This is a genomic window from Geodermatophilus sp. SYSU D00758, from assembly GCF_054049955.1.
The window spans coordinates 56,251-113,921 of sequence record NZ_JBJGYK010000008.1 but is presented as its reverse complement, the minus strand read 5'-3'; the positions used below and the strand labels follow the sequence as shown (position 1 = coordinate 113,921).

At 76.9% G+C, this 57,671-nt stretch carries 46 protein-coding genes and 4 tRNA genes (2 of these 50 only partly in view); 32 read left to right on the top strand and 18 right to left on the bottom strand.

Features of this window, described 5'->3' with window-relative positions; all coding sequences use genetic code 11:
- The 3 genes from ACI8AC_RS08130 to ACI8AC_RS08120 form a co-directional block, all read right to left on the bottom strand.
- Positions 1-106, bottom strand: partial view of a DoxX family protein gene (locus ACI8AC_RS08130; RefSeq protein ID WP_456896954.1) — the start only. The gene continues 500 nt to the left of window position 1, outside the view; the window shows 106 of its 606 coding nt (coding positions 1-106); its start codon is at positions 104-106; its stop codon lies beyond the left edge, outside the window.
- 297 nt (positions 107-403) lie between these two features.
- Positions 404-919 (bottom strand): phosphatase PAP2 family protein, encoded by a 516-nt coding sequence (locus ACI8AC_RS08125; protein WP_456896952.1) that lies wholly within the window; start codon positions 917-919, stop codon positions 404-406.
- Positions 920-966: 47 nt separating this feature from the next.
- Positions 967-1,497: a CGNR zinc finger domain-containing protein gene (locus ACI8AC_RS08120; RefSeq protein ID WP_456896950.1), complete on the bottom strand. Its 531-nt coding sequence runs from the start codon at positions 1,495-1,497 to the stop codon at positions 967-969.
- A 137-nt stretch (positions 1,498-1,634) separates the two neighbouring features.
- On the opposite strand from ACI8AC_RS08120, the gene ACI8AC_RS08115 reads away from it, so the two are divergent.
- The 15 genes from ACI8AC_RS08115 (at position 1,635) to ACI8AC_RS08045 (ending at position 26,440) form a co-directional block, all read left to right on the top strand.
- On the top strand, positions 1,635-2,849 hold the full coding sequence (locus tag ACI8AC_RS08115; protein ID WP_456896948.1) for an MFS transporter: 1,215 nt from the start codon (positions 1,635-1,637) through the stop codon (positions 2,847-2,849).
- A gap of 156 nt (positions 2,850-3,005) precedes the next feature.
- A tRNA-Ser gene (locus ACI8AC_RS08110) sits at positions 3,006-3,094 on the top strand.
- 21 nt (positions 3,095-3,115) lie between these two features.
- A tRNA-Arg gene (locus ACI8AC_RS08105) sits at positions 3,116-3,188 on the top strand.
- A 202-nt stretch (positions 3,189-3,390) separates the two neighbouring features.
- On the top strand, positions 3,391-4,647 hold the full coding sequence (locus tag ACI8AC_RS08100; RefSeq protein WP_456896947.1) for a DUF4032 domain-containing protein: 1,257 nt from the start codon (positions 3,391-3,393) through the stop codon (positions 4,645-4,647).
- A 125-nt stretch (positions 4,648-4,772) separates the two neighbouring features.
- Positions 4,773-7,340: an alpha/beta fold hydrolase gene (locus ACI8AC_RS08095; protein ID WP_456896945.1), complete on the top strand. Its 2,568-nt coding sequence runs from the start codon at positions 4,773-4,775 to the stop codon at positions 7,338-7,340.
- A 250-nt stretch (positions 7,341-7,590) separates the two neighbouring features.
- Positions 7,591-10,194 (top strand): alpha/beta fold hydrolase, encoded by a 2,604-nt coding sequence (locus tag ACI8AC_RS08090; protein ID WP_456896943.1) that lies wholly within the window; start codon positions 7,591-7,593, stop codon positions 10,192-10,194.
- Positions 10,195-10,298: 104 nt separating this feature from the next.
- Positions 10,299-12,050, top strand: coding sequence for a sensor histidine kinase (locus ACI8AC_RS08085; RefSeq protein WP_456896941.1), 1,752 nt, complete (start codon positions 10,299-10,301; stop codon positions 12,048-12,050).
- Positions 12,047-12,751: a response regulator gene (locus ACI8AC_RS08080; RefSeq protein ID WP_456896939.1), complete on the top strand. Its 705-nt coding sequence runs from the start codon at positions 12,047-12,049 to the stop codon at positions 12,749-12,751. Before ACI8AC_RS08085 ends, ACI8AC_RS08080 begins: the two co-directional genes overlap by 4 nt.
- 194 nt (positions 12,752-12,945) lie before the next feature.
- Entirely contained in the window at positions 12,946-13,356 is a 411-nt protein-coding gene (locus tag ACI8AC_RS08075) for a response regulator (RefSeq protein WP_456896936.1), read from the top strand.
- A gap of 173 nt (positions 13,357-13,529) precedes the next feature.
- Positions 13,530-15,764 carry an MMPL family transporter gene (locus tag ACI8AC_RS08070; RefSeq protein ID WP_456896934.1) on the top strand — a complete coding sequence of 745 codons (2,235 nt, stop codon included), beginning with the start codon at positions 13,530-13,532 and terminating at the stop codon, positions 15,762-15,764.
- Between the two features lie 264 nt (positions 15,765-16,028).
- The gene (locus ACI8AC_RS08065) at positions 16,029-16,799 is read left to right on the top strand and encodes an ABC transporter ATP-binding protein (protein ID WP_456896932.1); all 771 of its coding nucleotides are present in this window, start codon (positions 16,029-16,031) and stop codon (positions 16,797-16,799) included.
- A gap of 2 nt (positions 16,800-16,801) precedes the next feature.
- Positions 16,802-19,354: an ABC transporter permease gene (locus tag ACI8AC_RS08060; protein WP_456896931.1), complete on the top strand. Its 2,553-nt coding sequence runs from the start codon at positions 16,802-16,804 to the stop codon at positions 19,352-19,354.
- Positions 19,355-19,494: 140 nt separating this feature from the next.
- Positions 19,495-21,324 (top strand): glycoside hydrolase family 15 protein, encoded by a 1,830-nt coding sequence (locus tag ACI8AC_RS08055; RefSeq protein WP_456896929.1) that lies wholly within the window; start codon positions 19,495-19,497, stop codon positions 21,322-21,324.
- Between the two features lie 100 nt (positions 21,325-21,424).
- Positions 21,425-23,215, top strand: coding sequence for a thiamine pyrophosphate-requiring protein (locus tag ACI8AC_RS08050; protein ID WP_456896927.1), 1,791 nt, complete (start codon positions 21,425-21,427; stop codon positions 23,213-23,215).
- A 6-nt stretch (positions 23,216-23,221) separates the two neighbouring features.
- On the top strand, positions 23,222-26,440 hold the full coding sequence (locus ACI8AC_RS08045) for an FAD-binding and (Fe-S)-binding domain-containing protein (RefSeq protein WP_456896925.1): 3,219 nt from the start codon (positions 23,222-23,224) through the stop codon (positions 26,438-26,440).
- Here the strand turns inward: ACI8AC_RS08045 and ACI8AC_RS08040 are convergent.
- On the bottom strand, positions 26,409-26,831 hold the full coding sequence (locus tag ACI8AC_RS08040; RefSeq protein WP_456896923.1) for a PaaI family thioesterase: 423 nt from the start codon (positions 26,829-26,831) through the stop codon (positions 26,409-26,411). The genes ACI8AC_RS08045 and ACI8AC_RS08040 overlap by 32 nt on opposite strands.
- 150 nt (positions 26,832-26,981) lie before the next feature.
- Between ACI8AC_RS08040 and ACI8AC_RS08035 the strand changes: the two genes are divergently transcribed.
- Complete coding sequence (locus ACI8AC_RS08035) at positions 26,982-29,711, top strand: penicillin-binding protein (protein ID WP_456896921.1); 2,730 nt, start codon at positions 26,982-26,984, stop codon at positions 29,709-29,711.
- Positions 29,712-30,015: 304 nt separating this feature from the next.
- Here the strand turns inward: ACI8AC_RS08035 and ACI8AC_RS08030 are convergent, their stop codons facing one another.
- The gene (locus ACI8AC_RS08030) at positions 30,016-31,341 is read right to left on the bottom strand and encodes an alpha-hydroxy-acid oxidizing protein (protein ID WP_456896919.1); all 1,326 of its coding nucleotides are present in this window, start codon (positions 31,339-31,341) and stop codon (positions 30,016-30,018) included.
- 191 nt (positions 31,342-31,532) lie between these two features.
- Here ACI8AC_RS08030 and ACI8AC_RS08025 point away from each other — a divergent pair, with 191 nt between their 5' ends.
- The 9 genes from ACI8AC_RS08025 (at position 31,533) to ACI8AC_RS07985 (ending at position 40,993) form a co-directional block, all read left to right on the top strand.
- A complete protein-coding gene (locus tag ACI8AC_RS08025; protein ID WP_456896917.1) occupies positions 31,533-32,504 on the top strand; it encodes a hypothetical protein in 972 nt (323 codons plus the stop codon).
- A 70-nt stretch (positions 32,505-32,574) separates the two neighbouring features.
- Entirely contained in the window at positions 32,575-33,123 is a 549-nt protein-coding gene (locus ACI8AC_RS08020; RefSeq protein WP_456896916.1) for a MarR family winged helix-turn-helix transcriptional regulator, read from the top strand.
- Between the two features lie 181 nt (positions 33,124-33,304).
- On the top strand, positions 33,305-34,777 hold the full coding sequence (locus ACI8AC_RS08015; RefSeq protein ID WP_456896914.1) for an HAD-IIIA family hydrolase: 1,473 nt from the start codon (positions 33,305-33,307) through the stop codon (positions 34,775-34,777).
- Positions 34,774-35,775, top strand: a complete 1,002-nt coding sequence (locus tag ACI8AC_RS08010) for a glycosyltransferase family 9 protein (protein WP_456896912.1) — start codon at positions 34,774-34,776, stop codon at positions 35,773-35,775. The genes ACI8AC_RS08015 and ACI8AC_RS08010 overlap by 4 nt, the downstream gene beginning before the upstream one ends.
- Positions 35,772-36,764, top strand: a complete 993-nt coding sequence (locus ACI8AC_RS08005; protein WP_456896910.1) for a glycosyltransferase — start codon at positions 35,772-35,774, stop codon at positions 36,762-36,764. Before ACI8AC_RS08010 ends, ACI8AC_RS08005 begins: the two co-directional genes overlap by 4 nt.
- Positions 36,761-37,978, top strand: a complete 1,218-nt coding sequence (locus tag ACI8AC_RS08000; protein ID WP_456896908.1) for a glycosyltransferase — start codon at positions 36,761-36,763, stop codon at positions 37,976-37,978. Before ACI8AC_RS08005 ends, ACI8AC_RS08000 begins: the two co-directional genes overlap by 4 nt.
- Positions 37,975-38,655: a D-sedoheptulose-7-phosphate isomerase gene (locus tag ACI8AC_RS07995; protein ID WP_456896906.1), complete on the top strand. Its 681-nt coding sequence runs from the start codon at positions 37,975-37,977 to the stop codon at positions 38,653-38,655. Before ACI8AC_RS08000 ends, ACI8AC_RS07995 begins: the two co-directional genes overlap by 4 nt.
- Positions 38,652-40,052: a D-glycero-beta-D-manno-heptose 1-phosphate adenylyltransferase gene (gene rfaE2, locus ACI8AC_RS07990; RefSeq protein WP_456896904.1), complete on the top strand. Its 1,401-nt coding sequence runs from the start codon at positions 38,652-38,654 to the stop codon at positions 40,050-40,052. The genes ACI8AC_RS07995 and rfaE2 overlap by 4 nt, the downstream gene beginning before the upstream one ends.
- Positions 40,049-40,993 (top strand): glycosyltransferase family 9 protein, encoded by a 945-nt coding sequence (locus tag ACI8AC_RS07985; RefSeq protein ID WP_456896902.1) that lies wholly within the window; start codon positions 40,049-40,051, stop codon positions 40,991-40,993. The genes rfaE2 and ACI8AC_RS07985 overlap by 4 nt, the downstream gene beginning before the upstream one ends.
- Before the next feature lie 227 nt (positions 40,994-41,220).
- Here ACI8AC_RS07985 and ACI8AC_RS07980 read toward each other — a convergent pair whose 3' ends face one another.
- From ACI8AC_RS07980 to ACI8AC_RS07950, 7 genes are all read right to left on the bottom strand, one after another.
- Positions 41,221-42,858 carry a VWA domain-containing protein gene (locus ACI8AC_RS07980; protein ID WP_456896900.1) on the bottom strand — a complete coding sequence of 546 codons (1,638 nt, stop codon included), beginning with the start codon at positions 42,856-42,858 and terminating at the stop codon, positions 41,221-41,223.
- Between the two features lie 95 nt (positions 42,859-42,953).
- Positions 42,954-43,931 carry a UDP-glucuronic acid decarboxylase family protein gene (locus ACI8AC_RS07975; RefSeq protein WP_456896899.1) on the bottom strand — a complete coding sequence of 326 codons (978 nt, stop codon included), beginning with the start codon at positions 43,929-43,931 and terminating at the stop codon, positions 42,954-42,956.
- Between the two features lie 192 nt (positions 43,932-44,123).
- Positions 44,124-45,467 carry an ABC transporter substrate-binding protein gene (locus ACI8AC_RS07970; protein ID WP_456896897.1) on the bottom strand — a complete coding sequence of 448 codons (1,344 nt, stop codon included), beginning with the start codon at positions 45,465-45,467 and terminating at the stop codon, positions 44,124-44,126.
- A 60-nt stretch (positions 45,468-45,527) separates the two neighbouring features.
- On the bottom strand, positions 45,528-46,691 hold the full coding sequence (locus ACI8AC_RS07965) for a branched-chain amino acid ABC transporter permease (RefSeq protein ID WP_456896895.1): 1,164 nt from the start codon (positions 46,689-46,691) through the stop codon (positions 45,528-45,530).
- A 6-nt stretch (positions 46,692-46,697) separates the two neighbouring features.
- Complete coding sequence (locus tag ACI8AC_RS07960; RefSeq protein WP_456896893.1) at positions 46,698-47,576, bottom strand: branched-chain amino acid ABC transporter permease; 879 nt, start codon at positions 47,574-47,576, stop codon at positions 46,698-46,700.
- A gap of 54 nt (positions 47,577-47,630) precedes the next feature.
- Positions 47,631-48,425 carry an ABC transporter ATP-binding protein gene (locus tag ACI8AC_RS07955; protein ID WP_456896892.1) on the bottom strand — a complete coding sequence of 265 codons (795 nt, stop codon included), beginning with the start codon at positions 48,423-48,425 and terminating at the stop codon, positions 47,631-47,633.
- A 1-nt stretch (position 48,426) separates the two neighbouring features.
- Complete coding sequence (locus ACI8AC_RS07950; RefSeq protein WP_456896890.1) at positions 48,427-49,275, bottom strand: ABC transporter ATP-binding protein; 849 nt, start codon at positions 49,273-49,275, stop codon at positions 48,427-48,429.
- A gap of 189 nt (positions 49,276-49,464) precedes the next feature.
- Here ACI8AC_RS07950 and ACI8AC_RS07945 point away from each other — a divergent pair, with 189 nt between their 5' ends.
- Positions 49,465-50,670, top strand: a complete 1,206-nt coding sequence (locus ACI8AC_RS07945; protein ID WP_456896888.1) for a PucR family transcriptional regulator — start codon at positions 49,465-49,467, stop codon at positions 50,668-50,670.
- Positions 50,671-50,683: 13 nt separating this feature from the next.
- Here ACI8AC_RS07945 and ACI8AC_RS07940 read toward each other — a convergent pair whose 3' ends face one another.
- From ACI8AC_RS07940 to ACI8AC_RS07930, 3 genes are all read right to left on the bottom strand, one after another.
- Positions 50,684-50,917, bottom strand: a complete 234-nt coding sequence (locus ACI8AC_RS07940) for a DUF2630 family protein (RefSeq protein ID WP_456896886.1) — start codon at positions 50,915-50,917, stop codon at positions 50,684-50,686.
- Positions 50,918-50,981: 64 nt separating this feature from the next.
- Positions 50,982-51,899 carry a prephenate dehydrogenase/arogenate dehydrogenase family protein gene (locus tag ACI8AC_RS07935; protein ID WP_456896884.1) on the bottom strand — a complete coding sequence of 306 codons (918 nt, stop codon included), beginning with the start codon at positions 51,897-51,899 and terminating at the stop codon, positions 50,982-50,984.
- Positions 51,896-52,339 carry a PaaI family thioesterase gene (locus ACI8AC_RS07930; RefSeq protein WP_456896882.1) on the bottom strand — a complete coding sequence of 148 codons (444 nt, stop codon included), beginning with the start codon at positions 52,337-52,339 and terminating at the stop codon, positions 51,896-51,898. Before ACI8AC_RS07930 ends, ACI8AC_RS07935 begins: the two co-directional genes overlap by 4 nt.
- A 58-nt stretch (positions 52,340-52,397) precedes the next feature.
- On the opposite strand from ACI8AC_RS07930, the gene ACI8AC_RS07925 reads away from it, so the two are divergent.
- The 5 genes from ACI8AC_RS07925 to ACI8AC_RS07905 all read left to right on the top strand — a co-directional run bounded on the left by ACI8AC_RS07925 (position 52,398) and on the right by ACI8AC_RS07905 (position 54,843).
- Positions 52,398-53,060 carry an O-methyltransferase gene (locus tag ACI8AC_RS07925; protein WP_456896880.1) on the top strand — a complete coding sequence of 221 codons (663 nt, stop codon included), beginning with the start codon at positions 52,398-52,400 and terminating at the stop codon, positions 53,058-53,060.
- The gene (locus ACI8AC_RS07920) at positions 53,057-53,554 is read left to right on the top strand and encodes a tRNA adenosine deaminase-associated protein (protein ID WP_456896878.1); all 498 of its coding nucleotides are present in this window, start codon (positions 53,057-53,059) and stop codon (positions 53,552-53,554) included. Before ACI8AC_RS07925 ends, ACI8AC_RS07920 begins: the two co-directional genes overlap by 4 nt.
- Entirely contained in the window at positions 53,551-54,195 is a 645-nt protein-coding gene (locus ACI8AC_RS07915) for an HAD-IA family hydrolase (protein WP_456896876.1), read from the top strand. Before ACI8AC_RS07920 ends, ACI8AC_RS07915 begins: the two co-directional genes overlap by 4 nt.
- Before the next feature lie 79 nt (positions 54,196-54,274).
- Entirely contained in the window at positions 54,275-54,748 is a 474-nt protein-coding gene (locus tag ACI8AC_RS07910; RefSeq protein ID WP_456896874.1) for a nucleoside deaminase, read from the top strand.
- 10 nt (positions 54,749-54,758) lie between these two features.
- Positions 54,759-54,843, top strand: a tRNA-Ser gene (locus ACI8AC_RS07905).
- A gap of 59 nt (positions 54,844-54,902) precedes the next feature.
- On the opposite strand, the gene ACI8AC_RS07900 is transcribed toward ACI8AC_RS07905, so the two are convergent.
- Positions 54,903-56,561 carry a serine/threonine-protein kinase gene (locus ACI8AC_RS07900; protein ID WP_456896872.1) on the bottom strand — a complete coding sequence of 553 codons (1,659 nt, stop codon included), beginning with the start codon at positions 56,559-56,561 and terminating at the stop codon, positions 54,903-54,905.
- Between the two features lie 36 nt (positions 56,562-56,597).
- The gene (locus ACI8AC_RS07895; RefSeq protein WP_456896871.1) at positions 56,598-56,945 is read right to left on the bottom strand and encodes a hypothetical protein; all 348 of its coding nucleotides are present in this window, start codon (positions 56,943-56,945) and stop codon (positions 56,598-56,600) included.
- Positions 56,946-57,055: 110 nt separating this feature from the next.
- On the opposite strand from ACI8AC_RS07895, the gene ACI8AC_RS07890 reads away from it, so the two are divergent.
- Positions 57,056-57,140 (top strand) — tRNA-Ser (locus ACI8AC_RS07890).
- Between the two features lie 71 nt (positions 57,141-57,211).
- Here the strand turns inward: ACI8AC_RS07890 and ACI8AC_RS07885 are convergent.
- Positions 57,212-57,671 carry the end of a DMT family transporter gene (locus tag ACI8AC_RS07885; RefSeq protein ID WP_456896869.1) on the bottom strand. It continues 488 nt past the right edge of the window, so only the last 460 of its 948 coding nucleotides appear in the window; its start codon lies beyond the right edge, outside the window — the gene reads right to left on this strand; the stop codon is at positions 57,212-57,214.

Below are 57,671 nucleotides of genomic sequence, written 5' to 3'. Positions count from 1 at the left end.
TGGGGCGCGCGCCCGGCACCCGGTCCTGCGGCTTGCGCAGCGTCTGGATGCCGCCGTAGACGAACGACGAGGCGAGCAACGGCCGGGCGATCCGGCGGAGCAACATGGTGGACCTCTTTCCGTCGGGTGTGCGTGCGGGCCACGGGTGCCCCGGATCGGCCCGGGTCACCCCTGATCAGGACCGTAGTGACGCGCACGCCACTCCGCTGGGTCAATGACGGCGCCGGTACGGGCCGGGAGGATCGCCCGGTGCCCTCCTCCCGGCCGCCGCGTGGTGGGTGGCGGGGCCGGCCCTGCTCGCCGTCGCGCTGCCCGGCACGGCCCGCGCCGTCCGGCTGCACTCCGGCGCCCCGGGCCGCGTCCCGCTGCTGCTCGCCGTCGTCCGCCGCCGGGCGGGGCGGGGTCAGCGGGTTCGGCGGGGGCACAGCTGCCGGCCGCCGGCCGCCACGGCCGAGCCGACGGCGAGCCCCGCGACGACGTCCCCGGGGTAGTGCACGCCGACGTGCACCCGGGAGTAGCCGACCGCGAGGGCGAGGGGGACCAGCAGCGCACCGGCCGGCGGGCACTCCAGCGCGACGCCGGTGACGAACGCGCCGGCCGAGGCCGAGTGCCCGCTGGGGAACGAGTGGGTGGTCAGGGGGTGGCGCAGCAGGCGCTCCACGGGGTGGCCGGAGAGGTCGGGACGGCGGCGTCCGAAGACCCGCTTGAGGACGGCGTTGACCAGCGCGCTGGTGACCGCCATCGAGCCGAGCCCGCGCACCGCCGCGCGGCGGGCCGGCCCGCTGCGCGCGGAGAGCAGCAGCCCGACGGCCATCCACAGCCGGCCGTGGTCGGCGGCGGTGGTCAGCCGGCGCAGCCACCGGTCGGCCGGCGAGCGGGGGAGGGCGCCGATCCGGGCGTGCAGCCGGGTGTCGAGCACGCGCAGCGGAGTGCGCCGGCGCGGGGGACGCGTCCCTCCCACCCCGCTCAGGCCTTCCGGCGGGCGCGGTAGGCGGCGACGGTGGAGCGGCTGGCGCAGGTGTTGGAGCAGTAGCGGCGGCTGGCGTTGCGCGAGGTGTCGACGTAGACGTCCTCGCACCCCTCGGCCGAGCAGACGCCCAGCCGCTGCCAGCCGTGCTGAACCACGACCTGCGACAGGCCCATGGCGACGGTCGTGGTCAGCTGCTCGAGCAGCGGGGCGTCCGGGCGGGCGTAGTGCAGGTGCAGCTCGCCGTCGTGGTCGGTGGCGTAGGGCCGCGGGCGGGCCCGCGCCAGGAGGGCGTTGAGCCGGTCCATGACCTCCTGCCGCGAACCGGCGAGGGCCACCGCCCGGACCAGGTCGGCGGTCTCCCCGGCGCGGGCGGTCTCGCCCGGCGACAGGGTGAAGTCCGTCGTCCCCTCGAACCACTCGTCGTGGCCCCGCAGGAACCCCGCGGCCCAGTCCGGGTCGTCCCGGCCGGCGTTGGCGAGGTCGATCGCGAGCTCGACCGCGTTGGAGCCGAAGGTGTCGTAGTCCACGCCGGACCCCTACCGGGGCACGACGGGGCTGTAGGTGGCGTCACACATTTGACTCCCTACCTTCCCGTCCCTAGCCTGTAGGTGGTCAACGCAGTTTGACCCCCTACTCTTCCGCCTTCTCGTGAAGTGGACCCGTCGTGCGCTCCTACCTCGCCGTCTGGCGCCTGCCGTCGGCCCCGGTGCTGCTCGGGGCCGGGTTCGCCGGTCGGCTGCCCTCGGCCATGGTGCCGCTCGCGCTGCTGCTCATGGTGCAGCAGCAGACCGGTTCCTACGCCGTGGCCGGCCTCGCGGCTGCCACCTACGGCCTGGCCATGGCCGGGATGGCGCCGGTGCTCGGCCGGCTGGCCGACCGCCGCTCGCCGCGCCCGGTGCTGCTGACCCAGGCCGTGGTGTACCCGCTCGCGCTGGGGCTGCTCGTCGCCGCCGTGCTCGGGGGCGCGCCCACCCCGCTGGTGCTGGCCGCCGCGGGCCTTGGGGGCGCGGCCACCCCGCTGGTGTCGGGCACGGTGCGCGCGCTCTGGGCGCAGGTCGACCCGCGGGTGCGCCCGACCGCCTTCGCGCTGGACGCCACGGGCACCGAGCTGGTCTTCGTCGCCGGCCCCACGCTCGTCGCCGCGCTCGCCGTGCTCGTGGGGCCGGCCTGGGCGGTCGGCGCGGCCGGCGTGCTGGCGACCGCGGGCGCGGTCGGCGTCGCCACGGTCCGGGCGCTGCGCGCGTGGGCGCCGGCGCCGGTGGTGCACCGCAACGGCCCGCTGGCGACGGTGCTGGCGCCCGGCATGCCGCGCGTGCTGGCGAGCGGGGCGGCGCTCATGGTCGGCTTCGGCGCGCTCGAGGTGGCCATCCCGGCCTTCGCCGACGAGGCCGGCTCGCCGGGGCTCTCCGGCCTGCTGCTCGCGCTGTGGTCGCTGGGCTCGGTGGCGGGCGGGCTGTGGTTCGGCGCCCGCGTGGTGAGCGCCTCGCTCCCGCGCCAGTACCGGTGGCTGCTGCTCGGCGTGACGATCGGCCTGGCCCCGCTGGCCGCGGCGTCGAGCCCGTGGGTGCTCGGCGCGCTGCTCTTCCTGGGCGGGACGGCGATCGCCCCGACGCTCACCGTGCAGAACTCGCTGGTCGGCGTCATCGCCCCCCGGCACGCCACCACCGAGGCGTTCACCTGGCTGTCCACGATGGCCACGGGCGCCTCGGCGGTCGGTGCCGCCGTCGGCGGCGCGCTCATCGAGAGCCGGGCCGGGGTGGACGGCAGCCTGCTGCTGGCCACCGCCGGCGCGGCGGCCGCGGTCGGGCTCACCCTGGTGCCGGGCCGGCGGCGCGGGCCGCGGTCGGCCGGGCGCGCGGCCGAGCCGGTCGCGGCCTGACCCTCCTGCCGCTCCGCGACTGCGGGGGAGTCGTCGTCCCGGTGCTCCCGTGGACGACGACTTCGCCGCGGTCGCCGGGGTCGGGGGCCGGGCTGCGACGCCCTCCCGGGGCGCTGGTAGTCTCTCCTCGGTGGTTCCGGGGGGACTCGGACCCCGGGAGGCTTCGCCTAGTCCGGTCTATGGCGCCGCACTGCTAATGCGGTTTGGGTTAACCCCCATCCCGGGTTCAAATCCCGGAGCCTCCGCGCACGACAACTGAACAGCAGGCACCCGTAGCTCAACGGATAGAGCATCTGACTACGGATCAGAAGGTTAGGGGTTCGAATCCCTTCGGGTGCACGTCTGGTTGGGACAGCGCCGCGGCCCCGCACCTCCCCGGGAGGTGCGGGGCCGCGGTGTTCTCGGCGTCGGGTGAGACAGACGTCATGACGAATCGACGACCCAAAGACCCCGCCCGGCGGTCCGTCGCTGGCAGCATCGGTCCGACCGCACGCCGTGGTGCGCACGTCGCCGTCCGCTGCCGTCGCCCGCGAGGTCCGCCATGCGCTTCCTGTTCCGCCCCCCGGCCACCGAGGCCGCCGGCCTGCTGGCGCTGCCGTGGGCCCGCCCGCTCGCCGACTGGCCCGGTGACGTCCTCCTCGACGTGCCGCAGCGCGGCGTCTCCCGGCACGTCGTCCGCTTCGTCGCCGCGGACGGCGCCGAGGGCGGTCGCTCGGCCTACGCGCTCAAGGAGATGCCGGAGGAGCTGGCCCGCAAGGAGTACGCCCTGCTCACCGGGTTCGCCGAGGAGGGCCTGCCCGCCGTCGAGGTGCTCGGGGTCTGCGTCGACCGCGGGGAGGGCCTGCCGGCGGTGCTGGTCACCCGCTACCTCGACTGGTCGGTCTCCTCCCGCTACCTCTTCTCCTCCGGCCGGGTCGCCCTGGGCAGCCCGTCGGTGGCCCAGCTGCTCGAGGCGATGGCCGCCCTGCTGGTCCGGCTGCACCTGGCCGGGGTGGTGTGGGGCGACTGCTCGCTGTCCAACACGCTCTTCTGCGCCGACGCCGGCAGGCCCTCGGCGCACCTGGTGGACGCCGAGACCGTCGAGCGGTACCCCTTCCTCACCGGGGAGCAGCGGCGGGCCGACGTCGCCCTGGCCGTGGCGCGGGTCGCCGCCGAGCTGGCCGACCTCGCCGCCCGCGGGCTGCTGCCGGCCGGCGTGGACCCCGGGGTGACGGCGGAGGGGCTGCGCGCGGCCCACGACGCGCTGTGGGCGGAGGTCACCCGCGAGGAGCCGCTCGCACCGGAGGACCCGCGGCAGCAGGTCGAGCAGCGGGTGCGGCAGCTGGGCGACCTCGGCTTCGACGCCGGCGAGGTGGAGCTGGTCACCGACGCCGGCGGCAGCCGGCTGCGGGTGCGCACGCGGGTCTCCGGGCCCGACCGGCACCGGCGGGAGCTGGCCCGCCTCACCGGCCTGGAGGCCGGTGAGAACCAGGCCCGCCGGTTGCTGCACGACCTGCACCGCCACCGGGCCGAGCTGGAGCGGCGGACCGGCGCGCCGGTGCCCGAGGAGGTCGCCGGGCAGCGCTGGCTGGCCGAGGTGTGGGCGCCGGTGGTGGAGGCGGCCCCGCCTGAGCTCACCGGGCGGCTGGCCCCGGCCGAGCTGTTCCACGAGGTGCTGGAGCACCGGTGGTTCCTCTCCGAGCAGGCCGGCGGTGACGTGGGGACGGCGGCCGCCGCGCGGTCCTACGTCCGCACGGTGCTGCCCCGCACGCCCCAGGTCAGCGGCCGGGCCGCGGTCCTGGCCCGGACGGCGCCCTGACCCCGGCGCCGGGCCGACCCGAGCGGGGCGCGGAACCCCGCCGCGGGGCCGGTGCGTTCGAACGGAGTGCAGTCCGCGCCCGTAGTCCCGGGCGACCGCGAGCCGACACCGACAGGGGCCTCCCCGTGACCGAGACCGCCGCCCGCAGCACGGCCGCACCGACCGCCCGCGTCCCGGCGCTGCGCCCGCCGGGGCCCGACGACACCGTGCCCGCCCGGCTGGCCGAGCTGGCCGCCGCCGTCCCCGACGCCGTCGCGCTGGACGCCGCCGACGGCCGGCTCACCTACGCCGGGCTGCACGAGCGGGTGCGCGCCCTCTCCGGTGAGCTGGCCGCGCTGCTCGCCGAGCAGCCCGGGCCCGCGGCGGTGGGCATCTGGGCCGAGCAGGACACCACCAGCGTCGCCGCGCTGCTGGCCGGGTCGACCACCGGCCGCCCGGTGGTGGCCCTCGACGTCACGCTGCCCGCCGAGCGGGTCGCGCAGATCGCCGGGAGGGCCGGCGTGACCGTCGTCCTGGCCGACGACGCCCGCCGCGAGGCCGCCGCCGCGCTGCCCGGGGTGACCACGGTCCGCGGCCTGCGGCCGACCCCGGGCGCCCCGACGGCCGAACCCCCGCCGCTCACCGGGGACACCCCCGCCTCGCTGCTGTTCACCTCCGGCACCACCGGCGTCCCGAAGGGGCTGGTGTACACGCACCGCACCGTCCTCGGCAGCGGCTACAACCACCGCGACGCCTGGCGGCTGACCCCCGACGACCGGGTAGCGATCGTCTTCCCCACCTCGTTCGCCGCCGGGCAGATCACCCTGTTCACCACGGTGTTCAACGGGGCGACCGCCTGCATCCGGGACGTCCGGGTGCACGGCGTCGCCGACGCGGTGGAGTGGGTGCAGCGGGCGCGGGTCACCGTGCTGCCGTGCGCGCCGTCGCTGCTCCGGGCGCTGGGCGCGGCGCTGCCGGAGGGCTCCGTGCTGCCCGACCTGCGGCTGGTGCCCACCGGCGGGGAGAAGGTCTTCGGCCAGGACGTGCTGGACCTGCGCCCGCACCTGCGGCCCGACGCCAGCGTCATGAACTGGCTCGGGTCGTCGGAGACCCAGGGGCTGGCCACCTTCGAGGTCGGGCCGGACGACCCGGTGCCGGCCGGGGTGCTCCCCGCGGGGCGCGCGCTGCCGCTGCACGAGTTCGAGGTCCTCGCCGACGACGGCACGCCCGTGCCGGCCGGGCAGCCGGGCACCCTGCACGTCACCTCGGCGCACCACGCCGCCGGCTACTGGGCGGACCCGGGGCTGACCGCGGAGAAGTTCACCCCGCTGCCCGACGGCCGGGTGCGGGTGCGCTCCGGCGACCGCGCCACGCTCGACGAGGACGGCGTCATGCGGCTGCTCGGCCGCGCCGACGACGCGGTCAAGATCCGCGGCTACCTGGTCGAGCCCGCCGAGGTGGAGGCGGCGCTGCGGGCCCTGCCCCAGGTGCGCGACACCGTGGTCCGCGCGCAGCCCGACGAGCGCGGCCTGGACCGGCTGGTCGCCTGGGTGGTGCCCGACGCCTCGGGCGGCACCGCGTCGGCGGCCACGGTGCGCTCCGGCGTGGCCCGCCGGCTGCCCGACTACATGGTGCCGCGGGACGTCGTCCTGCTCGAGGAGCTGCCGCGCAACGAGCGCGGCAAGGTGGTGGCCGCGGAGCTGCCGCCGGTGCCGCCGCGGCCCGCGCCGGTGCCCCCGGCGACGCCCGACGAGGCCGCGCTCGAGCCGATCTGGGCCCGCATCCTGCACCTGGAGCACGTCGGCCGCGACGAGAGCTTCACCGCGCTCGGCGGGGACTCCCTCGCGGTGGAGGAGATGCTGGCCTCGGTCACCTCCGAGCTCGGTGCGGAGCTGACCACGGCCGACCTGGCCGAGCACCCGACGCTGGCGGGCTTCGCCGAGCTGGTCGGCGCCGCGCGGCGGGACGCGCGCGGCACCCGCCGGGCCAGCAACGTGGTCCGGCTGCGCACCACCGGCACCCGGCCCCCGGTGCTCTGCTTCGCCGGCGCGGGCGGGGCCGCCGCGGCCTTCGCGCCGCTGGCCGGCGCGCTGGGGCCCGACCAGCCGGTCTACGCGCTGCAGGTCCACGGGCTCGAGGACCGCGGGGTGCCCGACTGGAGCGTCCGCCTCGCCGCCCGCCGCTACCTGCGCCAGGTGGAGCGGATCGCGCCGGAGGGCCCGGTCGTCCTCGTCGGCCACTCGCTGGGCGGGCTGTTCGCGCTCGCGGTGGCGCACCTGCTCAACCGGCGCGGCCGCCAGGTCGTGGAGCTGGTGCTGGTCGACACCTACCTCCCGCTGCGGTCCCGCCCGGCGACCGCGCCCCGCCAGGGCCCGGCCGCCGACCCCCTGCCGGCGCGCGAGCTGTGGCGGACCCGGCTGCAGGTCGCGACCGCCGGGCTGGTGCGCCGCCCGCCCGAGGTGCAGAAGGAGGTCTTCCACCAGCACGGCGCGCGCATCGCCCGGGTGCACCGGCCCGCGCCGTGGCCGGGCCGGGCGCTGCTCGTGCAGTCCACCGAGAACGACGACGACCCGGCCTGGTGGGACGCCGTGCTCACCGGCGAGCACGAGGTGCTGCGGCTGGACGGCGACCACAACGCCGTGCTGCGGCTGCCCTACGTCGTCCGCCTCGCCGAGCACCTCACCGCGACGGTCGACCGGCACCTCGACCGCTGACCCCGCCGGCCGCACTCCCACCGCGCTCCGCCGCGATCACGGCGCCGGAACCGCCGACCGGGCCCCGGACGTGGCCCCGGCGCCATGATCGCCGGCGGGGGCGGGACCCGATCGGGTGGACCCGCCCGGCGGGCGCGCCCGCCGCGTTGACCGGCCTTTCGGCGCTGGGGCACTGTCGGTCGCCCAGCCGCAGGACGCCCGCGCCGAGAGCCGAGGACGACCGGGAGCCGAGGACGACCGAGAGCCGAGGATGACCCAGAGCACGCAGCGCCCCACGGCCGCCGACCCGGCCGTTCCCGAGCTGGTCGTCCCGGGCCCGCACCGCGGCATCCCCGAGCGGCTGGCCGAGCTGGCCCGCGCCGTCCCCGACGGCCCGGCGCTGCAGTCCGAGGGGCGGGTCCTCACGTGGGCCGGGCTCGACCGGCGGGTGCGCACCCTGGCGGCGCAGATGCGCCCGCTGCTCGACGGGGCGGGGGACGGCGCGGTCGCCGTCTGGGCCGAGCAGGACGCCGACAGCGCCGCCGCCATCTGCGCGGTGACCGCGACCGGCCGGCCCTGCGTCGTCCTCGACGTGACCGTGCCCGTCCCGCGGGTGGCCCAGGTGGCCGAGCGGGCCGGGGTCACCGTCGTCCTCGCCGACGACGCGCGGCGGGAGGCGGCCGCCGGGCTGCCCGGGGTGACCGCCGTCCGCGGCCTCGTCCCTGCCGGCCCCGTGCCCGACGGCCTCCTCCCCGCCGGCCCCGTGCCCGACGGGGACGGGCTCGGCGGGAGCCGGTCCGGCACCCCCGACCTGCTCGACACCCCGGCGCTGCTGCTGTTCACCTCCGGCACCACCGGCGTGCCCAAGGGCGTGGTGTTCACCCACCGCACCGTCCTCGGCTCGGCGTACAACCACGGCCGGGCGTTCCCGATCGGCCCCGGCGACCGCGTCGCGGTGGTCATGCCGACGTCCTTCGGCGCGGCGATGAACGTGCTGTTCGGCGCCCTGCTCAACGGCGCCACCGCCTGCGTCCGCGACCCGCGGGTGCACGGCCTGGCCGACCTCGCCGGGTGGCTGCGCCGCGAGCGGGTCACCGTGCTCTGCTGCACCCCCTCGCTGCTGCGCGCGCTCGGCGGGGTGCTGCCGCCCGGCTCGGCGCTGCCGGACCTGCGGGTGGTGCCCACCGGCGGGGAGAAGGTGTTCGGCGCCGACGTGGCGGTCGTGCGCCGGCACCTCGGCGGGCACGTCGCGGTGCTGAACTGGCTGGGCTCCTCCGAGGGCTCGGGCCTGGCCGCCTACGAGGTCGCCCCCGGCGACCCGGTGCCGGAGGGGGTGCTCCCGGCCGGCCGGCCCCTCCCGCTGCAGCAGCTCGACGTCCTCGGCGCGGACGGCACCCCGCTGCCGCCCGGGGAGCCCGGCGTGCTGGCCGTCACCTCCGCCTACCTCGCCACCGGCTACTGGCGCGACCCGGTCCAGACCGCCGAGCGCTTCACCCCGCTCCCGGACGGGCGCACCCGCTTCCGGTCCGGGGACCGGGCACGGCTGGACGCCGACGGGGTCCTGCACCTGCTCGGCCGGGCCGACGACGCGGTCAAGATCCGCGGCTACCTGGTGGAGCCCGCCGAGGTCGAGGCCACGATGCGCGCCCTGCCCGCCGTCCGGGACGTCGTGGTCCGCGCCGTCGAGGACGACGCCGGCACCCCGCGGCTGGCGGCCTGGGTGGAGCCCGACCCGGCCGGGGGGACGGCGTCGGCCGCGCTGCTGCGGGCCGGGGTGGCGCGCTCCCTGCCGGCCTACATGGTGCCCTCCGCGGTGGTGCTGCTCGAGCAGCTGCCGCGAACCGAGCGGGGGAAGGTCGACGTCCGGGCGCTGCCGCCGGTGCCCGGGCGGCCGGAGCCCGAGCCGCCGGCCACCGCGGACGAGGCGGCGGTCGAGCGGATCTGGGCGGCGCTGCTGCACCTGGAGGCCGTCGGCCGCCACGAGAGCTTCACCGCGCTGGGCGCCGACTCGCTCACCGTCGAGGAGATGCTCGCCCAGGTCACCGTGCAGCTCGGCGTCCGGCTCACCACCGCCGACCTCGCCCAGCAGGCCACCCTGGCCGAGTTCGCCGCGCTCGTGGCCCGCGGCCGGAGGCGGCGGCCGGGCACCGACGTCGTCCACCTGCGCAGCGGCGGCAGCCGACCCCCGCTGTTCTGCTTCGCCGGCGCGGGCGGGGCCGCGGCGGCGTTCTCCGGGCTGGCCGTGGCGCTGGGCCCGGAGCAGCCGGTGCACGCCTTCCAGGTGCACGGCCTCGAGAGCCGCGGGGTGCCGGACTGGACGGTCGGCCGGGCGGCCCGCCGCTACCTGCGCGAGATCGAGCGGCTGGCGCCCGAGGGGCCGGTGGTGCTCGCCGGGCACTCCCTCGGCGGGCTGTTCGCCCTGGCCGTGGCGCACCTGCTCAACGAACGGGGCCGGGAGGTGCGGGAGGTGCTCCTGCTCGACACCTACCTGCCGCTGGCCGCGCGCGACCCGCGGGCCCCGGTCCGGGTGGGCCCGGCGGCCGCGCCGCTGGCTCCCCGGGACCTGTGGCGCACCCGGGCGCTGGTGCTCACCGCCGGCCTGCTCCGGCACCCGCCGGAGGTGCACAAGGAGGTCTTCCACCAGCACGGCGCGCGGCTCGGTCGCTTCCACCGGCCACGGCCGTGGCCCGGCCGGGCGCGGCTCGTGCTCTCGGCGGAGAACGACGACGACCCGGCCTGGTGGGCCCGGGTCCTGACCGGCGAGCACGAGGTGGTCCGCGTCGACTGCGGCCACAACGCGCTGCTGCGCTCGCCGTACGTGGAACGGCTGGCCGCGCTGCTGGCCGACGACCTCGCGCGGGTCGCCGCGGGCTGACCGGGCTCCGGGCGCCACCGGTCGCCCGACACCTCGAGTTGCGGCTGGAGTCCTCTCGACGTGCGGAACGGCCGCTACAGTGCGCGGGTGGGCAGATGCCGTCGGTGACCGAGCCCCCGGCCCAGGAGCTGCAGCGGCGCGACGCCATCCTCGACGCCGCCCGCTCGGCCACCGAGCGCCTCCTCGACGGTGACGGGGACTGGCGGACGCACCTGCCCGGGATCCTCGCCGCCTTCGGGCGGGCCGCCGAGGTCAGCCGGGTGTTCGTCTCCGACCACCTGGTCGACGAGCAGGGCCGGCTGTGCAGCCGCAGCATCGGCGAGTGGGACGCACCCGGCATCCCCGTCGCCGGGGACGACCCGCAGCTGCAGGCCATGCCCTACGAACCCGACTTCGGCCGCTGGGAGCGGCTGCTCGGCCGCGGCGAGGTGATCGCCGGGGCGGTCCGCGACTTCCCGGCGTCGGAGCGGGCCCTGTTCGAACCGCAGGGCGTCGTCGCCACCGTCGTCGTCCCGGTGTTCGTCGAGGGCGAGTTCTGGGGGCACGTCGGGTTCGACGAGTGCACCCGCGAGCGCACCTGGTCGGCCGCGGAGCAGGCCGCGCTGCGCACCGCCGCGGCCATCATCGGCCTGGCCGTCCGGCTGGAGCGCACCCGCGCGGCGCTGCGCGCCGAGGAGTGCGAGCGGGTGGCTGCCATGGCCCTGCTGGAGCGCCGGGTCGCCGTGCTCGGCGAGGTCGCCGGGCGGCTGACCGTCGACGAGCCGCTGGAGGTGACCGCCCACGACGTCGTCCGCATCCTGGTCGGGGCCGGCGCCGGCGTGGCCGCGGCGCTGCACGTCGTCGACGCCGACGGCCGGCTCGGCGTCCTCGCCAGCTGCGGCCTGCCGGAGGGGTACGAGGACGGGCTGCGGGCCACCTGGGCGGCCGGCGCCGACCTGCCGACCACGGCCGCGCTGCGCGACCAGCGGATGCTGCTCATCCGGGACGCGCCGGCCCGCAAGCTCGCCGACCCGCGGGCCGCACCCCTGCACCGCTACCTCGCCGACGTCCCGTGGGACACCGTGCTCTCCCTGCCGCTGGACTCCCTCGGCCGCAGCCTCGGCGCCCTGCACCTCTACCGGCCGGCCGGCCCGGACCCCGGGCCCGACGAGCTGGCCTTCCTGCGGGCGGTCGCCGACCAGACCGCCGTCGCCGTGGAGAACGCCCGGCTGCTGGCCGACGGGCGCCGCAACGCCGCCCTGCTGGAGCGCCAGCGGCTGGCCCGGGAGCTGCACGACTCGGTCTCCCAGGCGCTGTTCTCCATGACCCTGCACGCCCGGACCGCGCAGCTGGCCATGGCGAAGCTGGGGCTCCCCGACGACGGGCTGCTCGGCCGCACCGTCGGCCAGCTGCGCGAGCTCACCCAGGGCGCCCTCGCCGAGATGCGGGCGCTGATCTTCGAGCTGCGCCCGGGAGCCCTGGCCGAGGAGGGGCTGGTCGCGGCGGTCACCAAGCAGGCCGCGGCGATCGGCGCCCGGGAGGGGCTGCCGATCACCGTCACCGGCCCCGTCGAGCGGCCGCCGCTGCCGGCCGAGGTCGAGGAGCACCTCTACCGGATCGTGCTCGAGGCGCTGCACAACACCGTCAAGCACGCCCGCGCCGGCGCGGTCCGCGTGACGGTGACCGACGGGGACGGGCTCACGGTGGTGGTGGCCGACGACGGCGCCGGCTTCGACGCCGGCGCCGACCACCCCGGGCACCTCGGCCTGCGCACCATGCGGGAGCGCGCCGCGGCGATCGGCGCCGACCTCGGGATCGACAGCGCCCCCGGCCGGGGGACGCGCACCACCGTCCGACTGCCGGGAGGCGGCTCGTGAGCATCCGGGTGTTCCTCGTCGACGACCACCGGGTGGTCCGGGAGGGCATGCGCGCCTTCCTCGACCTCGTCGACGGCCTCGAGGTGGTCGGGGAGGCCGCCGACGGGCGCGCCGCGCTCGACCGGATCGCCGTCCTCGAGCCGGCCGGGCAGCTGCCCGACGTCGTGCTCATGGACCTGCTCATGCCCGAGCTCGACGGCATCGCCACCACCCGGGAGGTGAAGCGGCGCTGGCCGTCGGTGGAGGTGGTCGCGGTGACCAGCTTCCTCGAGGAGGCGCAGGTGCGGGCCGCGCTGGAGGCCGGCGCCGGCGGCTACCTGCTGAAGGACGCCGAGGCCGACGACGTCGCCGCCGCGATCCGCGCCGCGGCCCGCGGGGACGTGCACCTGGCCCCGGCCGTCGCCCGGGAGCTCACCGCCGCGCTGCGGGCCCCGCAGGTCGGGCCGGTCACCCTCACCCCGCGCGAGCGGGAGGTGCTGGCGCTGATCGCCGACGGCCGCGCCAACCGGGAGATCGCCGGAGCCCTGCAGGTCAGCGAGCGGACGGCGCGGACCCACGTGAGCAACATCCTGGCCAAGCTCGGGCTGGCCTCGCGGACCCAGGCGGCCATGTACGCCGTCCGCGAGGGGCTGGTGCCCGGGGCGACGGGCGGCCCGGCGCTGCCCCGACCCCGCGGCGGGCCGGGCGTGCCCGCGCGCTGACGCCCTGACGCGGCCGGGCCCGCCCCGGCCGGGGTCCACCCGCACCCCGCGGGGGCCTACGTCATCCGGCCGAGGCCGCGGGCGGGATGACCGAGCCGCAGTCCGGTCCTCCGTCGGATCCGGGCCCCCCGCCGCGCGCCCAGACTCCTCCGCGGGCGGGCTCCCGCCCGCGGACGGACGGGGGAGGCGGACGCGTGGGCACCCGACCCCTCCGGCTGCTGGTGGCCGACGACGACGCACGGGTGCGCCGGGCGCTGCAGGGCGTGCTGTCGGACGTCGACGGCCTCGAGCTGCTCGGCATCTGCGGGGCGGCCGAGGAGCTGAGCCGCCGGGCGGCGTGCGGCCGCCCCGACGTCGTGCTCCTGGACCTGCACCTGCCCGACGCGGGCACCGGGCTGGCACTGCTCGCCCGGCTGGCGCGGACCGCGGTCCGCGTGGTGGCGATGAGCGCCGCGGGCGGCCTCCGCGGGGCCGCGATGGCCGCGGGTGCGGCCGGCTTCGTCGAGAAGGACGGCGTTCCCGAGGCGCTGCTCGAGGCGCTGTTCGCGGCCGGGGCAGGGGCTCCCCCCAGCGCAGGACCGGGGGCGGATGGGGGCGCTCCCTGATGGTGGCCGACCCGGGCGCGCCGGGAGGCTCGCCGCGGCCGGTTGTCGGGCTGCCCCGACACCCACCCGGCCAGCTGGCGGGATGGGCGACCGCCCCGCCGACCAGCAGATTCGACGACGCACCCGTGCACCGCCGCGGGCCCGCGGGGCCCGCCGACCGACAGGAGACCACCGTGGACGGACGCGGCAACCTCGCCGCCCGCACGGGCCGCTGGAGCGCCCGGCACCGCAAGACCGCGATCCTCGGCTGGCTGGCCTTCGTGGTCGCCGCCGTCGTCCTCGGCGGGATGCTGCCGCAGGGCGAGCTGACCGACGCCGAGCGGCTGGTGGGCGCCCCGGCCCAGGCGCAGCGCATCCTCGACGAGCACGGCTGGGAGGAGCCGGCCGCGGAGATGGTCCTGGTCCAGCGGGAGGACGGCGTCCCCGAGGCCGCCGCCACCGCGGCCCTGACCGACGTCGTCGCCGCGCTCGAGGCCACGCCCCAGGTCACGGACGTGGTGAGCCCGCTCGCCGGCGCGCCGCTGGTGTCGGCCGACGGGCGCTCGGCGCTGGTGACCTTCGACATCCGCGGCGACCCGGAGACCGCGGAGGACCGCATCGGCCCGATCCAGGACGCGGTCGCCGCGGTCGCCGCCGACCACGCCGACGTGCGGGTCGAGCAGTTCGGCGGCACGAGCGCGGGCCTGGCGCTCGACGCGGCGCTCGAGGACGACTTCCAGCGGGCCGAGTACCTGTCGATCCCGATCATCCTGTCGGTGCTGCTGCTGACCTTCGGCGCGGTCGTCGCCGCCGTGCTGCCGCTGGTCTTCGCGCTCACCGCGTTCGCCGGGGCGCTGGGGCTGCTCGGCCTGGTCAGCCAGGTCTGGCACGTCGACGGCAACGCGCAGACGGTCATGCTGCTCATCGGCCTGGCCGTCGGGGTGGACTACTCGCTGTTCTACCTCAAGCGGGAGCGCGAGGAGCGGGCCCGCGGGCGCTCGGCCGCCGAGGCGCTCGACGTCGCCGCCGCCACCTCCGGCCGCTCGGTGCTCATCTCGGGCATCACCGTGATGCTGGCGATGGCCGGCATGTTCCTCACCGGGTTCTCCGTCTTCACCGGCATGGGGATCGCCACCATCCTGGTGGTCGCCACCTCCGTGCTCGGCTCGCTGACCGTGCTGCCGGCCCTGATGAGCTGGCTCGGCGACCGGGTGGAGAAGGGCCGGCTGCCGTTCCTGCGCCGCCGCCGGGACGCCGCCGGGGGCCGGTTCTGGCCGGCGGTCCTCGGGGTGGTGCTGCGCCGCCCGCTGGTCGCGGCGGTCGTCTCAGCCGCGCTGCTGGTCGGCCTCGCCGTCCCGGCGCTGGGCCTGTCGCTGCGCAACGAGGGCATCACGGACCTGCCGCAGGAGCTGGCCGTCATCGGTACCTACGAGCGCATCGCCGAGGCCTTCCCCGGTGGATCCGACCCGGCCGAGGTGGTCGTCGAGGCCGCCGACGTCACCGCGCCCGAGGTGCAGGCCGCGATCGCCGACCTGCGGACCGCGGCCCTGGCCAGCGGGCAGATGAACGAGCCGATCACCGTCGCGGGCAACGACGCGGGCACCGTCGCCGTCGTCTCGGTGCCGCTGGTCGGGGACGGCGAGGAGCAGGCCTCCCGCGACGCGCTGGTCACCCTCGCCGACGAGGTCGTGCCGGCCACGGTCGGCGCCGTGGACGGCGTCACCGCGGTGACCGCGGGGAGCACCGCCTACTCGGTGGCCTTCGAGGAACTCATGGCCGAGCGGACCCCGTACGTCTTCGGGTTCGTGCTGCTCCTGGCCTTCCTGCTGCTGCTCGTCTCGTTCCGGTCGGTGGTGGCCGCGGTCACCGCGATCGTGCTCAACCTGCTGTCGGTGGCGGCGGCCTACGGCGCGCTGGTCCTGGTGTTCCAGGAGGGCGTGGGCGCCGACCTCATCGGCCTGGACTCCACCGGCCCGATCGTCAACTGGATCCCGCTGTTCCTCTTCGTGATCCTGTTCGGGCTGTCGATGGACTACCACGTGTTCATCCTCAGCCGGATCCGGGAGGGGCACGACCGCGGGCTGCCCACCCGGGAGGCGGTCCGGTCGGGCATCACGTCGTCCGCCGGCGTGGTCACCAGCGCCGCCGGGATCATGGTGCTGGTCTTCCTCTGCTTCGTCGCGCTGTCGATGACCTCGATGAAGCAGGTGGGCCTGGGGCTGGCGATCGCGGTGCTGCTCGACGCGACCGTCGTCCGCGCGGTGCTGCTGCCGGCGGTCATGCAGCTGCTCGGCGACGCCAACTGGTACCTGCCGCGGTGGCTGCGCTGGCTGCCGAGGCTGGAGCACGAGCCGGCCTCCCGGACGGCGGCGGTCGTCGTCCCGGCCCCCCGCCCGGTGCAGGAGGAGCCGGTGCTCGTCCGGGACTGATCCCCGCCGCGTCCGCCCGAGTGCGACGGACCCGTGGCCGTCGATCGCTGATGGCCACGGGTTCGTCGCACTCACCGGGCAGCTGCCGGTCCGGCCGGCGGACGCCCCCTCCGGCACCGCGCCGACCCGACCCGCACTGCCGGGCGGGGACCACGGCCTACGTCAAAGCGCCGAGGCCGCACCCGGCCGCCGGGCCGATGTGCCCGCCGCCCGGCCGCTCGACGATCACCGGCAGCATCCCCCACCCAGGAGTTGAACCCCGCCATGTCGGCACCGAGCACCACCCCCCTCATCGACCCGCCCGCGCAGCCGCGGCCCGCGGCCGCCGCCGTCGACGCGGTCAAGGCCTACGGCACGGGCGAGGCCGCGGTCCGCGCGCTGGACGGCGTCACGGTCGCGTTCGACCGGAGCCGGTTCACCGCGATCATGGGGCCCTCCGGCTCGGGCAAGTCCACCCTGCTGCACTGCCTGGCCGGGCTGGACACGCTGACCTCCGGCGACGTCCGCCTGGGCGAGCAGTCCCTGGGCGGTCTGTCGGACAAGCAGCTCACCGCGCTGCGCCGCGACCGCATGGGCTTCGTCTTCCAGGCGTTCAACCTGCTGCCCACGCTCACCGCCGCGGAGAACATCCGGCTGCCGCTGGACCTCGCCGGCCGCGCGGTCGACCAGGCCTGGTTCGACACCGTCGTGGCCGCGGTCGGCCTCGCCCCGCGGCTCGGCCACACCCCGGCCCAGCTGTCCGGCGGCCAGCAGCAGCGCGTCGCCGCCGCCCGCGCGCTGGTCACCCGCCCGGAGATCGTCTTCGCCGACGAGCCGACCGGCGCGCTGGACTCGCGGTCCGGGGCCGACCTGCTGGCCTTCCTGCGCCGCGCGGTCGACGAGTTCGGCCAGACCATCGTCATGGTCACCCACGACCCGGTCGCGGCCGCGCACGCCGACCGGGTGGTCTTCCTCGCCGACGGCCGCGTCCGCGACGAGCTGACCGCCCCCACCACCGAGGCCGTCCTCGACACCATGAAGCGGCTGGGCGGCTGACCATGCGGAAGGTCATCTGGAAGGGCCTGCTGGCCCGCAAGCTGCGGCTGGCGCTGACGGCGGTCTCGATCAGCCTCGGCGTCGCGTTCGTCTCCGGCACCTTCGTGCTCGGGGACACCATGACCGCCACCTTCGACCAGCTCTACGAGGGGCTCACCGAGGGCACCGACGTCACCGTCCGCGGCGAGTCGGCGTTCACCGACACCAGCACCCTGGGTGCGACCCGGCCCTTCGACGAGTCGCTGCTGGCCGAGGTCGAGCAGGTCGAGGGGGTCGAGGCCGCGGCCGGCGCCGTCACCGGGTACGCGCTGATCCTCGACCGGGGCGGCGAGCCGGTGCAGCCCGGCGGCGCACCCACGCTGGGCGCCAACTTCCCCTCCGCCGAGGAGACCGACGCCGGCCTCACCGCCGGGTTCACCCTGCGCTCCGGCGACGCCCCGGCCGGCCCCGGCGAGGTCGCCCTGGACGCCGCGACGGCCCGCGACCACGGCTTCGCCCCCGGCGACCCGGTCACCATCCTGTTCGCCGACGGGCCCCGCGACTTCGTCGTCAGCGGGATCGCCGGGTTCGGGGAGGCCGACAACCTCGCCGGGGCCACCATGGCGGCCTTCGACCTGGCCACCGCCCAGCAGGTGCTCGGCAAGGTCGGCCTGCTCGACGGCATCGACGTCCGCGCCGAGGACGGCGTCCCCCCGGGCGAGCTGCGCGACCGGCTCGCCGCCGCGCTGCCCGACGGGCTCGAGGCGGTGACCTCCGAGCAGGTGGTCGCCGAGAACAGCGCGGCGGTCGCCGACGCGCTGGGCTTCTTCACCACCGGGCTGCTCGGCTTCGCCGCCGTCTCGCTGCTGGTCGGCGCGCTGATCATCTGGAACACCTTCTCGATCCTGGTCGCCCAGCGGACCCGCGAGCTGGCGCTGCTGCGGGCCGTCGGGGCCTCCCGCCGCCAGGTGCGCACCTCCGTCGTCGTCGAGGCGCTCGTCATCGGCCTGGTCGCCGCGGCGCTCGGCCTCGGCCTCGGCATCGGGGTGGCGGTGGGGCTGCGCGCCGCGCTGGGGGCGATCGGCCTCGAGGTGCCGACGACGACGCTGCAGGTCGAGCCCCGCACGGTCGTCGCCGCGCTGCTCGTCGGCGTCGTCGTCACGGTGCTCGCCGCGCTGCTGCCCGCCCGGCAGGCCACCCGGGTGCCGCCGGTGGCCGCCCTGCGCGCCGTCGACGCCCCGGCCCGGCCGGTCGGGCGGGTGCGGCCGGCCGTCGGCGCCGTCCTCACCGTGCTCGGTGCCGCCGGGCTGACCTGGGCGATCGTCGGCGAGGAGCAGCTGGCCGCCGCCGGGCTCGGCACGGTGCTCACCCTGGCCGGCGTGCTCACCCTGGCCCCGCCGATCGCGACCGCGGTCACCCGGGTCGTCGGCGGCCCGCTGACCCGCCTCGGCGGGACGACGGCGGCACTGGCCCGGCGCAACGCGCTGCGCAACCCGCGGCGGACGGCGAACACCGCGACCGCGCTGATGATCGGCCTGGCCCTGGTCTCCACGGTGACCGTGGTGGCCTCGTCCATGAAGGCCTCGGTGGCCGACGTGCTCGCCGACACCAGCCGGGCCGACTTCATCCTCAAGGCCGCGGGGCAGACCGCGCAGGGGCTGCCGCCGCAGCTGGCCGAGGAGCTGCGGGGGGTCGACGGCGTGGGCACGGTGGCGCAGCTGCGCGTCACCACGGTGCAGCGGGACGGCGCCACCACCGCGGTCACCGGCCTCGACCCGGCCACCGTCGAGTCGGCCGCCGACCTCGAGGTGAGCTCCGGGGCGGTCGCCGACCTCGGCGACGGCTCGGTGCTCGTCTCCGACGCCGTGGCCGGGGCCGACGGCCTGGCCGTGGGCGACGCGGTGGAGATCGTGTTCAGCCAGACCGGGGCGCAGGAGTTCACGGTCGCCGGCACCTACGGCAACACGACCCTGCTCGGCAGCGACTACGTCGTCACGCTCGACGCGCTCGCCGCCAACGGGGGCGCCGGGCTCGACACCGCCGTCCTGGTGGTGGCCGAGGACGGCGCCGACCCGGCCGACGTCCGGGCCGGTCTGGAGGCGGTGACCGCCGCCTACCCGATCGCCCAGCTCGACGACGCCGAGTCGTTCACCGAGTCGCAGGCGCAGACCATCGACCAGCTGCTGGCGATCGTCACGATGTTGCTGGCGCTCGCGGTGGTCATCGCGCTGCTCGGCATCGTCAACACCCTGGCGCTGTCGGTGTTCGAGCGGACCCGCGAGCTCGGCCTGCTCCGCGCCGTCGGCACCACGCGCCGGCAGGTGCGGGCGGTGGTGCGCTGGGAGTCGGTGATCGTCGCCGTCCTCGGGGCGCTGCTCGGCGCCGTGCTCGGGCTGGCCTCCGGCGCCGCGCTCACCCGCGGGCTGGCCGGCGAGGGGCTGACCGTGCTGGAGATCCCCGGGGACCGGCTGGGCCTCTACGTGCTGGCGGCCGCGGTCGCCGGCGTGCTCGCCGCCATCGGCCCGGCCCGGCGGGCGGCGAAGGTCGACGTCCTCCGGGCGGTCGCCGCGACCTGACCGCCCGGCCGAGGGACGGAGAACGTCGGGGCACGGGAGGCCCTCCCCGCGTCGGGAGCCCGGGGACGGGTGGACGGCTTCCCGTGCCTCGGCGGGCGCCCGGGGTTTGCGCCGCCGCCGGGGCGCGCACCCCGCAGGGGGTGCCCGGGAGGATCGAGGACTACGGCCTGATCGGCGACCTGCAGACGGCGGCGCTCGTGGGCCGCGACGGGTCGATCGACTGGCTGTGCCTGCCGCGCTTCGACTCCGCGGCCTGCTTCGCCGCCCTGCTGGACGACGAGCGGGCCGGGCGCTGGCTGCTGGCACCGGTCGCCGGGGGGACCTGCACCCGGCGGCGCTACCGAGGGGACTCGCTGGTCCTGGAGACCGGGTGGGAGACCCCGGAGGGAGCCGTCCGCGTCGTCGACCTCATGCCGATCCGCGGCGAGGCGGCCGACGTCGTCCGGATCGTCGAGGGCCTCTCCGGCCGGGTGACCGTGCGCAGCGAGCTGCGGCTGCGCTTCGACCACGGGCACGTGCCACCGTGGAGCCGGCGGCTGGACGGCGACCTGGTGGCGGTGGCCGGCCCCGACGCGGCCTGGTTGCGGACGCCGGTGGAGACCGAGGAGCGCGACGGCGGCTGGTGCGCGGAGTTCGCCGTCGGCCCGGGGGACCGGGTGCCGTTCGTGCTGACCCACGCGCCCTCCTACGGGCCCGCGCCGCACCCGGTGGACGCCGAGGAGGCCCTGGCCGGCACGGAGGCGTTCTGGGCCGACTGGATCGGCCGCTGCGACTACGCGGGCGGGTGGGCCGACGCCGTCCGCCGCTCGCTGGTCACGCTCAAGGCGCTGACCCACGCCCCGACCGGCGGCATCGTCGCCGCGGCGACGACGTCGCTGCCCGAGGAGCTCGGCGGCGTCCGGAACTGGGACTACCGCTACACCTGGCTGCGCGATGCCACCTTCACCCTCCAGGCGCTGCTCGGGACCGGGTACGTCCGCGAGGCCTGCGAATGGCGGGACTGGCTGCTGCGCGCGGTGGCCGGAGACCCGGCGGAGCTGCGCATCATGTACGGACTGGACGGCACCCGGCGCATCCCGGAGTACGAGCTGCCCTGGCTCGCCGGGTACGAGGGCTCCGCCCCCGTCCGGATCGGCAACGCCGCGGCGGGCCAGCTGCAGCTGGACGTGTGGGGCGAGGTGCTCGACGGGCTGCACCTGGCCCGGGAGGCGGGGCTGGAGAGCACGCCGGACGCCTGGGCGGTGCAGCGCGGCCTGCTCGACGTGCTGGAGGGCTCGTGGGACCGGCCGGACAACGGGCTGTGGGAGGTCCGCGGGGAGCGCCGGCACTTCGTGCACAGCAAGGTGCTGGCCTGGGCCGGGGTGGACAGCGCGGTCCGGGCCGTCGAGCAGCACGGCCTGGACGGCCCGGTGGAGCGCTGGCGCGCGCTCCGGGCGCGGATCCACGCCGACGTCTGCGCCCGGGGGTACGACCCGGACCGGAACACCTTCACCCAGTCCTACGGGTCGCGCTGCCTCGACGCGGCGCTCCTGCTCATCCCGCGGTTCGGCTTCCTGGACTGGCGCGACGAGCGGGTGGTCGGCACCGTCGACGCCGTCCGCCGGGAGCTCACCGAGGACGGCCTGCTGCTGCGCTACCGGACCGGCCCCGGCGGGACCGACGACGGCCTGCCGGGCCACGAGGGTGCCTTCCTCGCCTGCAGCTTCTGGCTGGTCGACGCCCTGGCCGGCACCGGTCGCCGGCGGGAGGCCGAGCAGCTGTTCGAGCGGCTGCTGGACCTGCGCAGCGACCTGGGCCTGCTCAGCGAGGAGTACGACACCCGCGCCGGGCGGCAGGTCGGCAACACGCCCCAGGCGTTCAGCCACGTGGGGCTGGTCAACGCCGCCCGCCACCTCTCCGGTACCCGGCCGGCCGAGGAGTGCGGCACGGGGCAGAGCGGGCTGCCGGAGGAGCCCGGGCACCTCACATGACGAGGGCGTGACGAGGGGCGGTGGCCCGTTTCCCCCCGGGGAGGGGGGCTACGGGACCGGTGAGGTCCTGGCAGACGACCCGATCGTGGGAGTGATCTCCATGCCGCAGACCGTCGCCGACTACCTGCTCGCCCGGCTCCGCGAATGGGGGGTGCGCCAGGTCTTCGGGTATCCCGGGGACGGCATCAACGGCCTGCTCGCCGCCTGGGGCAGGGCCGACAACGACCCCGAGTTCGTGCAGTCCCGGCACGAGGAGATGTCGGCCTTCGAGGCCGTCGGCTTCGCCAAGTTCAGCGGCGGCTTCGGCGTCTGCGCCGCGACCAGCGGGCCCGGCGCGATCCACCTGCTCAACGGGCTCTACGACGCCAAGCTCGACCACGTCCCGGTCGTGGCGATCGTCGGGCAGACCGAGCGCTCCGCGATGGGCGGCGGGTACCAGCAGGAGGTCGACCTGCTGACCCTGTTCAAGGACGTCTGCAGCGACTACGTGCAGATGTGCACCGTCCCCGAACAGCTGCCCAACCTCGTCGACCGGGCCATCCGGATCGCGGTGAGCGAGCGGGCGCCGACGGCCCTGATCTTCCCCTCCGACGTCCAGGAGCTGGACTACGAACCGCCCGGCCACCAGTTCAAGGAGGTCCCCTCCAGCCTGGGCCTCGCCCCGGCGAGGCCGCAGCCGGACCCGGCCGCCGTCCGGCAGGCCGCCGACATCCTCAACGCCGGCGAGAAGGTCGCGCTGCTGGTCGGCCAGGGCGCCCGGGGCTGCCAGGCGGAGCTGACCGAGGTCGCCGACCTGCTCGGCGCCGGCGCGGCCAAGGCGCTGCTCGGCAAGGACGTGCTGCCCGACACCGAGCCCTGGGTGACCGGGGCGATCGGCCTGCTGGGCACCCGGCCGAGCTACGAGATGATGATGGGCTGCGACACGCTGCTCACCGTCGGGTCGAACTTCCCCTACACCCAGTTCCTGCCCGAGCTCGACCAGGCGCGGGCGATCCAGATCGACCGCTCCGGCAGCTGGATCGGCATGCGCTACCCCTACGAGCTCAACGTCGTCGGCGACGCGAAGGCCACGCTGCAGGCGCTGATCCCGCTGCTGCGGCGCACGACCGACCGCTCCTGGCGGGAGAAGATCGAGTCCGACGTCGCCGGCTGGTGGGAGACCATGCAGCGGCGCGCCATGACCGATGCCGACCCGGTCAACCCGATGCGGATCGTGCACGAGCTGTCCGAGCGGCTGCCGGCGAACGCGATCGTCACCGCCGACTCCGGCAGCGCGGCCAACTGGTACGCCCGCCACCTCCGCTTCCACGGCGACGTCCGGGGCTCCCTCTCCGGCACGCTGGCCACGATGGGCCCCGGCGTGCCCTACGCGATCGGCGCCAAGTGGGCGCACCCCGAGCGCCCGGCGATCGCCCTCGTCGGCGACGGCGCGATGCAGATGAACGGCCTGGCCGAGATGATCACCGTCCGCCGCTACTTCGAGGAGTGGTCCGACCGCCGGCTGGTCGTCGCCGTCTTCCACAACAACGACCTCAACCAGGTCACCTGGGAGATGCGGGCGATGGAGGGGGCGCCGAAGTTCGCCGAGTCGCAGGTCGTCCCCGACGTCGACTACGCCGCCTTCGCCCGCGGGCTGGGGTTGCAGGGCATCAACGTCGACGAACCCGACGACGTCGGACCCGCCTGGGACGCCGCCCTGTCCGCCGACCGCCCGACGCTGCTGGACATCCGCTGCGACCCCGACGTCCCCCCGATCCCGCCGCACGCGACCGTCGAGCAGGCGATGGCCACCGCGAAGTCGGCGCTCAAGGGCGACGAGGACGCCGCCGGCTTCGTCAAGCAGGGCGTCAAGCAGAAGGTGCAGGAGTTCCTCCCCGGCACGAAGGGCTGAGCGCCGGTGGCCCCGGTCGACCTGCCCGCCCCCGTCGTCCGCCCGCCCGAGGACCCCGCCGCCGGCGTCGACGTCGCCGCCCTGGAGCGCGACCTGCGCGCCCGGGTGGACGGCGAGGTCCGCTTCGACGCCGGGTCCCGGGGCGCCTACAGCACCGACGCCTCCAACTACCGGCAGGTGCCGATCGGGGTGGTGGTGCCCCGCACGGTGGAGGCCGCCGCGGCGGCGGTCGCGGTGTGCCGGGAGCACGGCGCGCCGCTGCTGGCCCGCGGCGGCGGGACGAGCCTGGGCGGGGAGTGCACCAACACCGCCGTCGTCCTGGACTTCGCCAAGTACTGCACCCGGCTGCTCTCGGTCGATGCGGAGGCACGGACCTGCGTCGTCGAGCCGGGCATCGTGCTCGACGAGCTCAACGCGCAGCTGGCCGAGCACGGCCTGGAGTTCGGGCCGGAGCCGGCCACCCACAGCCACTGCACGATCGGCGGGATGATCGGCAACAACTCCTGCGGGGCGACGGCGCAGCGCACCGGCAAGGTCGTGGACAACGTCGTCTCGTTGGAGGTGCTGCTCTACGACGGCACCCGGATGACCGTCGGCGCGACCTCCGACGAGGAGTACGCCGCGATCGTGCGGGCCGGCGGCCGCCGCGGGGAGGTGTACGCCCAGCTGCGGGAGCTGCGGGACCGGTACGCCGACCTGATCCGGGAGCGGTTCCCCGAGGACGTGCCCCGGCGCGTCTCGGGCTACAACCTCGACTCGCTGCTGCCCGAGAAGGGCCTCCACCTGGCCCAGGCCCTGGTCGGCTCCGAGAACACGCTGGTCACGGTGCTGCGGGCGGAGCTGCGGCTGGTCCCGGTCGTGGGGCACCACGCGCTGGTGCTGCTCGGCTACCCCGACGCGGTCACCGCGGCCGGGGACGTGCCGCGGATCGTGACCCACGAACCCATCGCGCTCGAGGGCCTGGACCGGGAGCTGATCCGGTACCAGCAGCGCAAGGACCTCAACCCCGACGCGCTGCAGCTGCTGCCCGGGGGCCCGCGGGCCTGGGTGCTCGCCCAGTTCGGCGGCGCGGACGACGACGAGGCCGTCGGCCGGGCCCGGCGGTTCGCCGAGGCCGCCGACAGCTGGGAATCGGCCCCGACGGCGACGGTCTTCGAGGACGAGGAGGCCCAGATCCAGATCTGGCAGATCCGCGAGTCCGGCCTCGGCGCCACCGCCCGCGTCCCGGGCATGCCCGACACCTGGCCGGGCTGGGAGGACTCCGCGGTCGCCCCCGCCGACCTCGCCGGCTACCTGCGGGACCTCAAGGCGCTCTACGAGGAGTTCGGGTTCGCGCGCACCTCGGTCTACGGGCACTTCGGGCAGGGCTGCGTGCACACCCGCATCCCGTTCGACCTGGAGACCGCCGGCGGGGTGGCCGGGTTCCGGGAGTTCGTCGAGCGGGCGGCCGACCTCGTCGTCTCCTACGGCGGGTCGTTCTCCGGTGAGCACGGCGACGGCCAGGCCCGCGGCGAACTCCTGCCGAGGATGTTCGGGGCGGAGCTGACCGAGGCCTTCGCCCGGTTCAAGGCGGTCTTCGACCCCGACGACCGGATGAACCCCGGCAAGGTCGTCCCCGCCCGCCGCCTGGACGAGGACCTGCGCCTGGGGGCGGACTACTCGCCCCGGCCGGTGGAGACCCACTTCGCCTACCCGCACGACGGCGGCAGCTTCGACGAGGCCGTGCAGCGCTGCGTGGGGGTGGGCCGCTGCCGGCGCGACCACGGCGGGGTGATGTGCCCCTCCTACATGGTCACGCGGGAGGAGGAGCACTCCACGCGGGGCCGGGCCCGCCTGCTGTTCGAGATGCTGGCCGGGCACGAGGACTCCCCGATCCGCGACGGGTGGCGCTCGGAGGCCGTGCGGGACGCGCTGGACCTCTGCCTGGCCTGCAAGGGCTGCAAGACCGACTGCCCGGTCAACGTGGACATGGCCACCTACAAGGCCGAGTTCCTCTCCCACCACTACGCCGGCCGGCTGCGCCCGCTGGACCACTTCAGCCTGGGTTGGCTGCCCCTGGTCGCGAGGGCGGCCACCCGGGCGCCGCGGCTGGTCAACGCCGTCTCCCACGCCCCGGTGCTCGCCCGGATCGCCACCGCGCTGGGCGGCGTCGCGCCGGAGCGGGAGATCCCGCAGTTCGCCGAGGAGACCTTCCGGTCCTGGTACGCCGCCCGCGGCCCGCGGGGGAGCGGTGAGCGCGGCGAGGTGGTGCTGTGGCCGGACACCTTCAGCAACTCCTTCCACCCGTCGCCGGCCCGGGCGGCGGTCGAGGTGCTGGAGGACGCCGGCTGGCGGGTCGTCGTCCCGCAGGAGGCGGTCTGCTGCGGGCTGACCTGGATCTCGACCGGGCAGCTGGACGTGGCCAAACGGGTGCTGCGCCGGACGATCGACGTGCTCCGGCCGCACCTGCAGGCCGGGACGCCGGTCCTCGGGCTGGAGCCGTCGTGCACCGCGGTGTTCCGGGAGGACGTCGCCGAGCTGTGGCCGGGCGACCCCGACGTCCGGCGGCTGCGGGAGCAGACGGTCACCCTGGCCGAGCTGCTCACCGAGCGCACCCCCGGCTGGGAGCCGCCGGAGCTGCACCGCCGCGCGCTGGTGCAGACGCACTGCCACCAGCACGCGGTCATGGGCTTCGACGCCGACGTCGAGCTGATGCGGCGGGTGGGCCTGGACGTGCACGTCCTCGACTCCGGCTGCTGCGGGCTGGCCGGAAACTTCGGGTACCAGAAGGGCCACTACGAGGTCTCGATGGCCTGCGCCGAGCGGGTGCTGCTGCCGGCCCTGCGCGACGCCGACCCCGGGGACGTCGTGCTCGCCGACGGCTTCAGCTGCCGCACCCAGATCGAGCAGGGCGATTCCGGCGGCCGTGCGGCGGTGCACCTGGCCGAGCTGCTCGCCGCCGCGCTGCGCGGCGACCCCGCCCGGCCGGGGCAGCGACCCGAGGAGGCCTACGCCGAGCGGCCGTCGACCTCCCGCGCGGCCTCCTGGGCGGTGCTGGCCGGGACGGCGGCGGCCGGGGCGCTGCTGACCGGCGCCGTCGTCCGGGCCGCGCGGGGTGTCGGCGCGGTCCGCGGCACGGCAGAGGAAGCCCTTCCCACGTCCGCAGGCCCCCGACGGGGGAGAAGCCTCCTGCGCCGCGGGTCCTGCGGTGCGGTCAGGCCCGCGGGCGCAGCAGCGACTTGGTGACCGAGCCCATCGCCACGACCTCGCCGTCCACCGTGGCCTCCGACCGCAGGAACGCCAGCGTGCGTCCGCGCCGCACCACCTCGGCGCGCAGCAGCACCCGGGCACCCTCGCCCACGCCCCGCAGCAGCGAGGACGTCGCGTCGTGGGTGACCGCGTTCTCCTCGGCGCCGAGGTCGGGCAGCAGGCGGACGTAGGCGGCGACGTCGAGGAGGGCGGCCACGATGCCGCCGTGCAGCACCCCGGCGTTGTTCAGCGCCGGCGGCCCGACGGGGAGCACGATCCCGGCCCGCGGGTCGGCGGGGTCGGCGAGCGCCAGGCCCAGCCAGCGGTGCAGCGGCACGTCGAGGACGCCCTGCACGCGGTCGGCGAGCACGGCGGGGTCGGCGGTCACCCGGCCACCCTGCCAGCCGCGCCCGGGGCCGCGCGGACCCCCTCCCCGGACCACTTTGCGGTCACGTGACGAATCCGTGAAGGGCGTGGCGGGGGCGGTGCCCGCGGGGAACGTGGAACCGGCCCGACCGCGTATCCAGGAGGTTCCTGCGTGCCCCGTCCCCCCGGTCTGCCGGTGCCCGGCGTCGAGTCCGACCCCCGGTCCCGGCCGCGCCGGCTGCGGGCGCTCCTCGGGCTGGCGGTGGCCGTCCTGCTGGCCGGCGCCCTGGCGGCGTCCCTGGCGCTGCCGCTGGTCGCGGGCGCGGGCCTGGCCACGCGCGACACCGCCGGCGTGCTGCACCCGGTGGAGGCCGAGCTGCTCGACCGGACGCCGGCGGGCAACACGCGGGTCCTGGCCGTCGACGGCACGCTGATCACCGAGCTGTACCGGCGCAACCGGACCGTGGTCCCCAGCGAGGCGATCGCCCCGGTGATGAAGGACGCCCTGGTCGCCATCGAGGACGCCCGCTTCCACGAGCACTCCGGGGTGGACGGCGAGGGCCTCGTGCGGGCCCTGGTGCGCAACCTGGCCGCCGGCACGGTGGTCGAGGGCGGCTCCACGCTCACCCAGCAGCTGGTCAAGCAGATCCGGCTGCAGTCGGCGGAGTCGCCGGAGGAGCGGGAGGCGGCGACCGCGGAGGCGCTGGGCCGCAAGCTGGACGAGGCGCAGCTGGCCCTCGGTCTGGAGCAGCGGTACACCAAGGACGAGATCCTCACCCGCTACCTCAACCGGGTCTACTTCGGCGCCGGCGCCTACGGGGTGCACGCGGCGGCCGAGACATACTTCGACACCACGCCGGACGCGCTGACCCTCGCCCAGGCGGCCACGCTCGCCGGGCTGGTGCAGAGCCCGACGCAGTACGACCCGTTCGTCGCCCCGGACGCGGCCACCGCGCGACGCGACGTCGTCATCGGCCGGATGCTGGACCTCGGCATGGTCGACCCGGCCGCCGCGGCCGAGGCGCAGGCCGCGCCGGTCGTGCTCGCCCCCGGCCAGGGGCCGCCGCGCGGGTGCGCCGAGGCCGCCGTCAGCGGCTTCTTCTGCGACTACGTCCTCTCGTACCTCACCGGGACGCTGGGGCTGAGCATGCGGGAGATCGAGACCGGCGGGCTCACGATCCGCACGACGATCGACCCGGCGATGCAGCAGGCCGGCGACGCGGCCGTGCGGGCCTCGGTCCCCGAGGGGGATCCGCTGGCCGCGATCTACACGGCGGTCGAGCCGGGGTCGGGCCGGGTGCTGGCCATGTCGGTCAACCGCCGGTACGGGCTGGACGAGTCCGACCCGGCCCAGACCACGGTCAACCTGGCCACGGCCGCGGGCCAGGGAGCCGGCTCGACGTACAAGGTGTTCACCGCCGCGGCGGCGCTCGAGGCCGGCTACGGGCTCGACCACGTCATCACGACCGACGACCCGTACGAGTCCACGGTCTACCGGGACGGAGACGCGCCCTACGACGTGGGCAACGCCGGGCGGTACCCGAGCACGCTCGACATGGAGCGCGCGCTCTACATGTCGTCCAACACCTACTTCCTGGCCCTGGAGGACCGGCTGGGGAGCGTCACCGGCCCGGTGGACATGGCGCTGCGCCTGGGGCTGACCTCGCTCGAGCCGGTCGCCGAGCAGGTCAAGGCGGAGAACCGGGGCTCGTTCACCTTCGGGGCCGAGGCGACCAGCCCGCTGGCGCTGGCCAACGCGTACGGCACGCTGGCCGCCAGCGGCACCCACTGCTCGCCCACCCCGGTCGACGAGATCCTCGACCGGTACGGGCAGCCGCTGACCCGCGAGGACGGCTCGCCGGTGCTCATCCAGGACCGCTGCACCCCCGAAGTGGTCCCGGCCGGGCTGGCCAACACGCTCAACCAGGCGCTGCGCAAGGACGTCGAGCCCGGGTTCCCCGGGCAGACGGGCCGGCGGGCCTACGTGCCGGGGCACCAGATCGCCGGCAAGACCGGGACGACGCAGGACAACTACTCGATCGCCTTCGTCGGCTACACGCCGCAGATCGCGGCGAGCGTGATGGTCTACGACCCGGTGGCCAACCGGGACGTCGGCGGTTTCGGCGGGGGCAAGGGCGCCACGATCTGGCACGACGCGCTGGCGCCGATCCTCTCCCAGCGCGAGCCGGTGCCGTTCGCGCCCGCCGACCCGTACTACGTGCAGGGCACCAAGCAGTCCCTCCCCCCGGGGTGCGTGGGCTCCGGGTCCTCTCGGTGCCGGGCCCTGCTGTCCTCCTCCGGGCTGAGCGCGAACCTGGTGCGGGTGGACAGCGGCCGGCCGCCCGGCGTCGTCGTCGGCGTGGATCCCGCCCCGGGTGCGGTGGTGGACAGCAACCGGCCGGTGACCGTGCTGGTCAGCAACGGTGCCCGCTGGACGCCGCCCCCGCCGCCGGAGCCCGAGCCGGCCCCCGCGCCGCCGCCCGCCCCCGCGCCGGCACCGGAGCCCGCTCCCGCCCCCGAGCCTGCCCCCGCGCCGGCACCGGAGCCCGCTCCCGAGCCGCCGCCCGCCCCCGAGCCGGCGCCGGAGCCCGCGCCGGCCCCGGCTCCCGCCCAGGAGCCCGCTCCCGAGCCCGCCCCCGCTCCCGCTCCCGAGCCCGAGCCCGCCCCTGAGCCGGCACCGGAACCCGCTCCCGAGCCGGCACGGGAGCCCGCGCCCGCCCCGGAGCCCGCGCCCGCTCCCGGGCCCGCGCCTGCTCCCGAGCCGGCACCGGAACCCGTACCCGGACCGGAACCCGCACCCGGACCGGAACCCGCACCCGAGCCGGCGCCGGGACCCGAGGGCGCACCCGGCCCGGCCGCCGAGCAGTTCCCGGACGACGGCGGCGCCGGGCCCACCGGCTGAGCGGCACCAGCAGCCACCCCGGGCACCTACGTCTCTGAGTGCCATGGCGCTCAGAGACGTAGGTGCCGGGAGACATGACACGGGGACCCGGGCGCAGCCGCCCGCTGTCGACGAGGATGTGGGGCGGGGGGCCGGTCCTGACGGTCTGGCCGCGTTGGTCAGTCCACCCAGCTGTGGGTGGCCACTGTTTGCCGGCTACCCCCGCCCAGAGCCACTGTGACCCAGCTCACACGGGAGGGTCAAGCCCGCCCGGCGTGTCGTCCCGCGCGTGTCCGGATCCGCCCGGGGCGGTCCGGCCGGGTTGTCAGCCGACCCGGCGCAGCACCTCGGCGGAGAGCTGGTCGACCCCGGTGTGCCCCGTCAACCCCAGCGTCAGGTCGAACTCGCCGAGGACGTCGGAGACCACCTGGCGCACGCCCTCCTCGCCCGCCAGGCCGAGCCCCCACACCCAGGGCCGGCCCAGCAGCACGGCGCGGGCGCCGAGGGCGACGGCGGTGAAGACGTCGGCCCCGCTGCGGACCCCGCTGTCGAGGAGCACCGGCGCCCGGTCGCCCACCGTGGCGACCACGTCGGGCAGCGCGTCGAGCGCCGAGATCGAGCGGTCCACCTGCCGCCCGCCGTGGGTGCTCACCACCACGCCGTCGACCCCCTCGTCGAGGGCCCGCCGGGCGTCGTCGGGGTGCAGCACCCCCTTGAGCACGATCGGCAGGCGGGTGCGGGCCCGCAGCCAGGCGAGGTCGGCCCAGGTGATCGAGGGCCGCGAGTAGATGCGCAGGAACGTCTCCACCGCGGCGCGGGGCAGCGGGGAGCGCAGGTTCTCCCGCAGCGGGCCCGGCCAGGCGCGCGCCATGCCGACCAGGGCACGCACCGCGGCGACGGTGGGCCGGGGCTGGCGGTCCCGCGCGGCGGCGTCGCCCGCCTCGACCGGCGCCGGCGCGGCTTCCCCCGCCGCCGCGGCGACCCGCTCCTCGACCAGCCGCCGGAACACCGGGTCGGAGGTGTACTGGGCGATGCCCTTGCCCAGCGCGAAGGGCAGGTGGCCGAGGTCGAGGTCCCGGGGCCGCCAGCCGAGCATCGTCGTGTCGAGGGTGACCACCAGGGCCTCGCACCCGCACGCCTCGGCCCGGGACACGAGGCTCTCCACCAGCTCGTCGGAGGTCGACCAGTACAGCTGCGACCAGCGCGGCGCGTCCCCCATCGCCCCCGCACAGGTCTCCATGGGCACCGACGCCTGGTTCGAGAACACCATCGGCACGCCCAGGCCCGCGGCCGCGCGGGCGACCGCGAGGTCGGCCTCGCGGTGCACGAGCTCCAGCGCCCCGACCGGGCCGAGCAGCACCGGTGCCGGCAGGCGGCGGCCGAACAGCTCGACCGAGGTGTCCCGGCTGCTGACGTCCCGCAGCACCCGGGGGACGACGGCCCAGCGGTCGAACGCCGTCCGGTTGGCCCGCTGGGTCGTCTCCTCGCCGGCCCCGCCGGCGACGTAGGCGTAGGCCCGCGGGGTCAGCCGGCGCCGGGCGGCCTGCTGCAGGCGCCGGGCGGCGGTCGGCACCCGCGGGCGCCGGCCGTACACCCCGGCGCGGTAGACCTCGTCCTGGCGGCGTCGTCCGGTCCCGGCGGCAGAGTCCACCGGCCCACCGTAGTGAGCCCTGCGTCACAGCCCCGGACGGGGGCCCGGCCGACGATCTCGCGACACGCCGCGCCGACACGCGCAACCGGCCGGTAACCCGCGGCCGCGGGCCGTTCCCGCGGTCCATCATGGGGGTCCGCCCGCGCTCAGCACGGACGCCGGGCGGCGGTCACACCAGGGGGAAGTTGCACGTGCCGGTCGCCAGCAGGCCGGGGCTCGTCAGGGGCGCCGCGTCCGTCCTCGGCCTGTCCGCCGTCCTCGCCTGCCTCGTCCTCGCCACCGCCGGCCCCGCGGCCGCCGTCGACGACCCCACCCGCCCCGACGCGCGGGTCACCCAGGGCCCCAGCTGCCGCCCCGGCGGGGTCGCCGTGGAGGTCACGGCGGGCACCGCCCCCTACGCCGTCCGCCTCGGCACCACGCGCGCGCCCGAGGGGGAGGACGACGCCGAGCTGGCCCCCGGCGCCGTCGTCGTCCTCGCCACCGGGGCCGTGGCCTGGGGGGAGACCATCGACCCCTTCCTCGAGTACACCGCCCTCGACGGCTCGGGCACCGCCTACGTCGACGAGCTCGAGGGCTTCAGCTTCACCCGCCCCGCCGAGGAGGACTGCGCGGCGATCAGCCCGCCGTCCGCGGCCGCCGGTGTCCCGGGCGCCACCGTCGACACCCCTCCGGTCGTCGTCCCCTCGCCGCAGGCCCAGCCCGCGCCCATGCCCTCCCCCCGGCTGCCGGCCCCCGGCGGGGCGGTGCCGGCCGAGACCCTCGACGCGCCAGACGTGCGCGCCGCCTCGCCGCGGGTGCTGCCCGGGAACGCCGTCGACGTGCGCGGCTCGGGGTTCGAGCCCGGCGAGACGGTCAGCGTGCTGGGGCCCGGCGGTGTGGTGCTGGCCTCGGCCACCGCGGACGACGGCGGGGCGGTCGCGGTGTCGGTCCCCGTCCCTGACGCGGCCGCACCGGGCCCGGCGGTCCTCGTGCTGGTGGGCGAGCAGTCCGACGCCTCCGGCGAGGTCGCCCTCCGGGTGGCCGACCGGGCCACCCCGCTGGTCGACGGCGGACTGGCCTGGGTCCCGCTCACCGCGGGGGTGCTGCTGCTCGGGGCCGGTGCCGGCCTCGCCGCCCGGAGCGCCCGGCGCCGGCCGGTCACCGGCCCGCCCGGCAGCGCCTGAACGGCACGGCGACGTGCGCGGGTCCGCCGGTCCGGGGGCGCCCGGGCGCGATCTCGGTGACCATGGTGGGGTGCCGAGCCAGGACGCCCTCGCGCCGGACCACCCGCGCGGGGCGGGCCCGGGCGGCGACGCGGGCACCGACGACCGCGTCCCGCGCGACCCGGCGGAGGTGCCCGGTGTCGCACCCCGCCCGGCCGAGACCTGGCTGCGCATCGTCCAGGTGCACGACCGGATCACCCGGCGGGTCGACTCGGCCCTGCACCGCCAGCACGACCTGTCGCTGACCGGGTTCGAGGCCCTTCGGCGGATCGCCGAGTCCCCCGGCGAGCGGGCCACGATGGGGGAGCTCGCCGAGGCCCTGGGGATCTCCCGGGCCGGGGTGACCAGCACCGTCGGCCGGCTGGTGACCGACGGCCTCGTCGTCCGCGAGCGGAGCGCGGGCGGGGACCGCCGGTTGCTGCACGCGCGGCTGACCCCCGCGGGCCGGGCCAAGGTGACCGGGGCCGCGCCCACCCACGACGGGATGGTGGCCCACCTGCTGGCCCTCCTCGGGGACGACGCCGCCACGGTCACCGACGCCCTCGCCCGGGTCTCCGCGGCCGCCCGCACCCGCCGCTGAAGGAGGACCCCGCCCTCCCCGCCCTTGGCCCGCTCGGGGTGGGACCAGGGACGAGGCCGACGGTGGGCCCGTGGAGAGCGCCGGTCGCCACCCGTGAGGGGACACTTCAAGCCCGTAGTGTTTCGATCCGCGCGGGAGGGGCAGGGACGCGTCCGTGCAGGTGGGAAACGCGCGTTGCTCCGTGGTCGTGCCGACCGTCGGCCGACCGTCGCTCGACGTGCTCCTCGACGCGCTGGCGCAGGGCCGGGGGCCCCGGCCGGCCGAGCTCGTGCTCGTCGACGACCGCCGCACCGGCGCGCCGCTTCGGGTCCAGCGGCCCGGCCTCCCCCCGGTCCGGGTCCTGCGCACCGGGGGCGGCGGGCCGGCCCGCGCCCGCAACCTCGGGTGGCGCAGCGTCGGCACCGACTGGGTGGCCTTCCTCGACGACGACGTCGTCCCCGATCCCGACTGGTACGAGCGGCTGGCCGACGACCTGGCCGAGCTGCCCCCCGACGTCGCGGGCAGCCAGGGCCGGGTGCGGGTCCCGCTGCCGGAGCACCGCCGCCCCACCGACTGGGAGCGCGGCACCGCCGGCCTGGCCACCAGCTCGTGGATCACCGCCGACCTCGCCTACCGCCGCAGCGCCCTCGCCGCCGTCGGCGGGTTCGACGAGCGCTTCCCCCGCGCCTTCCGCGAGGACTCCGACCTGGCCCTGCGGGTCATGGACACCGGTGCCCGCCTGGTGCGCGGGCAGCGCTGGATCACCCACCCGGTGCGGCCGGTCGACCGCTGGATCAGCGTGCGCACCCAGGCCGGCAACGCCGACGACGTGCTGATGCGACGGCTGCACGGGCCGGGCTGGCGGGAACGCGCCGACGCCCCGCTCGGCCGGCGCCCGCGGCACCTGGCGGTCACCGCCGCGGGGGCGGCCACCCTCGCGCTGGCCGCCGCCCGCCGCCCGCGGGCGGCCCTGGCCGCCGGCCTGGCCTGGGCCGCCGGGACGGCGGAGTTCGCCTGGGCCCGGATCGCGCCCGGCCCCCGCACCGGCGACGAGGTCGCCACCATGCTCGTCACGAGCGCGGCCATCCCGCCGCTGGCCACCTGGCACTGGCTGCGCGGCGTCGTCACCCACCGCCGGGTGCCGCGCTGGCGCGGCCTTCCCGACCTGGTGCTCTTCGACCGCGACGGCACCCTCGTCCACGACTTCCCCTACAACGGCGACCCGGCGTGGGTCCGGCCGGTCGACGGTGCCCGGGAGGCGCTCGACCGGCTGCGGGCCCGCGGGGTGCGCGTGGGCGTGGTGAGCAACCAGTCCGGCGTCGCCCGGGGGCTGATCACCCGCGAGCAGGTGGACGCCTGCATGGCCCGGCTGGCCGAGCTGCTGGGCCCCTTCGACACCGTGCAGGTCTGCCCGCACGGCCCCGACGACGGGTGCGGCTGCCGCAAGCCCGCTCCGGGCATGGTGAAGGCGGCCTGCGACGAGCTCGGCGTCGACCCCGCCCGCTGCGTGGTGGTGGGGGACATCGGCGCCGACGTCGAGGCCGCGGCCGCCGCCGGCGCCTCCGGCGTCCTGGTGCCCACCCCGGTCACCCGCCGGGCCGAGGTGGCGGCGGCCCCGCGGCGCGCCGGCACGCTGACCGAGGCGGTCGACGGCGTCCTGGCGGGCGCCTGGTGACGCGCACCGTGCTCGTCGCCCGGCTGGACTCGGCCGGGGACGTCCTCGTGCAGGGGCCGATGGTCCGGGCCGTCGCTGCGGGCGCGGACCGGGTCGTGTTCCTCGCCGGGCCGGCCGGGGCCGAGGCGGCGGGGCTGCTCCCCGGCGTCGACGAGGTGTGGACCTGGGCCTGCCCGTGGATCCTCGGCGACCCCCCTCCGGTCGACGCGGCCGACCTCGCCGCGCTGACCGACCGGGTGCGCGCCCTCGCCCCCGACCAGGCGGTCGTCTCCACCTCCTTCCACCAGTCACCCCTGCCCCTGGCGCTGCTGCTCCGCGCGGCGGGCGTCCCCCGGGTCTCGGCGATCAGCGTCGACTACCCGGGGTCGCTGCTCGACGTCCGCCACCGCGTGGACGACGACCTGCCCGAGCCCGAGCGCGCCCTGTCCCTCGCCCGCGCCGCCGGGTTCGACCTGCCGGCGGGGGACGACGGCCGGCTGGCGGTGCGCCGGCCGCTGCCCCCGGTCGGGCACGAGCCGGGCTACGTCGTGCTGCACCCCGGCGCGAGCGTGCCGGCGCGCGCCTGGCCCCCGCAGCGCTGCGCCGAGGCCGTGGAGGCGCTGTCGGACGCCGGGCACCGGGTGCTGGTCACCGGGGGGCCGGGGGAGCGGGCGCTGACCGCCGCCGTCGCCGGCACCCGCGGGACCGACCTCGGGGGCGGGACGAGCCTGGCGGAGATGGCCGCGGTGCTCGACGGAGCCGCGGCGGTCGTCGTCGGCAACACCGGCCCGGCGCACCTGGCCGCCGCCGTCGGCACGCCGGTCGTGTCGCTGTTCTCCCCGGTCGTCCCGGCCGCGCGGTGGGCGCCCTACGGCGTGCCCGCCGTCCTCCTCGGCGACCAGGACGCCCCGTGCCGCGGGACCCGGGCCCGGGAGTGCCCCGTGCCCGGCCACCCCTGCCTCGCGTCGGTGAGCGCGGCCGACGTGGTCGCTGCCGTGGACAAGGTGGTGAGCTCGTGAAGGTCCTGATCTGGCACGTGCACGGCTCCTGGACGACGGCGTTCGTCCAGGGCCGGCACGAGTACCTGGTCCCCGTCGTGGCCGGCCCCGGGGGGAGCCGCAGCCCCGACGGGCTGGGCCGGGCCCGGACCTGGGACTGGCCGGCGTCGGTCCGCGAGGTGACCCCGGAGCAGTTGCGCGACGAGGACGTCGACGTGGTCGTCCTGCAGCGCGTGCGCGACCTCGAGCTGGTGCGCGAGTGGCTCGGCCGCGAGCCCGGCCGGGACCTGCCCGCGCTGTTCCTGGAGCACAACGCGCCGGGGCTGGACGAGGGTGCCGCGCCGGTCCCGCACACCCGCCACCCGATGGCCGACCGGGACGACGTCCCGCTCGTGCACGTCACCCACTTCAACCGGCTCTTCTACGACAACGGGCGCGCGCCCACGGCGGTCGTGGAGCACGGCATCGTCGACCCGGGGGAGCGCTGGACCGGGGAGCTGCCGCACGCCGCCGTCGTCACCAACGAGCCGGTCCGCCGCGGCCGCACCGTCGGCGCCGACCTGCTGCCCGGCCTGGCCGCGGTCGCGCCGGTCGACGTCTTCGGGATGGGCCTGGCCGGGCTGCACGAGCGCCACGGGCTGGACCCGGCGCGGGTCACCCTCCACGAGGACCCCCCGCAGGCGGCCATGCACGCCGAGCTGGCCCGCCGCCGGGTCTACGTCCACCCGGTCCGCTGGACCTCGCTGGGGCTCTCCCTGCTGGAGGCCATGCACCTGGGGATGCCGGTGGTCGCGCTGGCCACCACCGAGGTGGTGGAAGCGGTGCCGGCCGAGGCCGGGGTGGTCTCCACCGACCCGGAGGTGCTGTGGCGCGCCGTCCGCACCTTCCTGCACGACGAGGACGCCGCCCGGCTGGCCGGCAAGGCGGCGCGGGTCGCCGCGCTGGAGCGCTACGGCCTCGGCCGGTTCCTCGCCGACTGGGATCGCCTGCTCGAGGAGGTAGTCCGATGAGGGTCGACCTCGTCAGCGAGCACGCCAGCCCGCTCGCCGCCATCGGCGGGGTGGACGCCGGCGGGCAGAACGTGCACGTCGCGGCCCTGGCCGCCGGCCTGGCCCGCCGCGGGCACGAGGTGGTCGTGCACACCCGCCGCGAGTCGCCCGACCAGCCGGAGCGGGTGACCGTGCCCGACGGCTACGACGTGGTGCACGTGGCGGCCGGCCCGGACCGGGTGCTGCCCAAGGACGAGCTGCTGCCGCACATGCACCAGTTCGCCGCCGAGCTGCGGCGCAGCTGGGCCGCCGACCCGCCGGACCTCGTGCACGCGCACTTCTGGATGAGCGGCCTGGCCTCGGTCGCCGCCGCCGGCCACGCGGGGACGGGCCGGGTGCCGGTCGTGCAGACCTTCCACGCCCTCGGCTCGGTCAAGCGCCGGCACCAGGGCGCGGCCGACACCTCCCCGCCGCAGCGCATCGACCTCGAGCGGGGGCTGTGCCGCGACGTCACCCACGTGGTGGCCACCTGCACCGACGAGGTCTTCGAGCTGCGCCGGCTGGGCCTGGCCCGCGACCGCGCCTCGATCGTGCCCTGCGGCGTCGACACGTCGGTGTTCACCCCGCGCGGCCCGGTGGCGCCCCGCGGCGGGCGCCCGCGGCTGCTGGTCCTCGGCCGGCTGGTCGAGCGCAAGGGGCAGGACGACGCGGTCCGCGCGCTGGCGGCCGTCCCGGACGCCGAGCTGGTCGTGGTCGGCGGCCCCCCGGCCGCGGAGCTGGACACCGACCCGGAGGTGCGACGGCTGCGGGCCGTGGCCGCCGAGGCGGGGGTGGCCGACCGGCTGGTCCTCACCGGGGCGGTGGCCCGGGCCGACGTCCCGGCGTGGGTCCGCTCGGCCGACGTCGTCCTGGCCGTGCCCTGGTACGAGCCCTTCGGCATCACCCCGCTCGAGGCGATGGCCTGCGGCCGGCCGGTCGTCGCCACCGCGGTCGGCGGCCTGCAGGACACGGTCGCCGACGGCGTGACCGGCGACCTCGTGCCGCCCCGCGACCCCGCCCGCCTCGGTGCCGTGCTGGCCGCCCTGCTCGCCGACGACGACCGCCGGGCCGCCTACGGTGCCGCGGGCGTCCGGCGCGCCCGCTCCCGCTACCGGTGGTCGCGCGTGGTCGCCGACACCGAGACCGTCTACCGGCAGGTCCTCACCCGCCGCCGTCCCGTGGAGGTCGCCCGATGAGTGCCGCTCCGCACTCCGCGCACGAGGCCGCTGCCGGTGGGGTCGCCCCGCCGGGCTCCTGCACCCACCTCACCGGCGCCGACCACGTCGCCTCGCTGTCGGCGGCGCTGGGCTCGCTCACCGGGCAGCTCGACGCCCTCGACCGCTGGGGCCGGCTGCTGGCCGACGTCCTGTGCGGGGAGTCCCGCGGGCGGCTGCTGGCGGCGGGCAACGGCGGCAGCGCCGCGCAGGCCCAGCACCTGACCGCCGAGCTGGTGGGCCGCTACCGCGCCGACCGGCCGCCGTTCGCCGCGGTGTGCCTGACCGCGGAGACCTCGTCGCTGACCGCGATCGCCAACGACTACCCCGCCGACGAGCTGTTCGCCCGCCAGGTGGAGGCGCACGGCCGGCCCGGCGACGTCCTGTTCCTGCTGTCCACCTCGGGCCGCAGCCCCAACGCGGTCGCGGCCGCCCGGCGGGCCCGCGAGTGCGGCATCACCGTGCTCGCGCTCACCGGCCCGGCGCCCAACCCCCTGGCCGCCGAGGCCGACGAGGTGGTCGCCATCGACTCCCCCTGGACGGCCACCGTGCAGGAGTGCCACCTGGTGGCGCTGCACCTGGTCTGCGCCGCGTTCGACGCCGCGGTGCTCGCCGAGCCGGCCCGGGTGCCGGCCAGCCGGATCCGGGTGGCCCGGTGAGCCCCCGCGCCGACGGTGCGCCGCTCGTCGTGGTCGGCGACGCGCTGCTCGACGTCGACCTGGTCGGCACCGCCTCCCGGCTCACCCCGGACGCCCCCGTGCCGGTCGTGGAGGACGTCGAGACCCGCGAGCGGCCCGGCGGGGCGGCGCTGGCCGCGGCGGTCGCGGCGGCGTCCACCGGGCGTGAGGTCGTGCTGGTCACCCCGCTCGCCGACGACGCCGGCGCCGACCGGCTGCGCGCGCTGCTGGCCGGCCGCGTGCGGCTGGTGGGCATCCCGGCCACCGGCGGCACCGCGGTCAAGCGCCGGGTGCGGGTCGGGGACCACTCCGTGGTGCGGATCGACTCGGGCGACCCGGTCGCGCGGCCGGGCCCGCTGCCCGACGAGGCCGCCGCGGTGGTCCGGTCGGCGGCGGCGGTCCTCGTGGCCGACTACGGCCGCGGGACGACGGCGGCCCCGGACGTCCGGGCCGCGCTGGCCGGCGCCGGCGGGCCGGTGGTCTGGGACCCCCACCCGCGCGGCGCCGACCCGGTCCCGTCGGTCCGCCTGGTCACCCCGAACGGCGTCGAGGCCGCCCGGGTCGCGGCCGCGGCCGGGGTGGCGGCCGACGGGGACGGGCTGGCGGCGGTGGGCGCCCGCGCCGAGGCGCTGATCCGGCACTGGGGCGTGGGCGCGGTCGCGGTGACCCTGGGGGCCCGCGGCGCCCTGCTCTCCTACGGGGAGGGCGCACCGATGGTCGTGCCCGCGGTGCCGGTCACCGGGGGCGACCCCTGCGGCGCCGGGGACTCCTTCGCCGCGGCGGCCGCGCTGGCCCTCGCCGACGGCGCGGTGACCGGTGAGGCGGTGGCCGCGGCCGTCGCGGCGGCAGGTGCGTTCGTCGCCCGGGGCGGCGCGTCGGCGTGGGACGCCACGGCATCGTCGGCGGCGCCCTCGGCGGGCCCGGTGGCCGAGGCCGGGGTGGACGGCGTGCTCGCGCGGGTCCGGGCCGCCGGCGGCACCGTGGTGGCGACCGGGGGCTGCTTCGACCTGCTGCACGCCGGGCACGTGGCCACCCTGCGCGCGGCCCGCGGGCTGGGCGACTGCCTGGTGGTGTGCATCAACTCCGACGACTCCGTGCGCCGGCTCAAGGGCCCCACCCGGCCGCTGGTGACCGCGGCCGACCGGGCCCGGGTGCTGGAGGCGCTGGAGTGCGTGGACGCGGTCGTGGTCTTCGACGAGGACACCCCGACCCAGGTGCTGAAGCGGCTGCGGCCGGACGTCTGGGCCAAGGGCGGCGACTACGCGGGCGCCGACCTGCCCGAGGCCGCCGTGCTGCGCGGCTGGGGCGGCCAGGCGGTCGTGCTGCCCTACCTGGACGGGCACTCCACGACGGCCCTGGTCGAACGCTCCCGGGTGTGAGCTCCGGGGATCGGCGGCCCGTCGCGGTCGTGCTGCGGCCGCTCGGGCTCGGGGACCTGCTGACCGGGGTGCCGGCGATCCGCGCGGTGCGGGCCGCGGTGCCCGACCACCGGCTGGTGCTGGCGACGACGACCGCGCTGGAGCCGCTGGCCGGGCTCGTCGACGCGGTCGACGAGGTGCTGCCGGCCCGGGAGCTCGAGCCGCTGGACTGGGACCGGCCACCGCCCGACCTCGCCGTGGACCTGCACGGCAAGGGACCGGCCTCGCACGTGGTCGTGGCCGACCTGCACCCCGGCCGGCTGCTCACCTTCGACAGCCCCGGCTACCCCGGGCCGACCTGGTACCCCGACGAGCACGAGGTCCGCCGCTGGTGCCGGCTGGTCGCCGAGGGGCTGGGGGTCCCGGCCGACCCGGACGCCCTCGACCTCGCCGTCCCGCCGGTCCCGTCGCCCGTGCCGGCGGGGGTGGCGGTCGTGCACCCCGGTGCCGCCTTCCCCTCGCGGCGGTGGCCGGCGGGGCGCTTCGCCGCGGTCGCCCGGCACCTGGCGGCCCGCGGGCTCGACGTCCGGGTGACCGGCGGCCCGGCGGAGGTGGAGCGGGCCCGGTCGGTGGCGGAGCAGGCCGGGCTGGGAGAGGACGCCGTCCTCGCCGGCCGGACGACGACCCTGGAGCTGGCCGCGGTGGTCGCCGGTGCCCGCGTGGTGGTCAGCGGGGACACCGGCACCGCCCACCTGGCCACCGCCTACCGCCGCCCGTCGGTGGTGCTGTTCGGCCCGGTCTCGCCCGCGCTGTGGGGCCCCCCGCCGCGGCCGCAGCACGTGGTGCTCTGGCACGGCGACGGCACCGGCGACCCGTGGGGGGCCGAGCTCGACCCGGCGCTGGCCCGCATCACGGTCGAGGAGGTCACCGCCGCCCTCGACGCCCTGCTCGCCGCCCGCTGACCCGCCCGCGCGACCCGCCGGGGCACGCCGAGCCCTGCGGGCCCGGCTCCGCTGCCGGCCGCGACGCCGGCCGGCGCCCGGACCGCCACCTTCGGTCTCCCCCGGGTGCGCCTACGTCTCTGAGTGCCATCGCACTCGAAGACGTAGGACCCGAGGCATGAGGTGCACGGGGCGGGGACGGGCGCCCACGCGGCCGGGCGGGGCGGCCTGCGCCCGGAGGACGACCGTCAGTCGCGCTGGCGCAGGGCGTCGAAGAGCACCGTCTGCAGGTCGGCGGGGTCGACCGCCGAGTAGGCCGCGCCGCCGGTGACGTCGGCGATCTGCTGCAGCGCCTCCTGGTCGGCGTCCGGGCCGAGCGCCACCCCGATGACCTTGACCGGCCGTTCCGGGTCCGCCTCGCTCTCGAGCGTCGACAGCAGCTCCTCGAGCGCGATCCCGTTCGCGTCCTCGTTCGTCCCGTCGGTGACCACCAGCACGCTGTTGACCGCGGTCGGGTCGTAGTCCGACCGCGCCGCCCGCACCGCGGCCAGCGTCGTGTCGTAGAGCCCGGTCCCCCCCGGGGTCAGCCGCGAGGGGATGGTGGTCAGCGCCTCGTCGAGCGCCTGCCGCTGCGTGCCGCCGTCGACCGAGGCCCCGAGCTCCCGGGTGGGCACGACCTCGGTCCAGTCCTGCTCCTCCTGCACCTCCGCGGCGAAGAACCACAGCCCGAGCGCGTAGCTGTCGGGGACCAGCGACAGCGTGCTGCGCGCGGCGTCCCGGGCGAGCGTGGCCCGCGTCCCGTCGCCGGCGGGGGCCTCCATCGAGGTGGAGACGTCGAAGACCGTCAGGATCCGGGACGGCGCCACGAGGCTCGACAGCCGGCCGAGCAGCGCCTGGACGGCGGCCGGGTCCAGCTCCAGCCGCTCCGGCGCGTCGGCGCGGATCCCCAGCGGCTCCCCGGCGTCCGGCGGGGCGGCGCCGTCCGGCCCGCGGAACCCGGCCTGGCGCGCGGCGGTGACCGCGGCCTCGGAGGTCAGCGCACCGACCACCGCGTCGACCGCCGCCGCGTCCGCGTCCCCGACCGCGCCGACCCGGACCACCGGGTAGTCCAGGTAGGGCGAGCCCTCGGTGGGGTAGACGGCCGTGAGCGCGGTGCCGGAGACCTCCTGGTTGGTGCCGTACACGGTCTGCTCGGCGACCGGGACCAGCGGTGCGTCGGTGGCGCCGTCGCTGCCGGCCGCCAGGGCGTCGTCGACCGACACCCCGCCGGCCCGCTCGGCGGCCAGCACGGCCTGCACCACGGCGTTGTCGGCGTCGGCGTCCCCGCCGAGCGCCGAGCGCACCGCGCCGAGCGCGGCCAGGCCCTCGGCGGAGGTGGCGAGGTCCGGGACGGCGAGCCGCTGCTCGCCGGCCAGCGCCGCGCCCCAGCCGGGCGGGGAGTCGGACCAGCCGAGGGCGTCGACGGCGGTGGTGCTCGTGGCGAGCACCACCGGCGAGACCGCCACGGAGTCGCCGGCCTCCAGCTGCTCGTCCTGGGTGCGGGCCAGCCACAGCGAGGAGTCCGGCACCCACACGTGCGGCAGCGCCGACGCCTCCAGCGTGCCGAGCTCCCCGACGGTCGCCACCGGCTCCTGGGCGGTCACGACGGCCTCGGCGCAGACGTCCTCGCCGAGCCCCCCGCCGAGGACCTCCTCGGCGACAGGCGCCATCTCGGGCGCCACCGCGACCCGGATCTGCGCGGGGTCGTCGCACCCCCCGGACCCCACCGCCCACCAGGTCACGCCGGCGGCGGCGAGCACGACCACGGCGACGACCGCGGCGATCGCCAGCGGTGGGATCGCCAGCGCCGTCCCCCGTCGCGCGCTGGTGTCGGCGTGGCGGCCCACGGCGTTCCCCCCTCGTTGCCCACGGTGCGTGCCCGGCGACCCCCTGGAACCGCCGCCCCCAGCCTAGATCGACCGGGTGAGCCCGCGCCGGGTGCTCAGCCGGCCTGGGCGGTCGCCGCCTGCAGCCGGCCGGCGAACCAGTCGACGGTCCGCCGCAGGCCCTCCTCGGAGGGCACGGTGGGGCGCCAGCCGAGCAGCCGCTCGGCGCGGGTGGTGTCGGGACGCCGGACCTTGGGGTCGTCGACCGGGAGGTCGACGAAGCCGATCTCCGAGGAGGACCCGGTCAGCTCCACGATCCACTGCGCCAGGCGCAGCATCGACAGCTCGTCGGGGTTGCCGATGTTGATCGGTCCGGCCTCCGCGGAGAAGGCCATGGCCAGGATGCCGCGCACGGTGTCGTCGACGTAGCAGATCGACCGGGTCTGGGAGCCGTCACCGGCGACGGTCAGCGGCCGCCCCTCCAGTGCCTGGCCGACGAAGGCGGGGATGGCCCGGCCGTCGTCGGCGCGCATCCGCGGGCCGTAGGTGTTGAAGATCCGGACGATGCCGGTGTCGGTGCCCCTGGAGGTGCGGTAGGCCGTGGTCAGGGCCTCGCTGAACCGCTTGGCCTCGTCGTAGACCCCGCGCGGGCCGACCGGGTTCACGTTGCCCCAGTAGTCCTCGTCCTGCGGGTGCTGCAGGGGGTCGCCGTAGACCTCGGAGGTCGAGGCCAGCACGTAGCGGGCACCCTTCTCGCGGGCCAGGCCCAGGGTGTGCAGCGTGCCGAGGCTGCCCACCTTCAGGGTCTCGATCGGCATGCGCAGGTAGTCGAGCGGGCTGGCCGGCGAGGCGAAGTGCAGGACGAGGTCGACCGGGCCGGGCACGTGCACGAAGTCGGTGACGTCGCAGCGGACCAGCCGGAAGCCGGGGTGCTCCACGAGGTGGACGACGTTCTGCGGGGACCCGGTCAGGAAGTTGTCGAGGCACACCACCTCGACGTCGCGGGCCAGCAGCTGCTCGCACAGGTGCGAGCCCAGGAACCCGGCCCCACCCGTCACGACCGCCCGCCGGATCGTCCGTGCCGCACGCACCATGCCTGCTCCTCCCGACCGGGGCGCCCAGCGCGCACACCGCGCGGCCTCCTACCCGCCGGGCGGCCCGCCACACACTTAGACCGCTAAGTGATCCGGGTGGGTGAACGGCGACGGGCCGCCGGCCCCGCGAGGGGACCGGCGGCCCGCCGGTGGTGCTGTGCCTCACCGCATGCCTGCGAGCAGCGGGGTCCTCTAGTCGACCGCCGACTCCTCCTCGGGGATCGCGTTGGCCGGCGGCGGGGCCTGCTCGCCCTCGAACTCCTCGATCGGGGCGTCGCCGAGGTCGGTCACGAGCACCGGGGTCTGCTCCTCGGCGGTCGTGCCGGTGATCCGGCTCACCTGCATGCCGCTGGTCCCCATGTGGCTGTCCGCGGAGTAGCGGAACGGCGCGAAGGTCGGGCCCTCCCACTCGCCACCGGCGGTCTCGATGGCCTCGATCAGGCCGTCGCGGGTGGGGTTCTGCCCGGCCGCCTGCAGAGCCTGCGCGGTCGTGTAGGCCTGCGCCATGCCGTAGATGCGGTAGTTGGTCAGCTCGCCCTCACCGCCGCACTCGTCCCAGATCCGCTGGAACTCCTGCACCCAGGGGTTGTCGGGGGAGTCCACGCCGGGCAGGTACTCGGTGGTGAGCGCCCCGTCGAGCAGGCTGGCGTCGCTCACCGCGCCCTGCGAGAAGTTCTGCAGCAGCGAGCCGACCAGGGCCGGGTCCGAGCCGACGTTCGAGTAGAACCACTGCGGCTGGTAGCCCAGGCGCAGCGCCACCAGCTGGGAGAGCGCGGTGTAGCTCGGCACGTTGAAGCCGACGACGAAGTCGGCGCCGGCGGCCTGCAGCGCGGCGATCTGCGGGCCGACGTCGGTGTTGCCCGGCACGTAGCGCTCGGCGGCGACGATCTGGTCGTCGATGTACTGCCGGATGCCGCGCTCGCCGTCCTCGCCGAAGTCGTCGTCCTGGAGGAACAGGCCGACCTTCGCGTCGGGGAAGTTCTCGGCGATGTACTGCCCGATGATCTTGCCCTCGGACTCGTAGTCGGTCTGCCAGCCGAAGGTGTACGGGTAGTCCTCCGGGTTCTCACCCCAGAGCCGCGAGCCGGAGGCGACGAACAGGTCGGGCACGCCCTCGGCGTTGAGGAACTCCAGGACGGCGCTGTGGGTCGGGGTCCCGAGGCCACCCATGATCGCGAACACCTCGTCCTCGAGGACGAGCTGGTTGACCACCGCGCTGGTGTTCGTGGGGTTGTAGGCGTCGTCGCGGTAGACGTAGTCGATCTCCCGGCCGTTGATCCCCCCCTCCTGGTTCAGGCAGTCGAAGTAGGCCTGGACGCCGGTGGGGATCTCGCTGTACCCGGGGGCGGCCACACCCGTCAGCGGGTAGTGGGCGCCGATCTTGATGCTGTCCTCGGTGATGCCGATGTCGGAGGCCTCGTTCTCGCCGCCGCCGCCACCGCCGCTGCCACCGTCCCCGCCGCCGCAGGCGGCGAGGGTGGAAGCGACGGTGGCCGTGGCCAGGATCCGGGTGAGGCGCCGGGACGATCTGGTCAACGGATCTCCTTCTCTCGGTCCCGGACGTGCTGCCGGGGGTCTGTGGGGGTGGGGGCGGCGTCAGGCCCGGCCGGCCGCGAGGGCGGCCCGGCGGGCGCGCCAGGTGCGCCAGCGCAGCCGGAGGGATCCGACCACGCCCGCGGGGGCGAAGATCATCACGACCACCAGCACGACGCCGTAGACGAACGGGGCCAGCTGGGCCGCCTCGGTGTTGTTGAGGCCCAGGTCGGCGCCGAGGTCGGTGACGAAGGGCGGCAGGAAGACCAGCAGGGCCGAGCCCAGCAGCGCGCCGAACAGGCTGCCGAGCCCACCGATGACGATCGCGGTCAGCAGCGCCAGGGAGAGCACCAGGGTGAAACCGCTGGGCGCCGCCAGCCGCACCACGAGGGCCAGCACCGCACCGCCCAGGCCGGCGCAGGCCGCGCTCACCACGAAGGCCAGGACCCGCCAGGCGCCGAGGTCGATGCCGGCCAGCTCGGCGGCCACCTCCTGGTCGCGCACCGCCCGCCACGTGCGGCCCACCCGGCTGCGGGCCAGGTTGGCCAGCAGGAAGAAGGTGATCAGCAGGCAGATGGCACCGAGGTAGGCCAGCCACTTGGTGTTCGAGGCCGGGTTGCCCGAGAGGAAGCCGATGAAGCTGTCGAACGCCTCGGGGGCACGGGGCGCCCGCACCCGCAGGCCCTGCTCACCGCCCAGCCACTCCCGGAAGTAGAGCGCGAGGCCGGGGAGGCCGACGGCGAGGGCGAGCGTGGCACCGGCCAGGTAGGGGCCGTGCAGGCGGGCGGCGGCCACACCCACCAGGGCCCCGACGAGGGTGGTGAGGAGCACCGCGACGAGCAGGATGACCGGGAGCGGCAGCGGCTCCTCGGCGTCCAGGAACAGGGCGGTCGTGTAGGCGCCGACCGCCATGAGGGCCCCGTGGCCGAGCGAGATCTGCCCGTTGAGGCCGGTCAGCACGGTCAGCCCGCCCGCCGCGATGGCGTAGTAGGAGAGCTGGGCCAGCTGGCTGTTGGTGAACTGGTCGGTGGACTCGAGCAGCACGACGGCGACGACCGCGCAGAGGACGAGCACGAGCAGGTGCCGCAGCAGCGTGTTGCCGGGCAGCAGGGAGCGTCCCGTGGCGGCGCCGGCCGACGGCGCGTTCGCGGCGGCGGTCGACTCGGTCGGCGACTCGGAGCTCATCTCGCCGGACGACGTGGCGGTGGTGTCCTGGGGCTGGCTCATCGCGGGTCAGGCCCTCCGTGCCGTGCTGCTGGCGAACAGGCCGCCGGGTCGGACCAGGAGCACCACCATGAGGATCACGAGGGCGGCCAGGTTGACCAGGGCGGGGTCGAGGTAGGCGCTGACGTAGGCCAGCGCGAGGCCGATGGAGAGGCCGCCGACGACGGCGCCGACGGGCGAGTCGAGGCCGCCGAGCACCGCGGCGACGAAGCCGAAGACGATGAGCGCGTCCATGTAGGCCGGCCAGACCAGGCCGCCGCCGGCGATGAGCAGGCCGGACAGCGAGCCCACGACGGCGGCCAGGGCCCAGCCGAGGGTGAGCATCCGGCCGACCCGCACCCCGAGCAGCCGGGCGACCTCCTGCCCGAACGCCGACGCGCGCATCGCCAGGCCGACGCGGGTGAACCGGAACAGGGCGATGAGGCCGACCATGGTGACGACGACGGCGCCCAGCACGTACAGGCTGTTGGGGGTCAGCGCGATCGTGGTGTCGCCGATGCTGAAACCGCGCAGGCCGAAGGGCGCCGGGAACGACTCGAACGACGAGCCGTACACAATGGCGATGAGGGCCTGGAAGGCGATGAACAGGCCGAGCGTCACGATGACGGCGTTGAGCTCGGGCCCGCCCTCCACGGGCCGGATCACCACCCGCTCCACGACCGCGCCGAGGACGAACCCGGAGACCAGGGCCACCACCAGGGCCAGCCAGTAGGACCAGCCGCTCTGGATGAGGGCGAGGGCGATGAAGCTGGTGGCCGCGGCCATCGAGCCCTGGGCGAAGTTGACGATCCGGGTGGACCGCCAGATCAGCACCAGGGCGAGGGCGAAGGCGGCGTAGACCGACCCCGAGATCAGCCCGGTGAGGGTCACGTTGACGAACTGCTGCACGGTGCGGGATGCCTTCCAGGCTGGTCGGGCGAGGGCGCTGGTCGGGGGAGGGCGTCAGAAGCCGAGGTAGGCGTGCCGCAGCTCCTCGTCGGCCATGAGGGTCCGGGCGGAGTCGGTGACGACGACGCGGCCCAGGTTGAGGACGACGCCGATGTCGGCCACCGACAGGGCGCTGCGGGCGTTCTGCTCGACCAGCAGCACCGACAGGCCCTCCTCGTCCACCAGCTGGCGGAGCAGCCCGAAGATCTGCGCGACGATCCGCGGCGCGAGGCCGAGGGAGGGCTCGTCGAGCAGCAGGAGGCGGGGGCGGGCGAGCAGCGCGCGGCCGATGACCAGCATCTGCCGCTCGCCACCGGAGAGGGTGTGCGCGTGGTTGTCCCGGCGCTCGGCGATCCGGGGGAACAGGTCGTAGACCCGGTCGAACTCCTCCCGGCCGACCTTGCCGCGGAACAGCGCGCCCACGCGCAGGTTCTCCTCGACGGTGAGCTCGGCGATCACGCCGCGCCCCTCGGGCACGTGCGCCATGCCCTTCTGCACCATGGCCTCGACCGGGGCGCGGGTGATGTCCTCGCCCAGGAGGTGGACCCGCCCGCCCGTGCTGCGCACCAGCCCGCTGATGGTGCGCAGCAGCGTCGTCTTGCCGGCGCCGTTGGCCCCGAGGACGGCGGTGATGCGGCCGGCCTCGGCCCGCAGCGAGACGCCGTCCAGGGCCCGGACCGGGCCGTAGGAGGCGGAGAGGTCGGTGACCTCCAGGACGGGCGCGGCGACCGCGGCACCGCCGGCCGCGCCGCGGGTGGCACCGGCGGCCGTGCTGCCCTTGCCGAGGGACACCTGCTGGGGGTCCGCCACGTCAGCCCTCCCGCCCGTCGACGCCCGCGCCGACCTCGACCTCGTCGCCCAGGTAGGCCTCGGTGACGGCCGGGTCGGCCTGCACCTCGGCCGGGGTGCCGGCGGCGATCTGCTCGCCGGAGTCCAGCACGGTGATCCGGTCGCAGACGCGCATCACCAGGTCCATGTGGTGCTCGACCAGCAGCACGCTCATCCGGCCGGACAGCGCGCGGATCAGGTCGCCGAGCTCGTGCATCTCGTCCTCGGACAGGCCGCTGGCCGGCTCGTCGAGCAGCAGCAGCTCCGGTTCCACGACCAGCGCCCGGGCCAGCGCCACGCGCTTCTGCACCGGGTAGGGGAGCGAGTCGGGGTAGCGGCCCGCGTAGGCGGTCGCGTCGAGCTCCTCCAGGGCGGCCATGGCCCGCGTGCGCAGCCGGGACTCGTCGCGGTCCGCCGTCGGGACGGCGAACAGCGCGGAGAAGAAGCCGGCCTTGGCGTGCCGGTGCGCTCCCACCATGACGTTCTCGAGCACGGTCAGCCCGCGGAAGAGGCCCACGCCCTGCAGGGTGCGGGAGATGCCCAGCCGGGTCAGCTGCTTGGGCTTGAGCCGGCGCAGCTCCTCGCCGCGCCAGACGATCCGGCCCTGGGTGGGGCGGACCAGGCCGCAGGCCACGTTGAACAGCGTCGTCTTCCCCGCGCCGTTGGGCCCGATGAGCCCGTGGACCTGCCCGGGCTCCACGGTCAGCGACACGTCGGAGAGGGCGGTGACGCCTCCGAAGGAGACGCTGATGCCGGTCATCTCGAGCCGGTGGGTGGGCGGTCGGTCCTGGTCGGGTGTGCTGCTGCCGGCGGTCGATGGCGGCTGCGCCACAGGGCCCACGGCTCCTCTGGGGTCGGGGAGCCGCCCGGCCGGCCGGGGCCGGCGGGCGACGATCGGGTCACGGCTACGTCCCCGAGAGCCTGCGTGCCGGTGGTGACCGTCACAATGGGCGCACCGCACACCGATGGGCGGCACGTGTTGTGCTGGGTGCGATGCCGGTCACGTGACGAGGGGGTGGGGATGCAGCCGTTCCGGGACGAGGTCTCCGCCCGGCTGGTCGAGCTCGCCCCGCGGTTGTTCGCCCGGCTCGACGACATGACCGCGCGCATGGTCGACGTCCTCCACGAGAGCGACCCGGCGTACCGGCGCCTGGCCGACCGCGACGCCGGTGAGCTGCGCTGCTCGGCCCGTGCCGGCCTGGAGCGGGGGATCCGCAGCCTCATCGGCGCCGCCGCGGGCGACACCCGGACGATGCAGCGCGAGGCCCGGCAGGTGGGCCGCCGCCGCGCCGCGCAGGGGGTGCCGCTGGAGTCGGTGCTGCGCGCCTACCGGCTGGGCGGCCAGGTCACCTGGGAGGCGCTGCTGGAGGCCTCCCCGCCCGGCGACGTGCTCCTGCTCGAGGTCGCCGGCTCGGTGTGGCGGACCAACGACGCCGAGTGCGCCGCGGTCGCCGAGGGGTACCGCGAGGAGCAGCTGCGCCGCGCCGAGGCCGACGACGCCGCCCGCCAGCGGGTGCTCGACGGGCTGCTGGACGGGCGGGGCGGGGACCCGGCGTTCGAGCGGGTGGCCGCCGAGCTGCTCGGGGTGCCCCTGGAGGGGCGGCTGCTCGCCGTGGTGGCCCTGCCCGACCCCGCGGGGGAGCCGACCCTCGCCGAGCCGGGCCCGGCCCTGCTGCGGCGCGGGGTGCGCTCGGTCTGGGGGGCCCGCTCCGGGGCGCAGGTCGGCGTCCTGGTGCTCGGGGCCCGGCGGCCGGACCAGGTGGTCGGCTGGCTGGCGGCGCTGGCCGCCGGACCGGTCGGCGTCTCGGACGTAGTGGAGGGGGTCGCCGCCGTCGCGGCGGCCTACCGGATGGCCGAGACCGCCGCCCGCACGCTCCCGGCCGGCGAGCCCCGCGTGGTGACGATCGACGAGCGGCTGCCGGAGGCGCTGCTCACCAACTCCCCGGAGATCAGCTCGCGCCTGGTGGCGCGCTCGCTGGGCGGCCTGCTGGAACTGCCAGACGAGGAGCGCTCGGTCCTGCTCGACACCCTGGCCGCCTTCCTGGCCGCCGACGGTTCACCGACCCGGGCGGCCGAGGCGCTGTTCTGCCACCGCAACACCGTCATGCACCGGCTGCGCCGGATCGAGGCGGTCACCGGGCGCACCACCACCGACCCGCGGTCCCGGCTGCTGTGGCAGCTGGCCCTGCTGGGCGCCGGGCGGCAGGCGGCGGCGCACCCGGTCTGAGGAGGGGGTCCTCCTACTGGAGGTAGCCCTCGACCTGGTCGGCCGGGCGGGCGTGGGCCTCCTCGGGGTCCTCGCCGTACTGGCGACGGGCCCGGCGCTGGCGCAGCAGGTCCCAGCACTGGTCGAGCTGCACCTCGAGCTCGTCGATCCGGGCGCGCTGCTCGTCGGTGTGCTCGGTGCCCTCCCGGAGCTGGTGCTCCTCGTCGACGAGCGCGTGGATGCGGGCGATCAGGTCCTTCTCGTCCATGGGCGCGTTCCTGCCCCGTGCGGGCCGCGCCGTAACGGCCGGCACCGGCCGGAGGGGTCCGGCCCTACCCGTCCCCGGGCACCCAGCCCTCGACGAAGGCGGCCAGCCGCCGGGTGACCGCGCCCCCGGCCCGGCCCAGGGCCAGCAGCGCCGCCCGGTCGAGCGGCACGCGCACCGGGCGCTGCCCCGGGGTCGCGGTGCGCACCGCGTGCCCGGCGGCCACCAGCTCCGGCCACGGGCGCGCCAGCTGGGCCCGCACCCGCTCGAGGGCGGCGTCCACCGGCCCGGCGTTGCCCTCCACCATCGCGGTGACGAACGCCGGGTCGCTGGCGATGACCCGTGTGCCGTCGCGAAAGCTCCCGGCGGCCAGCGCCAGGGCCAGGGGGCCGGCCTCCCCGGCCGCGGCGGCCAGGGCGGCGGCCAGCAGGTGCGGCACGTGGCTGACGGCGGCCACCGCCGCGTCGTGCTCGGCGGCGGTGGCCGGGACCACCTCGGCCCCGGCGGCGAGGGCCACCTCGGCCACCCGCAGCCAGCGCGGCAGCTCGGTCGCCGGCTCCAGGCACAGCGCCCAGCGGGCGCCCCGGAAGAGCGCCGGGTCGGTGGCCTCGTGCCCGGAGCGCTCGGTCCCGCACATCGGGTGCCCTCCGACGTACCGGCCGCCGAACCGCTCGCCGAGCACCGCGTGCACCGGCGCCTTGACCGAGCCGACGTCGGTGACGGTGGCGTCCGGGGCGACGTCGAGCCCGTCGAGCGCGGTCGGCAGGACGGGCAGGGGGACGGCGAGCACCACGACGCCGGACAGCTCCCGCGAGATCCGCACACCCCGCGCCGCCGCGGCGTCCCGTGCCGCCGGGGCGACGTCCCACCCGCTGACGTCGCGCCCCGCGGCGGTGAGCGCGGCGGCCAGCGACCCGCCGAGCTGGCCGAGCCCCACCACGGCGACCGGCGGGGCCGGCAGGGTCGGCACCGGGAAGGCGGTCACGCGGGGTCCGCCCAGGGCCGGTCCGTGCGGAACACCCGGGCCAGGGCGGTGGCGACCAGCCGGCCGTCCTGGGCGCGCGCCTCGATCCGGTAGACGGCGGTGCGCGCGCTGCGGTGCAGCTCGACGCCCTCCGCGGTGAGGACGTCGCCGGGCCGGCCGGCGGCGCAGAACTCGGTGTGCACGTCCTGGGCCACCGCCACCGTGCCGTGGCTGTTGCTGACGGCCGCGTGCACGACGTCCAGCAGCGCCATGGTGGCCCCGCCGTGCGCCATGCCGACGGCGTTGAGCAGCTGCCCGCCGACCGGCATCGAGGCTCGCGCGTACCCGGGCCGCACCTGCTCCAGCGTGATGCCCAGGTGCTCGGCGAGCGGGTCGGCGGCGAGCCGCTCGAACAGGGCGGGAGCGACGTCGGCGCCGTCGTCCGGCGCGGGATCGGCCATGATCGGACCCTATGGCCCCCGCGACCACCCGTCCCCGCACGCCGCGGACCCTCGCGTCATGACCCCCCGCTCCTTCCTCCTCACGCCGGAGCTCGGCGACTACGTGCGCCGCTGCTCCGAGCCGCCGGACGACGTCGTCCGCGACCTGCTCGCCGAGACCGCGGCGCTGGCCGAGCGGGGCGAGGCCTCGCCGACCTTCCAGATCGCCCCCGAGCAGGGCACGTTCATGCAGGTGCTGACCCGGGCGCTCGGCGTCCGCCGGGCCGTCGAGATCGGCACCTTCACCGGCTACTCGGCCCTGTGCATCGCCCGCGGGTTGCCGGCCGACGGGTCCCTGCTGTGCCTCGACGTGAGCGAGGAGTGGACCGCGATCGCCCGCCGGTACTGGGACCGCGCCGGGGTGGGCGACCGGGTCGAGCTGCGGCTGGGCGATGCGCACCGGTCGCTGCGCGCGCTGCCCGCCGAGCCGACCTTCGACCTCGCCTTCGTCGACGCGGACAAGACCGGCTACGCCGCCTACGTCGAGGCGCTCCACCCGCGGATGACCGAGAACGGCGTGGTGCTGCTGGACAACACCCTCGCCAACGGCAGCGTCCTGGACCCGCAGGACGACAACCAGCGCGCCATCGCCGAGCTCAACGTCGCGCTGGCCGCCGACCCGCGGTGGGAGACGGTGCTCCTGCCGCTGTCCGACGGCCTCACCCTGCTGCGCCGCCGGTGAGCGGCACCGGGGCGCGGGCGAGCTGGGCGGTGCGGGTCAGCCGGCCGGCCGGCCGCTGGCGGGTGGAGCTGCTGGCCGAGGACGCCGGCGACGAGCTGCCGGCGCTGGAGCGGGCGCTGGGCGAGCCGGGCGCGGGCGGCTGGCCGGGGCCGTTCGTCGTCGTGGTCGACTCCCGGCTGTACTTCGTCGCCCTCCGGCACGGGCCCGGGGGCATGGTGCGGGCGCTGATCAGCGACGCCACCATGCAGGAGTGGCTGCTGGCCAGCGAGGTGGTCGAGCGCTACGGCATCGCCGTCGACGCCGAGGGGGCCTTCGACGACGACGAGACCGGCTGGCCGGGTGGTGACCTGGACCTGTTCGCCGACGACGGGCTGCCCGCCGAGCAGCTGCGGCCGATCGTGACCGCCGACGACCTCTGGGCCGACGAGATGGTCGCCGCGATCGCCGCGCGGCTGGGCTTCGCCGGCGAGCTGGCCGCGGCGGTGGCGCCGTGACCGCGCGCGCGGTCGTCTTCGACCTCGGCGGGGTGCTCACCGAGAGCCCGATGGTGGCCTTCGCCGCCTACGAGGCCGAGGCCGGGCTGCCCGAGGGGCTGATCCGGCGGCTCAACAGCACCGATCCCGACACCAACGCCTGGGCCCGGTACGAGCGCAACGAGCTGGACGCCGCCGGCTTCGTCGACGCCTTCGAGGCCGAGGCCCTGGCCGCGGGGCACCGGGTGGACGCCACCCGGGTCCTCGCCGCGCTGGCCGGGGACCTGCGCCCGGCCATGGTCGCGGCGGTGCGCCGGCTGCGGGAGGCCGGGCTGCCGCTGGCCCTGCTCTCCAACAACGTCGCGCCGATGGAGCGCACCGGCCGGCTCGGCGAGCTCCTGGCGCTGTTCGACGCGGTGGTGGAGTCGTCGGTGGAGGGGGTGCGCAAGCCGGAGCCGGAGATCTACCGCCGGGCGCTGGACCGGCTGTCGGCCGCCGTCGGCCGGCCGGTCGCCCCGCACGACTGCGCCTACCTCGACGACCTCGGCATCAACCTCAAGCCGGCGCGGGCGATGGGCATGCACACCGTCAAGGTCGTCGACCCCGCCGCGGCCCTGGCGGAGCTGTCGGAGCTGACCGGCGTCCCGCTGGACCCGCCGTGACGGCGCGCGCGGTCCCGGGAACCGGTCCCGCTCCCTACGTCTGTGAGTGCACCTGCACTCAGAGACGTAGGTCCGCGGGGTGGACGTGGTGACCGTGGACGTCGACGCCGCGATGGGCCGTGCCCTCGAGCTGGCCGCGGCCGCCGAGGGGTGGGGTGACACCCCGATCGGGGCCGTCGTCCTGGGGCCGGACGGCGAGCTCCTGGCCGAGGCGGCCAACGAGCGCGAACGCCGCGGCGACCCCACCGCGCACGCCGAGGTGCTCGCCCTGCGGGCCGCCGCGCGGGTGCACGGCGACGGCTGGCGGCTGACCGGGACGACGCTCGTGGTCACCCTCGAGCCCTGCACGATGTGCGCCGGGGCGAGCGTCCTGGCGCGGGTGGGCCGGGTCGTGTACGGCGCCGACGACCCCAAGGCCGGGGCCGCCGGCTCCCTCTGGGACGTCGTCCGCGACCGCCGGCTCAACCACCGGCCGCAGGTCACCGGCGGTGTGCGGGCCGAGGAGTCGGCCGCGCTCCTACGCGCGTTCTTCCGCCGCCGGAGGGCCCTGTAGTCTTCTCGGCGGTGGCGTGTCCGAGCGGCCGAAGGAGCACGCCTCGAAAGCGTGTGAGGTGCAAGCCTCCGTGGGTTCAAATCCCACCGCCACCGCGTGCACGAGAGCCGCTCCCGGGGTAGCCGGGGGCGGCTCTCGTCGTCCGGGGGCCGGGTCAGCCGATCGTCTCCACGTACCGGTCGAGGTCCACCAGCCAGCCGCCGTCGCCGTCGGGGACGAGCCGCACCTCGTGCAGCTCGGTCTGGTCGCTGCCGTCGTCCCCGGTGAAGCGCACCTCGGTGGTCGCGACGACGGTGCCGTCGTCCTGCCGGGCCGCGTCCCGGACGCCGGCCAGCTCGACCTCCGCCCAGGGCTCCCAGTAGCCGCGGTAGTAGTCCTGGCCGGCGACCGACTGCAGGTAGGGGCCGGTCAGCGCGTAGGCGGCGTCCGGGTCGCCGGGCAGCAGCGCGTAGTAGGCGTCGAGGGTCGTCCGGGCGACGGAGAGGGCATCCGCGGGCGGGGTGGTCCCCTCCGTCGACGGCGGGGGCTCGGTGGTGGGTGCCGGTTCCTGCGTCCCCGGTTCCTGCGTCCCCGGTTCCCGGGTCCCCGGGGCCTCCGTCGTCGGCTCGCCGTCCTCGGCCGAGGGTGTCGGGGTGGCGGCCGGCGCCTGCCCGCCGGTGTCGCGGCCGACCGCCCAGACGACCAGCACCCCGGCGAGGACGGCGGCCAGCACGAGGCCCGCGATCACGGCCGCCCGCCGTCGCCCCCGCCGCGGGCGGCCGCCGTCCGGCGGGGAGGTCGCCGGCGCAGCCGTGGGACGGGGTGCCGGGGGACGGGGCGCCGGCCCGGGGTCGGCCGGCGGGGCCGCCGGGGGCGGTGACACCGGGGCAGCCGGCACCCGGGCGGGAGCCGCCCCGGCGCGCAGCTCCGCCGTGCCGTGCGGCGCGGCCGCCGAGCGCAGGCCGGTGCGGGCCATCAGGACGGTCGTCGGGTCGCCGTCCCGGCCCGCCGCGAGGACGGCCAGCTCGTCGCGGACCGCCGGCATGCCCGGGCGACCGGCCGGGTCGTCGGCCAGCATGCGGGTGAGGACGCCGGTGAGCGGACCGGCGTTCTCCGGCGGTGCGGGGTCGCCGGCCGCGACCCGGTGCAGCAGGCGCAGCGGGTTGTCGTCCATGCCGAAGGGCGGCCGGCCCTCGAGGCAGGTGTAGAGGGTGGCGCCGAGGGAGAAGACGTCGCTGGCCGGCGTCATGTCCTCACCGCGGGCCACCTCGGGGGCCAGGAACGCCGGCGTCCCGGTGATCTGGCCGGTGCGGGTGAGCGTCACGTCCCCCGAGGCGTGCGAGATCCCGAAGTCGGTGATCTTCACCACCCCGTCGACGCGGTCGCCGCGGCCGATGAGCACGTTGGCCGGCTTGACGTCGCGGTGCACGATGCCCGCGGCGTGCGTTGCCGCGAGCGCGTCGGCGACCTGGGCGCCCACCTGGGCCACCAGGCCGGCGGGCAGCACGCCGTCCTCGGCGAGGACCTCCGCCAGGCTGCGCGAGGGCAGGTACTCCATGACCAGCCACGGCGCCCCGCCGTCCAGGGCGACGTCGTAGACCGAGACGGCGTGCGGGTGGGAGAGCCGGGCCGCGATGCGCCCCTCCCGCAGCGCCCGCTGGCGAAGCTGCTCCACCTCGGCCGGGGTGGCGGCCGGCGGGGCGAGGACCTCCTTGACCGCGACCTGCCGGCCGAGCCGCTCGTCGAGGGCCAGCCACACCGCCCCCATGCCGCCGCCCCCGATCCGGGACAGCAGCCGGTAGCGCCCTGCCACCACGCGGCCGGGCCCGGTCACTCCCTCCTCCGCTCGTGTGGGTCGGCGCCGTGCGCGTCAGACGCCGCTGGGCACGCCGTAGCGGCGGGCGTACTCCTCCTGCGCACCGGCCGGCAGAGCGTCGTAGAGCTCGCCGAGCTCCCGGGTCGCCTCGGGCGAGAGGTCGTCGAACAGCCGCTGCCAGGTGGGGGGCTCGTCGTAGCTGCGGGTCAGCAGCAGCTCCCAGGCACGCGTCTGCCGGTCGCGCTTGCCCCGCTCCGCGGCCACCTCCGAGAGGTAGGCGTCGGTCGCGGCGTCCTTCTCCGCCTTCGTGGCGGTCGGCGGCAGCCCGGCCGGGTCGTCACCCCTGAGCACCGCCACGATGGCGGCGACGACCTCGGGGCGGGGCCGGTCGGTGTCACTCATGGCGTCGCTCTCCTGTCGGGGCCGGGGGTCCGTCGTGGTGCGGACAGCCTCTCCCATCGGCGGGGGGTCAACCACCCGGCGCCGCGCCCGGTATCGTGGGGGACGCCGTTGGAGGATTCGCCTAGTGGCCTATGGCGCTCGCTTGGAAAGCGGGTTGGGGGCAACCCCTCGGGAGTTCGAATCTCCCATCCTCCGCAGCCCACCGGCCGGGCCCCGCTCCCCGGGGCCCGGCCGGTGTCGTCCCCGGCCCGGGAGCCGCAGGGTGGTCAGCCGCCGGGCGGCGCCCCGACGACCGGCTCGGCCGGCGCGCCGAGCCGGCGTAGGTAGAGGCCGGCCACCGCCGCCAGCACGAGGACGCCGCCGGCGAGGGCGCCCAGCGGCAGCCGCTCGCCCAGGAACGCGGTGGCCAGCACCGTCGCGGTCACCGGCTCGAGGAGCGTGACGATCGCGGCCACCGCGCCCGGGACCGTCTGCAGGCCGCGGAAGAACAGCGCGTAGGCCAGCGCGCTCGGGACCACGCCCAGGTAGACGAGGGTCAGCAGGGCGGCGGGGTCGGCCGTCGTCCGCAGCCCGGCGGCCAGGGCGACGGGGGTGAGGAGCAGTGCGCCGCCACCGAACCCGACGAGGGTCACCGGCACCCCGGCCGGCACGCCGCCGCTGGCCAGGGTGACGACCGCGTAGCCCAGGGCGGACCCGACCGCGAGGAGGGCGCCCACGAGCACCGCC

What these genes read in the sequence shown, in the direction of transcription:
- ACI8AC_RS08100 (WP_456896947.1), top strand. Translation starts at nt 3,391, where the DNA reads ATGCGCTTCCTGTTCCGCCCCCCGGCCACCGAGGCCGCCGGCCTGCTG.
- ACI8AC_RS08090 (WP_456896943.1), top strand. Translation starts at nt 7,591, where the DNA reads ATGACCCAGAGCACGCAGCGCCCCACGGCCGCCGACCCGGCCGTTCCC.
- ACI8AC_RS08065 (WP_456896932.1), top strand. Translation starts at nt 16,029, where the DNA reads ATGTCGGCACCGAGCACCACCCCCCTCATCGACCCGCCCGCGCAGCCG.
- ACI8AC_RS08060 (WP_456896931.1), top strand. Translation starts at nt 16,802, where the DNA reads ATGCGGAAGGTCATCTGGAAGGGCCTGCTGGCCCGCAAGCTGCGGCTG.
- ACI8AC_RS08050 (WP_456896927.1), top strand. Translation starts at nt 21,425, where the DNA reads ATGCCGCAGACCGTCGCCGACTACCTGCTCGCCCGGCTCCGCGAATGG.
- ACI8AC_RS08000 (WP_456896908.1), top strand. Translation starts at nt 36,761, where the DNA reads ATGAGGGTCGACCTCGTCAGCGAGCACGCCAGCCCGCTCGCCGCCATC.
- ACI8AC_RS07995 (WP_456896906.1), top strand. Translation starts at nt 37,975, where the DNA reads ATGAGTGCCGCTCCGCACTCCGCGCACGAGGCCGCTGCCGGTGGGGTC.
- ACI8AC_RS07975 (WP_456896899.1), bottom strand. Translation starts at nt 43,931, where the DNA reads ATGGTGCGTGCGGCACGGACGATCCGGCGGGCGGTCGTGACGGGTGGG.
- ACI8AC_RS07965 (WP_456896895.1), bottom strand. Translation starts at nt 46,691, where the DNA reads ATGAGCCAGCCCCAGGACACCACCGCCACGTCGTCCGGCGAGATGAGC.
- ACI8AC_RS07945 (WP_456896888.1), top strand. Translation starts at nt 49,465, where the DNA reads ATGCAGCCGTTCCGGGACGAGGTCTCCGCCCGGCTGGTCGAGCTCGCC.
- ACI8AC_RS07940 (WP_456896886.1), bottom strand. Translation starts at nt 50,917, where the DNA reads ATGGACGAGAAGGACCTGATCGCCCGCATCCACGCGCTCGTCGACGAG.
- ACI8AC_RS07930 (WP_456896882.1), bottom strand. Translation starts at nt 52,339, where the DNA reads ATGGCCGATCCCGCGCCGGACGACGGCGCCGACGTCGCTCCCGCCCTG.
- ACI8AC_RS07925 (WP_456896880.1), top strand. Translation starts at nt 52,398, where the DNA reads ATGACCCCCCGCTCCTTCCTCCTCACGCCGGAGCTCGGCGACTACGTG.
- ACI8AC_RS07895 (WP_456896871.1), bottom strand. Translation starts at nt 56,945, where the DNA reads ATGAGTGACACCGACCGGCCCCGCCCCGAGGTCGTCGCCGCCATCGTG.